Source organism: Vibrio sp. Vb1729 (assembly GCF_033338655.1).
Taxonomy (GTDB): domain Bacteria; phylum Pseudomonadota; class Gammaproteobacteria; order Enterobacterales; family Vibrionaceae; genus Vibrio; species Vibrio alginolyticus.
The window spans coordinates 1-57,671 of the sequence record NZ_JAWOTB010000001.1; the positions used below are offsets into that span (position 1 = coordinate 1).

Annotated in this window: 48 protein-coding genes; 25 read left to right on the forward strand and 23 right to left on the reverse strand. The window is 43.1% G+C overall.

The window, feature by feature from the left end; translation table 11 throughout:
- The coding region (locus R7E29_RS00005; RefSeq protein WP_318082367.1) for a tandem-95 repeat protein at positions 1-2,171 on the reverse strand (2,171 nt) is incomplete at its 3' end.
- Between the two features lie 400 nt (positions 2,172-2,571).
- Between R7E29_RS00005 and R7E29_RS00010 the strand changes: the two genes are divergently transcribed.
- The 6 genes from R7E29_RS00010 to R7E29_RS00035 all read left to right on the forward strand — a co-directional run bounded on the left by R7E29_RS00010 (position 2,572) and on the right by R7E29_RS00035 (position 8,771).
- Complete coding sequence (locus R7E29_RS00010) at positions 2,572-3,882, forward strand: TolC family outer membrane protein (RefSeq protein ID WP_017635971.1); 1,311 nt, start codon at positions 2,572-2,574, stop codon at positions 3,880-3,882.
- A 2-nt stretch (positions 3,883-3,884) separates the two neighbouring features.
- The gene (locus tag R7E29_RS00015) at positions 3,885-4,499 is read left to right on the forward strand and encodes an OmpA family protein (RefSeq protein ID WP_005377354.1); all 615 of its coding nucleotides are present in this window, start codon (positions 3,885-3,887) and stop codon (positions 4,497-4,499) included.
- A 175-nt stretch (positions 4,500-4,674) separates the two neighbouring features.
- The gene (locus R7E29_RS00020; RefSeq protein ID WP_005377352.1) at positions 4,675-5,028 is read left to right on the forward strand and encodes a DUF2750 domain-containing protein; all 354 of its coding nucleotides are present in this window, start codon (positions 4,675-4,677) and stop codon (positions 5,026-5,028) included.
- Between the two features lie 187 nt (positions 5,029-5,215).
- The gene (locus tag R7E29_RS00025) at positions 5,216-7,186 is read left to right on the forward strand and encodes a diguanylate cyclase domain-containing protein (protein WP_054577010.1); all 1,971 of its coding nucleotides are present in this window, start codon (positions 5,216-5,218) and stop codon (positions 7,184-7,186) included.
- An 87-nt stretch (positions 7,187-7,273) separates the two neighbouring features.
- Positions 7,274-7,972, forward strand: a complete 699-nt coding sequence (locus R7E29_RS00030; RefSeq protein WP_017635969.1) for an IclR family transcriptional regulator — start codon at positions 7,274-7,276, stop codon at positions 7,970-7,972.
- Positions 7,973-8,078: 106 nt separating this feature from the next.
- On the forward strand, positions 8,079-8,771 hold the full coding sequence (locus R7E29_RS00035; RefSeq protein WP_054577009.1) for an SDR family oxidoreductase: 693 nt from the start codon (positions 8,079-8,081) through the stop codon (positions 8,769-8,771).
- Positions 8,772-8,969: 198 nt separating this feature from the next.
- On the opposite strand, the gene dkgB is transcribed toward R7E29_RS00035, so the two are convergent.
- Positions 8,970-9,770: a 2,5-didehydrogluconate reductase DkgB gene (gene dkgB, locus R7E29_RS00040; protein WP_053304418.1), complete on the reverse strand. Its 801-nt coding sequence runs from the start codon at positions 9,768-9,770 to the stop codon at positions 8,970-8,972.
- 112 nt (positions 9,771-9,882) lie between these two features.
- Between dkgB and R7E29_RS00045 the strand changes: the two genes are divergently transcribed.
- Entirely contained in the window at positions 9,883-10,788 is a 906-nt protein-coding gene (locus R7E29_RS00045) for a LysR family transcriptional regulator (protein WP_005377343.1), read from the forward strand.
- A gap of 132 nt (positions 10,789-10,920) precedes the next feature.
- Positions 10,921-11,826, forward strand: a complete 906-nt coding sequence (locus R7E29_RS00050) for a TIGR03571 family LLM class oxidoreductase (RefSeq protein ID WP_054577008.1) — start codon at positions 10,921-10,923, stop codon at positions 11,824-11,826.
- A 115-nt stretch (positions 11,827-11,941) separates the two neighbouring features.
- Here the strand turns inward: R7E29_RS00050 and R7E29_RS00055 are convergent, their stop codons facing one another.
- Positions 11,942-12,826: a LysR family transcriptional regulator gene (locus R7E29_RS00055; RefSeq protein WP_005377338.1), complete on the reverse strand. Its 885-nt coding sequence runs from the start codon at positions 12,824-12,826 to the stop codon at positions 11,942-11,944.
- A 159-nt stretch (positions 12,827-12,985) separates the two neighbouring features.
- Here R7E29_RS00055 and R7E29_RS00060 point away from each other — a divergent pair, with 159 nt between their 5' ends.
- The 3 genes from R7E29_RS00060 to R7E29_RS00070 all read left to right on the forward strand — a co-directional run bounded on the left by R7E29_RS00060 (position 12,986) and on the right by R7E29_RS00070 (position 15,878).
- Positions 12,986-14,167: an MFS transporter gene (locus R7E29_RS00060; protein ID WP_017635963.1), complete on the forward strand. Its 1,182-nt coding sequence runs from the start codon at positions 12,986-12,988 to the stop codon at positions 14,165-14,167.
- A 143-nt stretch (positions 14,168-14,310) separates the two neighbouring features.
- The gene (locus R7E29_RS00065) at positions 14,311-14,832 is read left to right on the forward strand and encodes a TetR/AcrR family transcriptional regulator (RefSeq protein ID WP_031777252.1); all 522 of its coding nucleotides are present in this window, start codon (positions 14,311-14,313) and stop codon (positions 14,830-14,832) included.
- A complete protein-coding gene (locus R7E29_RS00070; protein ID WP_054577007.1) occupies positions 14,829-15,878 on the forward strand; it encodes an alcohol dehydrogenase family protein in 1,050 nt (349 codons plus the stop codon). Before R7E29_RS00065 ends, R7E29_RS00070 begins: the two co-directional genes overlap by 4 nt.
- A 205-nt stretch (positions 15,879-16,083) precedes the next feature.
- On the opposite strand, the gene R7E29_RS00075 is transcribed toward R7E29_RS00070, so the two are convergent.
- Entirely contained in the window at positions 16,084-16,995 is a 912-nt protein-coding gene (locus tag R7E29_RS00075; RefSeq protein WP_054577006.1) for a GlxA family transcriptional regulator, read from the reverse strand.
- Between the two features lie 120 nt (positions 16,996-17,115).
- Here R7E29_RS00075 and R7E29_RS00080 point away from each other — a divergent pair, with 120 nt between their 5' ends.
- On the forward strand, positions 17,116-17,634 hold the full coding sequence (locus R7E29_RS00080) for a cysteine hydrolase family protein (protein WP_054577005.1): 519 nt from the start codon (positions 17,116-17,118) through the stop codon (positions 17,632-17,634).
- A 120-nt stretch (positions 17,635-17,754) separates the two neighbouring features.
- Positions 17,755-18,516: a transporter substrate-binding domain-containing protein gene (locus R7E29_RS00085; protein WP_017635959.1), complete on the forward strand. Its 762-nt coding sequence runs from the start codon at positions 17,755-17,757 to the stop codon at positions 18,514-18,516.
- Between the two features lie 98 nt (positions 18,517-18,614).
- Here the strand turns inward: R7E29_RS00085 and R7E29_RS00090 are convergent, their stop codons facing one another.
- Positions 18,615-19,688, reverse strand: a complete 1,074-nt coding sequence (locus R7E29_RS00090) for a permease (protein WP_238939341.1) — start codon at positions 19,686-19,688, stop codon at positions 18,615-18,617.
- A 346-nt stretch (positions 19,689-20,034) separates the two neighbouring features.
- On the opposite strand from R7E29_RS00090, the gene R7E29_RS00095 reads away from it, so the two are divergent.
- Entirely contained in the window at positions 20,035-21,027 is a 993-nt protein-coding gene (locus tag R7E29_RS00095) for a zinc-binding dehydrogenase (protein ID WP_054577003.1), read from the forward strand.
- A gap of 147 nt (positions 21,028-21,174) precedes the next feature.
- On the opposite strand, the gene R7E29_RS00100 is transcribed toward R7E29_RS00095, so the two are convergent.
- The 4 genes from R7E29_RS00100 to R7E29_RS00115 form a co-directional block, all read right to left on the reverse strand.
- Positions 21,175-22,077: a homocysteine S-methyltransferase family protein gene (locus R7E29_RS00100; protein ID WP_054577002.1), complete on the reverse strand. Its 903-nt coding sequence runs from the start codon at positions 22,075-22,077 to the stop codon at positions 21,175-21,177.
- A gap of 276 nt (positions 22,078-22,353) precedes the next feature.
- On the reverse strand, positions 22,354-23,088 hold the full coding sequence (locus R7E29_RS00105) for an amino acid ABC transporter ATP-binding protein (RefSeq protein ID WP_005377326.1): 735 nt from the start codon (positions 23,086-23,088) through the stop codon (positions 22,354-22,356).
- 14 nt (positions 23,089-23,102) lie between these two features.
- Positions 23,103-24,050 (reverse strand): amino acid ABC transporter permease, encoded by a 948-nt coding sequence (locus tag R7E29_RS00110; protein WP_005377325.1) that lies wholly within the window; start codon positions 24,048-24,050, stop codon positions 23,103-23,105.
- A 135-nt stretch (positions 24,051-24,185) separates the two neighbouring features.
- Positions 24,186-24,974 (reverse strand): transporter substrate-binding domain-containing protein, encoded by a 789-nt coding sequence (locus R7E29_RS00115; protein WP_005377324.1) that lies wholly within the window; start codon positions 24,972-24,974, stop codon positions 24,186-24,188.
- A gap of 461 nt (positions 24,975-25,435) precedes the next feature.
- Between R7E29_RS00115 and R7E29_RS00120 the strand changes: the two genes are divergently transcribed.
- Entirely contained in the window at positions 25,436-25,780 is a 345-nt protein-coding gene (locus R7E29_RS00120; RefSeq protein ID WP_005377323.1) for a DUF3316 domain-containing protein, read from the forward strand.
- Between the two features lie 609 nt (positions 25,781-26,389).
- Here the strand turns inward: R7E29_RS00120 and R7E29_RS00125 are convergent.
- Both R7E29_RS00125 and R7E29_RS00130 read right to left on the reverse strand, forming a co-directional pair.
- Positions 26,390-27,364, reverse strand: coding sequence for a porin (locus tag R7E29_RS00125; RefSeq protein ID WP_017634771.1), 975 nt, complete (start codon positions 27,362-27,364; stop codon positions 26,390-26,392).
- 140 nt (positions 27,365-27,504) lie between these two features.
- Positions 27,505-28,428 (reverse strand): LysR family transcriptional regulator, encoded by a 924-nt coding sequence (locus tag R7E29_RS00130; RefSeq protein ID WP_005377321.1) that lies wholly within the window; start codon positions 28,426-28,428, stop codon positions 27,505-27,507.
- A 378-nt stretch (positions 28,429-28,806) separates the two neighbouring features.
- On the opposite strand from R7E29_RS00130, the gene R7E29_RS00135 reads away from it, so the two are divergent.
- The 3 genes from R7E29_RS00135 to R7E29_RS00145 all read left to right on the forward strand — a co-directional run bounded on the left by R7E29_RS00135 (position 28,807) and on the right by R7E29_RS00145 (position 34,204).
- Entirely contained in the window at positions 28,807-29,976 is a 1,170-nt protein-coding gene (locus tag R7E29_RS00135; RefSeq protein WP_054577001.1) for an efflux RND transporter periplasmic adaptor subunit, read from the forward strand.
- 12 nt (positions 29,977-29,988) lie between these two features.
- Entirely contained in the window at positions 29,989-33,129 is a 3,141-nt protein-coding gene (locus tag R7E29_RS00140) for an efflux RND transporter permease subunit (RefSeq protein WP_054577000.1), read from the forward strand.
- Between the two features lie 145 nt (positions 33,130-33,274).
- Positions 33,275-34,204, forward strand: coding sequence for a LysR family transcriptional regulator (locus R7E29_RS00145; RefSeq protein ID WP_033906145.1), 930 nt, complete (start codon positions 33,275-33,277; stop codon positions 34,202-34,204).
- 1,235 nt (positions 34,205-35,439) lie between these two features.
- On the opposite strand, the gene R7E29_RS00150 is transcribed toward R7E29_RS00145, so the two are convergent.
- Entirely contained in the window at positions 35,440-36,339 is a 900-nt protein-coding gene (locus tag R7E29_RS00150) for a LysR family transcriptional regulator (protein ID WP_017821689.1), read from the reverse strand.
- Between the two features lie 112 nt (positions 36,340-36,451).
- On the opposite strand from R7E29_RS00150, the gene eamB reads away from it, so the two are divergent.
- The 3 genes from eamB (at position 36,452) to queC (ending at position 38,398) form a co-directional block, all read left to right on the forward strand.
- On the forward strand, positions 36,452-37,036 hold the full coding sequence (gene eamB / locus R7E29_RS00155) for a cysteine/O-acetylserine transporter (protein ID WP_005388201.1): 585 nt from the start codon (positions 36,452-36,454) through the stop codon (positions 37,034-37,036).
- Positions 37,037-37,335: 299 nt separating this feature from the next.
- Positions 37,336-37,674, forward strand: coding sequence for a helix-turn-helix domain-containing protein (locus tag R7E29_RS00160; protein WP_005388200.1), 339 nt, complete (start codon positions 37,336-37,338; stop codon positions 37,672-37,674).
- A 67-nt stretch (positions 37,675-37,741) separates the two neighbouring features.
- A complete protein-coding gene (gene queC / locus R7E29_RS00165) occupies positions 37,742-38,398 on the forward strand; it encodes a 7-cyano-7-deazaguanine synthase QueC (RefSeq protein WP_005377298.1) in 657 nt (218 codons plus the stop codon).
- A gap of 310 nt (positions 38,399-38,708) precedes the next feature.
- Here the strand turns inward: queC and queE are convergent, their stop codons facing one another.
- Positions 38,709-39,359, reverse strand: a complete 651-nt coding sequence (queE, locus tag R7E29_RS00170; protein WP_005377296.1) for a 7-carboxy-7-deazaguanine synthase QueE — start codon at positions 39,357-39,359, stop codon at positions 38,709-38,711.
- Positions 39,360-39,575: 216 nt separating this feature from the next.
- Here queE and R7E29_RS00175 point away from each other — a divergent pair, with 216 nt between their 5' ends.
- Positions 39,576-40,385, forward strand: coding sequence for a Cof-type HAD-IIB family hydrolase (locus R7E29_RS00175; protein WP_017821691.1), 810 nt, complete (start codon positions 39,576-39,578; stop codon positions 40,383-40,385).
- 160 nt (positions 40,386-40,545) lie between these two features.
- On the opposite strand, the gene R7E29_RS00180 is transcribed toward R7E29_RS00175, so the two are convergent.
- The 10 genes from R7E29_RS00180 to R7E29_RS00225 all read right to left on the reverse strand — a co-directional run bounded on the left by R7E29_RS00180 (position 40,546) and on the right by R7E29_RS00225 (position 54,036).
- Positions 40,546-41,991 carry a bifunctional NUDIX hydrolase/phosphatase PAP2 family protein gene (locus R7E29_RS00180; RefSeq protein WP_054576998.1) on the reverse strand — a complete coding sequence of 482 codons (1,446 nt, stop codon included), beginning with the start codon at positions 41,989-41,991 and terminating at the stop codon, positions 40,546-40,548.
- A gap of 385 nt (positions 41,992-42,376) precedes the next feature.
- Positions 42,377-43,708: a trypsin-like serine protease gene (locus tag R7E29_RS00185; RefSeq protein ID WP_054576997.1), complete on the reverse strand. Its 1,332-nt coding sequence runs from the start codon at positions 43,706-43,708 to the stop codon at positions 42,377-42,379.
- A gap of 191 nt (positions 43,709-43,899) precedes the next feature.
- Positions 43,900-44,379 carry a GNAT family N-acetyltransferase gene (locus R7E29_RS00190; protein ID WP_054576996.1) on the reverse strand — a complete coding sequence of 160 codons (480 nt, stop codon included), beginning with the start codon at positions 44,377-44,379 and terminating at the stop codon, positions 43,900-43,902.
- 188 nt (positions 44,380-44,567) lie between these two features.
- Positions 44,568-46,445, reverse strand: a complete 1,878-nt coding sequence (locus R7E29_RS00195) for a propionyl-CoA synthetase (protein ID WP_054576995.1) — start codon at positions 46,443-46,445, stop codon at positions 44,568-44,570.
- Positions 46,446-46,522: 77 nt separating this feature from the next.
- Positions 46,523-47,719 (reverse strand): 2-methylaconitate cis-trans isomerase PrpF, encoded by a 1,197-nt coding sequence (prpF, locus tag R7E29_RS00200; protein WP_054576994.1) that lies wholly within the window; start codon positions 47,717-47,719, stop codon positions 46,523-46,525.
- A 9-nt stretch (positions 47,720-47,728) separates the two neighbouring features.
- The gene (gene acnD, locus R7E29_RS00205; protein ID WP_054576993.1) at positions 47,729-50,320 is read right to left on the reverse strand and encodes a Fe/S-dependent 2-methylisocitrate dehydratase AcnD; all 2,592 of its coding nucleotides are present in this window, start codon (positions 50,318-50,320) and stop codon (positions 47,729-47,731) included.
- Between the two features lie 156 nt (positions 50,321-50,476).
- Positions 50,477-51,619 (reverse strand): 2-methylcitrate synthase, encoded by a 1,143-nt coding sequence (prpC, locus tag R7E29_RS00210; protein WP_053304400.1) that lies wholly within the window; start codon positions 51,617-51,619, stop codon positions 50,477-50,479.
- 131 nt (positions 51,620-51,750) lie between these two features.
- Complete coding sequence (gene prpB / locus R7E29_RS00215; protein ID WP_005388185.1) at positions 51,751-52,647, reverse strand: methylisocitrate lyase; 897 nt, start codon at positions 52,645-52,647, stop codon at positions 51,751-51,753.
- A gap of 12 nt (positions 52,648-52,659) precedes the next feature.
- Entirely contained in the window at positions 52,660-53,373 is a 714-nt protein-coding gene (locus R7E29_RS00220; RefSeq protein ID WP_005377279.1) for a GntR family transcriptional regulator, read from the reverse strand.
- A gap of 264 nt (positions 53,374-53,637) precedes the next feature.
- Entirely contained in the window at positions 53,638-54,036 is a 399-nt protein-coding gene (locus tag R7E29_RS00225; protein WP_054576992.1) for a GFA family protein, read from the reverse strand.
- Positions 54,037-54,302: 266 nt separating this feature from the next.
- Here R7E29_RS00225 and R7E29_RS00230 point away from each other — a divergent pair, with 266 nt between their 5' ends.
- The 3 genes from R7E29_RS00230 to R7E29_RS00240 all read left to right on the forward strand — a co-directional run bounded on the left by R7E29_RS00230 (position 54,303) and on the right by R7E29_RS00240 (position 57,553).
- A complete protein-coding gene (locus R7E29_RS00230) occupies positions 54,303-55,274 on the forward strand; it encodes a tripartite tricarboxylate transporter substrate binding protein (protein WP_005388181.1) in 972 nt (323 codons plus the stop codon).
- 238 nt (positions 55,275-55,512) lie between these two features.
- Positions 55,513-56,007, forward strand: a complete 495-nt coding sequence (locus R7E29_RS00235) for a tripartite tricarboxylate transporter TctB family protein (protein ID WP_005388179.1) — start codon at positions 55,513-55,515, stop codon at positions 56,005-56,007.
- Between the two features lie 19 nt (positions 56,008-56,026).
- On the forward strand, positions 56,027-57,553 hold the full coding sequence (locus R7E29_RS00240; RefSeq protein ID WP_005388177.1) for a tripartite tricarboxylate transporter permease: 1,527 nt from the start codon (positions 56,027-56,029) through the stop codon (positions 57,551-57,553).
- Positions 57,554-57,671: the final 118 nt, after the last annotated feature.

Genomic DNA, 57,671 nt, shown 5'->3' on the forward strand with positions numbered 1-57,671 from the left:
GTTTGGTCTGCAATGTTGCTTTCAACCACAGGCGTGTCGTTCACCGCATTCACGGTGACGTTGACCGTCGCTTGGTCGGTCAGTGAACCATCGGTAACGGTGTAAGTGATTTCAGCATCACCATGGAAGTTCTCAGCCGGTGTGAACACCAATTTGCCGTCAATAATTTCGACTGTACCTTGTGTTTCAGGCACAGACGCTGATTGGATAGACAGCGTATCACCATCAATATCGGTGTCGTTTGGCAGGACATCAATCGTGACTGGCGTGTCTTCGTCAGTAATCGCCGTGTCATTGGTCGCCACTGGCGCATCGTTCACTGGCGTGACATCGACGTTCACTGTGGTGGACTCCGATACCCCACCGGAGGTAACGATGTAGGTGAAGCTGTCTGTTCCGTGGTAGTTGTCGTTTGGCGTGTAAGTGACGCTGCCGTCCAGGTTGACCGAGACCGTGCCGTTGGCTGGACCGTTATTGGTATCCAGCGACACCACTTTGTCGTCGCCTTCGAACGTGTCGTTACCTAAGACCTTGATGATGGTTGGCGTGTCTTCCACAACCGTCGCTTTGTCTGCCACGATGTCCGCCACAGGCGCAACTGTGAAATTCACCGTTTGGCTAACGCTTTCGCCGCTTGGATCGGTAGCCGTAAAGGTCAACGCTTCTGAGCCGTTCCAGTCTGCGGTTGGAGTGAACGTAGCAATGCCATTGACGATCGCCACTTGAATGTTGCTGTTGCCAGAAACGCTAAACGTTAACTCACTATCCACGTTATCCACATCGCTGAAAGCGGTATTCAGATCGATGCTGTATGGCGTGAAATCTTCCGCCAAGGTTTGGTCTGCAATGCTACTTTCAACCACAGGCGTGTCGTTCACCGCATTTACGGTGACGTTGACCGTCGCTTGGTCGGTCAGTGCACCATCGGTGACGGTGTAAGTGATTTCGGCATCACCATTGAAGTTCTCAGCTGGTGTGAAGACCAATTTGCCGTCAACAATTTCAACTGTCCCTTGGTCACTCGGCACAGATGCCGAGTCAATACGTAATGCATCACCATCGATGTCAGTATCGTTTGGCAGGACATCAATCGTTACTGAGCTATCTTCCTCTGTAATTGTTGTATCATTAGAGGCAATAGGCGCATCGTTAACTGAGTTTACTGTTACCAAAACTTGAGCTTCATCCTCTAACTCACCATCTGAGATGGTGTAGCTAATCGTTGCATTACCGTTGAAATTTTCAGCCGGAGTGAAAACAAGCTTACCATCGATAATCTCAACGATACCTTGCTCTTCTGGTACAGAAGCAGAGGTAATGATTAAATCATCACCTTCAATATCACTGTCGTTAGCGAGCACATCAATTACAACCTGGGAATCCTCGTCAGTTTGAATCGCATCATTAGTTGCTATTGGCGCGTCATTAACAGGCGTAATATCTAAGTTAGCAGTGCCATTAATAACACCGCCATCGTTATCAATAATGTCATAGGAGAATGACACTTCAGTGTCATCGTCAGCCTCTGGAATGTAAGTCCAAGATCCATCGCTGTTATCAATTAAGGTGCCATTCCCACTCTCAATAGTGACGTTTGTAATGACAAGAGTATCGGCATCATCAATATTGACGTTCGATAGTAATTCTTCAGTAGTTATCGTGATTGGATCGCTATCTTCCTCAACAGCGCTTAATGTCACTGGAGAATTAGTAAGTGGCTTACTTGAGCCATCCCCACTTGTCTCGATACCTGTTGTGAAGAAATCATTTAAGGTCAACGCTTGAGTTTCAGATAAGCCGAGGGATTCTAAGCCAATAGTTTCAAAGTTTGTTGAGGCTAGCACTTCAGTACCATCTCGTACAATCGTGGCACTATTTTGCAAACTGGAGCCACTATTTTCACCCGCTGCAGGTGCGAGTTCTTCATCAATAGCAGAAGGGTCTTGACCTTGCTCAATAGCACTAATAATCTGTGCTACATCGTCTGAAATATCTTTTAAACCTTGCTCTTGAGCAAGCTGAATTTTCAGGTCTTGAGGCGCAGCATCTGTCATTGCCACTATCACTTCACCTGGTAGAGGCTGCTGTCCTTCTGCAAGGACTCTCAGCTGCCCATCCAAACCTATTACGACGACTTGATTACCGAGTGGCACTAATGCTGTACGATCCATATAAACCTTAACCCTAAATAACTGTCAAGTTTTTGACTAATAATACTAATTTGCTATATATTGCCCGAATATATAGTGCAATAACAGCAATTTGATGCTCAATGAAGTAATTATGTGTCATACATCAATAAGAATCCAGACGCATAAGTGTTTTATTTTATTAAAATCTGGACACTCGTTTCTAGCCATTACCTCCATCTTTAATTTGAGATCTTAATTCAAGTTTTAGGCAGATTTAGTAGGTTGATTTATCAAAATTGAAACAAATGAACAGCGAATCAACAGGTTACTTCATCGCATATTAATGTTATTGTGCGCTAAATTATTGACGCCCTTATAAGTATTCCACTTATAAGCCCTATCACCTCGAGAATTTTTACCATTATCTAGGAGAATCACAGTGAAGTGGACTCGTGCCAACGCCTTTTGTATTGGTATGTTCACCGCTAGTCATGCTTTTGGGCAAACGCTAGAGCAAGCGGTTGAAAACACATTAAAAACCAATCCTGACATCAAAAGTGCGTTCAATGAATTCGTTAGCAAGCAGTATGTGAATGAAGCATCTGGTGGTGCTTACCTCCCATCCGTAGACTTAGATGCCGGTATCGGTTACGAAGGAATCAAACCCGCAGAGTCAGGGCGAGATTCAACCGATCTGACAAGAAAAGAAGCCACCGTGACACTAACCCAGCTAATATGGGATGGCTCAGCGACACTTAATGATATGGATCGAACAGCAGCTGATGCTGAATCGGTCCGTTATCAACTTCTAGCTGATGCCCAAGACACCGCTCTAGAGGTCGCGAAAGTTTATTTAGACTCAGTAAAAGCTTATGAAATTCTTACACTTTCCGAGAATAACTTGAAAGTGCATAAGAAGATCTATGAAGACATTAAAAAGCGAGTTAACTCAGGTATCGGTTCTACAGCAGACCTAACCCAGGTAGAGGCTCGTTTAGCAAAGGCTCATGGTAACTTGGTGGCAGCTCAGAACAACTTATATGACAGCCACACCACCTTTACACGCCTTGTCGGACAGTCACCACAAGGATTGATTTTCCCAAGAGCGGACCAAAACTTTATTCCCTACACCATCGATGAAGCGATTGACTTGGCATTCGAGTCACATCCAGTAATCAAAATTTCGGTAGCTGATGTGGACTCTGCAAAGTTCCAATACAAGCAATCTAAGGGAACTTACTACCCAACGATATCGGTAGAAGCGGCTCAAACATGGCGTGATGATGCAAGCGGTATCGAAGGAAGCAGCGAAGAGACAACAGCAATGTTACGTATGCGTTACAACCTCTTTAACGGTGGTAGTGACGTAGCCAACGCTGAAAGTTTTGCCTACCAACTAAATAAAGCAAAAGACCTAAGAGAACGTGCATACCGCCAAGTAGAAGAAGGTCTTCGTCTATCTTGGAGTGCGTTAGATTTAACACTTCAACAAAAAGAGTTCCTAGCGGATCACGTAGATTCGGCCTCAGAAACTGTCATCGCCTACGAAAAGCAGTATCGCATTGGAAAACGCACTCTGCTGGACTTGTTAAATACTGAAAACGAACTTTTCGAAGCGAGAAAGAACTACTTGGATGCTCGATACTCAGAGCAGTACGCCAAGTACCGCGTTATGAACGCGACTGGCCAATTGTTAAATGCCTTGCGTGTCGATGTACCTACAGAATGGAATGAAAAGGTGGAGTACTGATCATGAAACCAGTGAAGATTCTATTTGCATTGGGTATGCTCGCCATCACTCAACACGTTGTTGCTGAAGACGAATATGAGTATCGTCCTGTACCAAATGCAGAACAAATAGCAGATTTGCAAGATGACGATAACGATGGTGTCATCAATGCTCGAGATATGTGCCCAGGTACACCTGAAGGCTCAGAGGTCGACAACGACGGTTGTGGAGAATACATTAAAGCATCAGATAACATGCAAGTGCGGATACTTTTTGCTAACGACTCTGATGAGATCAATCCAGTCTTCAGAAGACAAGTCCGAGAGCTTTCCGACTTTTTAAAAGAGTACCCTACTACTTCGATAGAGCTGCACGGCTATGCTAGTAAAGTTGGTGGTTCAAAGCATAACCAAGATCTTTCTGAAAGACGAGCACGCAATGTCCGTGAAGCCCTACTAAGCTACGACATCGAACCGAGTAGAGTCCGCATTGTTGGTTTTGGTGACACTCACTTAGCACAGCAAGGGACCGATGAAGTCAGCCATGCTTTAAATCGTCGAGTAACCGCATCAGTCGTTGGTTACAAAGGCGAGATAAAAAGAGAATGGACAATATTCACAACTCTTCCAGAAAGGTAAAGTACCTGTTTTTGTTTGCTCTGCAAGCACAAAGCAAACAAAAACGAGTGAATACTTAACCTCAGAAAAGGAGCTTCGGCTCCTTTATTTTTACTCATTTCGACAACCGTATTATGCTTTAGGAATCGGCACTTTAGTGTTACTCTAGCCACGTCATAACAACGAGAGTTTTGAAATGAGCAAACTTACATCAGATATCCAAGCGAACCTTGACCTTTTTGTTGCAGAAACGAAAGAAAACCAATTGGTTTGGGGTTTACGCAATGAAGAAGGTTGGCTATCTTGCGATTCAACTGAATTCGAAAACAGCGAAGTCATGCCTTTCTGGTCTTCTAAAGAAGATGCAGAAGCACATAATGTTGAAGAATGGGCAGATTTTACTGTACTAGAAATCCCATTAGATATCTTTGTTGAAGATTGGCTTTTGACTCTTGCTGAAGATGGTGTTCTTGTTGGAACTAACTGGAACGATCAGTTAGAAGGCAAAGAAATGGAGCCTCAAGATCTAGCAAAGCTTTACATTGATTAAAGATTTCTGACCTCAACTTTATGTTGAGGTCTTTCTTTTTTATGCCTCTTCTTTCAATATCTCGACCAAGTGCATAGTTTTACTACTCTTTTTCTTAGTACACCCAACTTAATCACAACGCTGATGCGTTAAAAGCGCTATGATAACTCAACTTTAAAGGCACCTTAAATTAAAGGCTCGTTTAAACATGCGCGTGCTCTATCCCTTGCTTGCGTCACTTTTGCTCACTCCAGTATATGCAAGCGACACTCAAGATATTGAACCAAACCAAAATATCACACAGTGGCACTCTGTCTACCAAACCACACTACGAAGCAACCCTGAGTCGGCATTGAGCATGCTTCAAGATCGCTACCATACAGCGAAATCGGACAGCGAAAAGCTCTACGTAAGTGGATTGATTTATGAATATATGTCAAACATAAATCAGCCTTACTACGGCAGCAGTCAAGTCTTAGACAACCATTTTTCTCAATTAGAATCAGAATATATTCTTGCCTTAAATGAACGTAAGCATGGTAGTTACGAGGCCTCAGTAGATAGCTTTTCTTCTTTGCGACAGACAATGAAGAAAATATCCGATTCCGAAGGCAAGGCTCTGATGAACTATCAACTTTGTTATACGCTGAATCAACAAGGTCGTTATCACAAAGCAAACTTTTATTGCTCATCCATAGAGAGCCACTTAAATCATAAGCATCAAGAAAACTTCCCTGTTGATCTTGCTTTGCGCGTGGTAGCAAATAACTACAATTACCGTGGTGACTATGAAAAAGCCTTAAGTTTGTATCGACAGTTGATGGCCAACATGTCGACGCAAAGCGATCCTTCAGGGATTTACAATGACATCGGCAATTTACTTGCAGAGCTGGGGCAATTTGAACAATCAGAGCAATATCTCATTCAAGCCTTACTGGTTCGCCAAGATGAAGGGACACCTCTTGAAGTTGCGCAAGTCGAACATAGTCTAGGAGCGATGTACAGAAAATCCAAAGAACTCGATAAGTCCATCAGCCACTACAAAAATGCATTAACGATTCTCGAACAACTTCATTATCCATACGGGCAAGGGTTGACCTATTTAGGGTTATCTGCTGCTTTGGCCGATTCTGGGCAATTGGATACCGCGGTAGATTACATTGGAAGAGCATTAAACATTGCCCAAACTTATGAGAATACGCACCTTGAAACAGAGGGTCATTTGGCTGCTGGATTGGCATATTTAAAGAACCATACACCCGAAAAATCGATTGAACACGGTACAATTGCGTTAAGATTAGCGGTAAAAAACGCTAGGCCCTTATTGCAAGCGCAAGCCCAATTACTCCTCTCAAAAGCATACCAAGCTCAAAATGATTACAAAAAGGCGCTGGAGCATCACAAGGCCTACTCGACGATTGAACTAACGAACCGAGACGCGAGTAATATCAAGGCGTTAGAGGCACTAGATCTCACTAAAAAAGAGTATGAATATGATCTACAAGTCGCGCAGTTGAACAACGAAACTCTTCTAAGTCAGTACCAGTTTGAAAAACTCACAGACCAACAACGCACTTATAATTTTGTTGTTTTCTGTTTATTGATTCTCCTCGCTCTGGCATTGATGGTTCAGCGACAAACACGCTTAAAAGCCAAAATAGACAGCTTAACGTGTGCATTAAACAGAGCGGCAATTATAGAGACGATTAAAAGCCACACCTCCAAAGCGGAAGGAGACTTCCGCTACGTTCTAGCATTAATCGATCTAGATGACTTTAAGGCGATTAATGATCAGTATGGTCATCCGACTGGCGACTTAGTACTACAACAGGTATGCAAAGCGCTTAAAGCTAAACTTAATAAGGGAGAGTACTTGGGTCGTTTAGGTGGAGAAGAGTTTATCTTGCTATTGAAAAACGTCGATGAGATTGACGTTCCCTTTAGAATACAAAGTCTGCATAAAACAATTTCAGAAAAGAGTGTACATTCGCTTAATAACCATCAATTGAATATATCTGCGAGTCTGGCCTATCTATCAACCTCAATGCCACTCACCAACTTTGATGAGCTCTATTCGATATTAGACCAAGCGTTATACAATGCTAAGAAGCAAGGAAAAAACTCCCTTGTGGATGCATACAACGAGCCGATGAGTTTAAGTGCTGAGTATATTCTCTAATAAAACCAAACCACCAGCGTAGTGGTTTGTTATAGGTGGAAGCATCAGTAAGACATTCAGATGCAACACCATCATCAAGGAGTCTTTGTGCCCAAGGCAAGAAAAAACATTCAGTCTCTAGAGCGAGGTTTTCTAATCCTCGAGTTGCTCTCGATGAGTGAGTCTCCCCTATCATTACAGACGATCAGTAATGCGATCCAGTTAAATAAGACGACTGTTCACGGGTTACTTGCGACTCTACACTCTCTTGGATATGTATCCAAACACAACCATAGCTACAGCCTAGGGTTTAGATGCTATGAACTGTCTAAGCCGATTGAACAAAAAAACGAAGCTATCCGACAACATTTTGTTCCATTGCTGAAAAAAATGGCCCAAATGACTAACAACACTGCTTACCTCGCTGTACAAAGTGGCGCTAAAGAGTACTTGTATATCGATGCTATAGAGCAGGATAACCCTCTTACTATCCGTAGCCCGAGAGGGAAACGAGAAGGACTCACAACATCTGCGATCGGCAAGGTTTTTCTTAGTTTTGATGATGAGCTTCGCCGAACATTGCGCCTTGAAAGCCAAATATCCCCCACGTTAGAAACTGAACTTAATCAGGTTGTATTATCAGGTTACGCACTCGATTTAGAAGAGGCAGAGCCAAACCTCAATTGCTTAGCGATCCCCCTTTACTTGGATGGTAAAGTCGTTGCTGTTGCAGGTGTTAGCGGTGCTGCCTCCGAACTGACGGTCACTAGGCTAAAACACTTTGCCAGCATCTTTCTCAAACTTTAAGATTTGACAATGTCGAATCCTAGGCCATTTTTGTACTGTTTTGATTACATGCTTATACGTCGCCTCTAATATAGTCGTTGTTCAACTCAACAACGTAGGAGAAGCGATGTCTACTGTATTAATCACTGGCGCTAACCGTGGCTTAGGCTTGCAATTTGTCCGCCACTACCTTGGAAAAGGTTGGCAAGTTATCGCAACTTGTCGTTCACCAGAAAATGCTAAGCAGCTCAATGAACTAGTAACCCAACCCAATCAACTTCAACTGATGGCTCTAGACGTCACTAACCAACAAGATATCGATCAGTTAGCCACTCAATTAGCGGATCGTCCGCTCGATCATTTAATTCTTAATGCAGGTGTATTAGGCGAAGAGTGTGCAAAGCTTGGCGAAATGACCCAGAAAAAATGGCTAGAAGTACTAAACATAAATACCGTCGCACCTGCCCTGCTAATTCAAGCCCTACAAGACAACGTTGCGAAAAGTCAGCACAAAACCATCGTGGGAATCTCAACCCGAGTTGCGAGTTTAAGCGATAACAGTTCAGGTAACATGTACAGTTATCGAGCATCTAAAGCAGCGCTTAATCAGGTTCTAGTATCAGCAGCACGCAATCTCGAATCGCAAGGAGTAAAAACTGTCGCAGTTCATCCCGGCTGGGTAAAAACCGATATGGGCGGTGAGGACGCAACCTTTTCTGCCGAGGAAAGTGTTGCAGGCATTGTTTCGGTCGCAGAACAGCTAACACTTGAGCAATCCGGAAGCTTCCGCGTATTTGATGGCTCTACAATCGAATGGTAACTGTTCTCTAAATGACGTCTCCCGGCCAAATTGAAGGCCGGGAGAATACAGTAAACTAATAGGCCAAAAAGATAAAAGCTCGCACTATCGTCAGACAAGCGAGCCGTTATCGTCTATGGTGTTGTACTACCGTCAAACGCTGAGGAAGTCAGCGATTGCAGAGGTGTCATTTAGGCAATGATTTCCTGTGAAACTCACTCAATCATCCCACTCAGGCGCTAGCCCTTCAGGGTTTACTTCGCGGCCATTTCTTTCCAACGCATCTATCTTTGCAATCGCCTCTTCACTCAGATTAAGTTCAAGTGCTTTCAGGTTACTTGCTAAATTCTCTCGTTTAGTTGAAGACGGGATCACCGCGTAACCTTTTGACAAAGCCCAAGCAAGCGCGACTTGAGCTGGCGTGGCCTGATAGTCCTCAGCAATACCTGCAATAGTTGGGTCCCCAAGTACTTTCCCATATGCCAAGGTCATGTAAGACGTTACCTGAATATCGTTTTCCTGCATGAAGCTGACCAACTTACGATTTTGCAAATAAGGGCTAAGCTCGATTTGGTTAGTAACAATATTCTCTTTACCGACCACTTCTATCGCTTGTTGCAACAAGTCAATATTAAAGTTGGATACGCCAATATTACGGGTTAAGCCTTGCGATTTAGCTTCAAGTAATGAAGCCATGTATTCGTTCAAGTTATTGTTATTGCCAGGCCAGTGGATCAAGGTCAAATCCACATAATCTGTATTTAGCTTTTCTAAGCTCTCTTTTAGACTTGGAATGAGTTGTTCCGTGTTCATGTTATCAACCCAGATCTTGGTCGTAATGAATAGCTCATCACGTGCAATACCGGACTGTGTCAATACTTCACCGATTTCTGCCTCATTACCGTAAATCTGTGCAGTATCAATTACGCGGTAACCCACTTCTAACGCATTACGGACTGAATCCTTAACTACTTCACCCTCTAAACGAAACGTGCCGACGCCAAATGATGGTACTTTCATCTAAATCTCCTGACTTATCGATTTTATAGTTGATTCGAAGCAAAACTTTACGCCGCAAGAAACTTTCCGTAAAGTTAACAATACTCAAATCTAATTTGAAATATATTCAACAATGAAAGCTACTCTAGATGAAATGCGCACCTTTATGGCCGTGGTCGATACGGGTTCAATCAGCTCTGCGGCTGAACTGTTATCGATGACCGTCTCGGCGGTGAGTCGATCGGTATCTCGGCTAGAAGCCAAACTCGAAACGACTTTGTTAAATCGCACAACCCGTAAGTTAGATGTTACTAATGAAGGAACGATATACCTCGATAAAGTCAGACATATTGTAGAAGCAGTAGAGAATGCCGAAGCACAACTGAAAAGCCAGAAATATAAGCCTTCTGGCCTCCTACGAATAAACGCAGCTACCCCCTTCTTACTGCACGTACTAACGCCGCACATTGCTAAATATCAGAGCTTGTATCCAGAAGTCGAAATCGATCTCAATTCCAATGAGGAAAATATTAGCCTTTTGGGAACAAAAACCGATATTGCTTTTCGTATCGGTGAGCTACAAAACTCAACCATGCGCGCGATATTTCTTGGTAAAAGTCGGATTCGAATCGTCGCGAGTCCAGAGTATTTAAGACAACATGGTACTCCAACCTCAATAGATCAGTTACTCAATCACAAGCTACTTGGGTTCAACAAGCCGGAGTATCTTAAGGAATGGCCGATCATGGATGATAAGAACAAACTTCTGCGTATTATGAGTAGCCTAAGATCTGATAATGGCGAGACGCTAAGATGTTTAGCCTTACATGGTGCGGGGATAGCTTGCCTGTCTGACTTTATGACCTACTCTGACCGACAAGCTGGTCGCTTAGTGGGCGTGCTTAGTGAACACACGCATAATGTCGAACAGCCCGTTCATGCGGTGTATTACAAAAATGCCAGTACCTCACGCCGGATCAGCTCTTTTATTGACTTCATCAAGCAAGAAATCAAGGTAGAGAACCACCAGTTCCTTTAAAGACCACCGCTGTTTGTGGCAAAACACTTTTGTCTTTTTGCCGCTTTTTCTCACAACAAAAATCTCATAGTGTCCTGAATATCAGGGAGGCACCTTGCCTCCTAGTACTCAAAGTAATAGTCAGGCTTCATAATGCATAAAGATTTAAGTAACAGATTCACCATCGGTGTTGAGCTCCCCCTAGATAATGACTGGACCCAAGAAGGCCAGACAAAACGCCTGCTCCAACGAAAACCATTCGGCGTACCAGACATGAGTGCACATAAACAGCGTATTATGTTAGCCGATAAGTTAGGCTTTAACGTAGTGTGGGTGAGAGATGTCCCGTTGTACGACCCTAACTTTGGAGACGCGGCACAAATTTATGAACCGTTCAGTTATCTTGGCTATCTCTCTGCGTGCACCGACAACATTCTACTAGGGACAGCAGCGATAGTATTACCGTTAAGACAACCTTGGCTAGTAAAAAAAGCCGCTGCGACCATCAACGAGTTAAGTGGTGACCGCCTGATACTCGGTGTGGCTAGTGGAGACCGTCCTAGTGAATATCCCGTTTTTAACGCTAACTTTGACAGCCGTGGCTCGGCTTTTCGAGAAAGTGTAGAGATTTTGAAAGATACGCAAAATGATAAGCTGGGTAACGATCTACAGTTATTACCCGAGTTTGCTGATATTCCTATCTATGTCGCAGGGTTAGCGCAGCAAAGTCCACAATGGATAGGAGAAAACCTAGACGGCTGGCTCGCCTACCCAGGCACACCTGATGATCATGAACACCGCGTTGCACTTTGGCGCTCCGTAGCGGGAAACAAACCCTACGCCAGCTTTATTCATCTTGATTTAGTCGATAACCCAAATGCACCAGTCGTTCGGCATCATTTTGGTATCCGGGCCGGAGTCAATGGCTTGAGCGATGAGCTAGAAAAAATGCAAGAAGCAGGAGTCAATCACATCGGGTTGCATTTCCGTCGTAATAGCCAACCAATTGAGAAATCAATGGAACAGATCGCTCAGTACGTGTTGCCACGCTTTAACTAAGATCAAATAAAAATATGTGCCACCTTACTAAGGGGTGGCACGCTAGGCTTGGCAGTTGAAAAAACAAAAGCTGCAATAACAACAAAACTCTTTTATTAAAACAACAATAATAGTGTTATTTTAAAGTAAGTCTTGGTTGAATAAAGTCGATGAACGCGGAAATACGTTTAGAGACTGAAGAAGATTTGTAGAACACAGCATTGACCTGTTCTCGTCCAGTATTTGTGATTTTTTCCGATTCAAACAATGCCACTAACCGTCCAGAATCAAGATCATCTTTCACCATAAAGCCAGATAAACATGCAATGCCGTTCCCTGCCAGCACTAACTGTCTAACCGTTTCACCACTGCTGGATAGGATATCAGGCTCTATCATCTCAAACCCTCGTAATGGCCACTGATTTAACACTTTAGCGCCAGAAAAACCGATCAAGTTATGACTGCGCAAATCGCTCACCGCTTCAGGGAAACCTCGTTTAGATAAATAACCAGGCGTGGCAACGATAAATAGTGGGCTTGTTCCTAAAGGTTTAGCATGCAGTGTTGAATCCGATAATCGTCCAATACGTATCGCCACATCGGTTCTTTTTTCCAATAGATCCACAAAACCCTCATTAGAGGTAAGATCGAGTTGAATATCAGGATAAGCCTCTTTAAATGGCTGAATTAACGGCACGAGTTGATGTAAAACAAATGGGCTAGCGGCATCAACTCTTAAGCGCCCCTTGGGTAATTCACCTCGTGTGATGATCTCTTCTTCAGCTTGCTGTATTTGTAGTAAACCTAAGCGAACCGCTTCAACAAACTGATGCCCTTCCTCAGTAACTTCCACTCTGCGCGTCGTGCGATTCAGCAAGGTTACCCCCAGCTGTGATTCAACTTTACTAACCGCACGAGATACCCTAGCGACTTGAATACCTAGTGCATCAGCAGCGGAAGAAAATCCACCACTATCCACAACTGCCATGAGAATCTCTAATTCATCTGATCGGGTTAACATTTCATCCCCTTTCTTAACTGCGCACTTTCATCATTTATAACAAAAGTATTTTGTAATAAACACCATTTTTCGCAACGAATAACTCTTTAATAATACACGACATGGAAACGGGCTATTCGTTTATCCATTCATATTCAATGATTATAAGAGAGAGTTGTTATGCCTTTAGCTTTACTTGCATTGACGCTTAGCGCCTTTGCTATTGGAACCACGGAGTTTGTAATTGTCGGTCTGATACCGACTATGGCCTCCGACCTCAACGTATCATTACCTTCAGCGGGTCTTTTAGTTAGCCTGTACGCACTTGGTGTTGCGGTTGGTGCTCCCGTTTTAACAGCGCTGACTGGTAACTGGAAAAGAAAGTACGTTCTGCTTTCTGTTATGGCACTGTTTGTTCTTGGCAATCTGTTAGCCTGGCAAGCACCTGGATACAACACACTAGTTACAGCAAGGATACTGACCGGGCTTGCACACGGTGTGTTCTTTTCGATCGGCTCGACTATCGCCACTGGCCTAGTGTCAAAAGAAAAAGCCGCTAGCGCAATTGCTATTATGTTTACCGGTCTGACCGTAGCTCTAGTGACGGGCGTGCCACTTGGAACCTGGATTGGCCAGACATTTGGTTGGCAGGCAACCTTCCTAATCGTCGCGATCCTTGGAATCATCGCACTGATAGGAAGCGCTCTACTAGTGCCGAGTAATCTGAAACAACCACCAGCAACCAAGCTGTCATCGCAAGTAAAAGTCTTGACTCAGCCTCGTCTACTTTTGGTGTACGCAATCACCGCGCTCGGTTACGGTGGTACGTTCACAGCCTTCACTTACTTGGCTCCTATTTTGGAAGAAGTTTCGGGGTTTGGCTCTAGCGCTATCAGCCTAATTATGTTGGTTTATGGTGTATCGGTCGCATTCGGCAACATCTGGGGCGGAAAGATGGCCGACTCTATGGGGCCAATCAAAGCTCTGACAGCGATTTTCTCGGGCCTAATTGTGGTATTGCTCGTGTTTAGTGTCACAGCATTTAATCCAATTTCTGCAGTAGTGACCATTCTTGTCTGGGGTGCCTTTGCCTTTGGTAACGTTCCAGGACTTCAAGTTTATGTTGTCAAACTAGCAGAGAAATATTCACCTGATGCAGTCGACGTCGCTTCTGGTCTCAACATTGCTGCATTTAACGTAGGTATTGCACTGGGTTCTTGGGGCGGTGGCCTTATCGTGGCCAATGCTGGGCTGATGCACACACCTTGGATTGGCGCGATCGTAGTATTAGGTGCTCTACTACTAACCCGTTTCAGCGGAATGCTAGACAAGCGTGGAGAGCAGCACGCAACGGCACACTGATTCACGTTCCGAATCGATAAAAATCACTTAAGTTAGCCCGGCATTACGTCGGGCTTTCAATACAGAGTTTAAATACACCATTGACTGAGGTAGAAAGTTTATTCTACCCTTAGGTAAAACAAACGTTCTACCTGGTATGTCAAATAGTGAAAGAAAAAATCGCAGCAAGCCTAGAAAAAGCATTCAGTCAGTATGGCTTCGCCGAGCCGAGCGTACCTCAACTCAAAAACGCCTGCGAAGTCAGCCTGAGAACCCTGTACAAATACTACCCCTCCAAGGAAGCGATGATTGTTGCAGCTCTCGAGCATCGCCATCAAAGGTATTTGAGTTTTTTGCTCGAAGACGCCCCTGCCAATGGAACACCGGCTGTATTACACCTATTCACTCGCCTCGAGGATTGGATGAAGGAGTTTGCACCGAATGGCTGCATGTCCATCAATGCATTAGCAGCCTATCCAGAAAATCTATCTATTAATCAAGCAGTAAAACAACACAAATTGGCGGTTCGTCAGCTTATGGTCCAACTAAGTCAGCGAGAAGACCTCGCAACCACACTCTTCTTGTTACATGAAGGTCTATCCAACGCATGGCCGGTTCTCGGTCACGCTGCCTTTGCATCCGCTGAACACACTCTGCTAGAACTAATGAAGGAGAACAATCAATGACCACAATCCCGAAAGTCATGAAAGGCGTCCAACTTATCGGTCATGGTGGGCCAGATATGCTTCGTTACCGCGATGATCTACCTGTGCCAGTCCCCTCGCCTGATGATGTATTGATCCAAGTTGCCGCCGCCGGAGTCAATAACACCGACATCAATACCCGAACAGCATGGTATTCTAAAAACGACGCCAATAGCATGGATGCAAGTTGGTCAGGAGACGCGCTATCTCTCCCTCGAATCCAAGGTGCCGATGTATGCGGTACCATCGTCGCTGTTGGTGAGAATATCTGCCCATCACGAATCGGCCAGCGTGTGCTTATCGAACCATGTATTACGCGCTTCCACAGTCAAGCACTTAGTTCGCCTTGGTACTTCGGTTCAGAATGTGATGGTGGCTTTGCTCAGTTCACTGTTGTTGACAGTAAACATGCATATGCTGTGAATAGTAGTTTATCGGATATCGATTTGGCCTCCTTCCCTTGTTCTTATTCAACTGCCGAGAACATGCTTGTCCGCTCTAATGTCACAGCGAGCGATACCGTACTGATTTCAGGGGCATCCGGTGGTGTTGGCTCTGCCGCAATCCAACTGGCGAAGGCGCGTGGAGCATACGTCATTGCTATCGCCAGCCCAGAAAAGAAAGAACAGATCACGGCATTAGGAGCAAACCAAGTTATCCCTCGCGATGCAAATTTGACGGCGACTCTCGGAGAAAACAGCGTTGACGTAGTGATTGATCTGGTCGCAGGAGAGCAGTGGCCACAATTTCTTCAGGTACTAAAACCAGGATCAAGATACGCTGTTTCCGGCGCCATAGGCGGCCCAATTGTCGAGCTGGATGTAAGAACTCTTTACCTTAAAGACCTAGCGTTATTTGGTTGTACCGTTTTGGCACCAGAAGTATTCGGTAACTTGGTTCGCTATATCGAACAGAACGCAATTCGTCCCTTAGTCGCGGAGTCATTTCCCTTGAACCAGATAGGTCAAGCGCAAGAAGTATTTTCACGCAAGCAACATACTGGGAAACTGGTTTTGGAAATCACATAGCTTTTGTGATTAACAGCGGCCTATACAAGTCGTTGTAATTTGAGAAACCTTTAAGCATCCTAAAAAGTTCTCAATATTTAGAAGATCGCTACGGTTGGCTTAGCTTGTTATCCCTTTTCATCACGCTAAGCCAGCTTGTAAAAATATGCGGTGTTTGCTTCTGAGTTATAAATGTTTAATACCAACATTATCTTACTTCTGGCGTTCATGAACAGAACCGAGATCTGAACGACTTCGGTGTTAACCCTACGATTCTATTAAATATTTTCCTGAACGCGCTCACATCTTGGTAACCCACTCTAAATGATATTGCGTCAAATGTTAGGGTTGTCGACTCAAGTAAATCACAAGCTTTTTGTACTCTTAAGCTTTGTATGTATTGGTTAACATTGAAACCTGTCGCCTTTTTAAAGCGTCGCTGCAATGTCCTTTCTGTTAAACAACTCAACTCTGCAAGCTCTTTATTGCTCAGTTTTCCTTGATAATGATCGTTTATATAGTGCTGTAGTTGAACAATTACCTCATCACCATGTTGGAAGTTTGGGGTAAACTGTTGATAAAAGCGTTGCTCTCTCGGACCAGTATCAATAACCAACATTTTGCCTAACAGGCGCATTACTGCCGGTGACGCAAATAAGGAAACCAGCTCCAAACCTAAATCCACCCATGACATCATACCCCCAGCCGTAATGATCGTTCCTTCGTTAATAAGGATGGCTTCTTGTCTTACGTGGATATCGGGAAACTGACTCGCTAATGAAGGAGCCAAGCCCCAGTGTGTCGTACAAGACTTATTGGTCAACAACTGGGTTTGAGCAAGAATAAAAGTACCGGCGCAGGCGGAGGCTAAAATCGCACCTTTACTATATTGGATATTTAACCAGTCGAGTAGCTCTGGCTCTGGTTCTAAGTAATATTGACCAGTGCCGCTAGGCGGAATCATTACCGCTGTTTTCACATCGAAGTGCGTGTTTGACCAGTGAGCCAATATCTCTACTTCAAAGTGCACATCAACGCCCAATTTAGCCGCCGCACGGTTTGCCATCTCGAAGAGTTCGCTTAAACCATATACGGAGGCTTGCGAGCTATCTGGGTAATTAACGAGTGCTATTTTCATTTTCAATTATCTTCAAGTGTCGCTTTTTGACTCTTTTGTGTCATTTTGGACTCTAAAGAAGGTAGCTAAAAGTCTTTATATTATTCGTACCGCAATGATCCTGAATAAAAGGAAAAGAAAATGACTCAAAAAGCCCTACTTGTAATTGATTTGCAAAACGACTATTTCCCAGAAGGAAAGTTTCCTTTATGGAATACAGAATCAACTTTAGACAATGTTAAGAGAGCAATAACTAAAGCCAATGAGCAAAACATTCCTGTGATTCATATTCAGCATATTGCCGATCCTGACATGGGCATTGCCCCATTCTTCAATGAAGGCAGCGACGGTGCCAATATTCACCCAGAAGTTCTTGCTTTAGCGCCGAATTCCGAAATCGTGGTAAAGCACTTCGCAGATAGCTTTGAAGGAACACGTTTAGAAGAAGTATTGGCAAGCAAAAATGTAACGGAGTTACTTGTATGCGGAATGATGACACAAAACTGCGTCACACATACTGCTATCTCAAAATCTGCGGACAAGTATGATGTTTCGATCTTAATGGATAGCTGTACCACGGTCGATGAAATGATTCACAACATTGCACTTCACGCTGTCTCAACGAGAGTTCCCCTCGTAACTATTGAAGATAAGCTGTAATACACGTAAAACCTTTCGCTCACACAATGCGGGCGAAAGGTCACACATATATGCACTTTCATTGATATTTGCTTACTTTGTGTTAAACATTGGTTTCCAAATAGTTACAAGGAAACATTTATGAAATGGATAGTCGTATTGTTTATTAGCTTATTTTCAGTTTTCAGCCATGCGAAAGAGTGGAAACAAATTCGCTTCACTGTTGAAGGGGCTTACCCTCCATTTAGCTGGACGACAAAAGAGGGAAAGCTAGAAGGGTTTGAGGTCGACCTCGCTAACGCGTTATGCAAAGAGTTAGAAGTAAAGTGCGTTATCTCAAAAATGGATTGGGATGGCATCATCCCTTCTCTTCTTAGTCGCAAGAACGATGCGATTATTGCTGCAATGACAATCACAGAAGAACGAGAAAAGAAAGTCGATTTCACCGTCCCTTATGCAAAAGTACCGACTCGTTTTGTAATGAAAAATGATAGAGAAATCAACATGGAGGACGGCAGCCTAAATCGTTTATCTATTGGAGTTCAAAGAGCCACAATTGGTGATAAGTACCTTTCTGCCTTGTATCCAGATATTGATATTCGTCGTTATGGTACGTTCGATGAGGCATTTACCGATCTACTCAATGGACGGTTAGATGCTGTATTTGGCGGCTCAATCGGTTTAAGTGCTGGTTTTCTTGAAACTGCACAAGGTGAAGGCTATCACTTTACTGGACCAGCGTTTACAGAGGAAAAGTGGTTCGGCCGTGGCATTGGCGTAGCAGTGAGAAAACAAGACAAAGAATTAAAAGCATTACTCGATAGCGGAATACAAAAATTGATCCAAAGCGGTAAGCATAAAACCATCGCCAGCAAGTATTTCTCCTATAGTATTTACGAGTAACCTCTTTATCTTTTTATAGCCTGCGCGGTATAGGAAACTTCCCTTTCCCTATATGGCGACAAAAACAGAGCCCTCGAGCAGTCGCCCGAGGGTTATTTTTATAAAAAAGCCCACGTATATAAGTAACCCGCTCCCATGGCCATCGTTAAGATAACGATTAGGAAGGCAGCGATCATTTGGTTCTTAAAAATTGATTTCAACAAAATCACTTCTGTAAGACTTGCGCCAGCACTACCAATAATAAGCGCCATAACAGATCCAAGAGCCATACCTTTTTGTACTAGTGCCGCGCTAAGTGGAATGACCGCCTCTGCACGGATGTACAATGGAATACCAATGATTGCTGCGACCGGAATCGCGTACCACTTCGCTTCACCAGCGAACTCCGCAATGAACTCCGTCGGGATGAAGCCATAGATAAATGAACCAATCGCAATGCCCATCATGAGATAAGGGAACACTTGCTTAAAGTCTTTCCAAGTTGATTGCCAAATACGTACCCAGCGGCTAGGCTCTTTCTCTTCCACGACTGTCGCTGTTGCACTACCGCCAGATGAACAGCAAGACACTTCCACTTTAGGTTCAGGTTTTGGTGCATCACCACAACAAGATGTTTTCGCCGCAACTGGCGTAGGTTCATTGCAGGCGCTGGTATCACAGCTTGATGCTGGTCTCGCTTCTTCTTTTTTCTTGCTTGAATCGCCACAAGAAGTACCGCACGAAGAAGAACCTACCGCTTGATATGCTTCTGGTTTGACGTAACGTTCAAACCCTAGTTTTTCAAGTACATAGCCTGCTACCACTGATACTGACATCGCGATAGCAAAGTAAAATACCGCAACTTTCCAACCAAAAGTCACCACAAACAAACCAATAATCACTGGGTTAAGCAACGGGCTTGCAAATAAGAACACCATCATAGGTCCAAAACCAGCTCTTGCACGCAACAAGCCTTTTAAGAAAGGAATGGTCGAACACGAACAGAAAGGCGTAATCGAACCTAGCAACGCAGCAATGAAGTAACCTTTACCCTTTTTCGAGCTGAGAATAGATTGAATTTTTTCTGGCGTTAGAAAATCTTGCAACACACCGACAATGTAGCTAATTGCCAGAAATAAGATGATAAGTTCGGTTGCTAGAAACGCAAACATATCCAGCGCTTCTTTAGCCATAGTTATAATTTCTGTATTCACATTTACTCTCCTCGTCATTTTTCGCTAACAAGCTTACCTGATAGACAAGTCTTTATTTCGATATTTCTGGAATTATAGAATCACAAAACAAAAAATCAACAGAATATTTCCATAAAAATGGAATAATAAAACTAGTCATTACTTATCATAAAGTTACATGTCGTTAGCTATGCAGACTGGTTGTCTATGATAATTTCAGAGCATCTCGAATCCTTTTTATCAAACATAACCTAAAATTATCAAAATAAGAAAAAACCATAATTATTGCAGCAGCACCCTCTGAGTTAGTATGACTTTCGACCATTCTTAATAATAAGGAAAACCTATGAGAGCGATAACTTACCAACGAGATAACGATACTTTCTCTTTATCCGAATTACCTACACCAAAACTAGAAACCCAATTTGATGTATTGGTTAAAGTTAACGCTGTTGGTTTGAATCCTGTCGATGCAAAAATTCGTTATTGGTCAGACATGGTCACTAACATGGATAACAATTTTGTTGGCGGGTTAGACGTATCAGGAGAAATAGTCTCTGTAGGCGATGCGGTCGTTGATTGGAAGGTTGGCGATAAAGTGTTGTATCACGGAAACATGAGACGCCATCACGGAGGATTCGCTGAATTTGCTATCCATGATTCAAGAACGCTTATAAAGCACCCTCAGGTTCCGGTTGAAGTAGCAGCATCTACACCTTGCGCAGCCTGGACCGCATATCGCGCTTTGGTAGACAAGCTCGATATTTCAAATCGAAGCAGCATTTTTATCGCCGGAGGTGCTGGCGGCGTTGGAAGCTTTGCTATTCAGTTAGCAAAGACATTTGGTGTTGAACAGATCATTTCTACTAGTTCAGAAGCTAATCACGCATATTTGTCCTCGTTAGGAGCAACCCATACGATTGATTATCATCATGAAGATGTAGTTCAACGAGTAATGGACATTACCGGAAATCATGGCGTTGAGGTTGCACTCGATTGTGTAGGCGGTGATAACGACCGAATTGCAGCCTCGGTGTTAACCTTTGAGGGAGAAATGGTGGAGCTCGTCAAGACTGTCGACCCTTCTCAATATCCAGATGCCTTCTTAAAAGGCTTGGGCTTCCACCAAATAAGTTTGGGCTCTGGTCATGTCTTTGGCGAGAGAGGGTTTGCAAGTATCGTTAATGCCGGAAAGGAAGTGTCTGAGCTATTAGAAAATGGAGAATTGGAAGTACCGAAACTGAAGATCATCGGCTTAGAGGATGTAGGTAACGCACTCTTGGACATGCGAAATCAGAGAACAGTTGGAAAGATTGTCGTTAATCTGAACCAAAAATAATTAATAAAAATCTCGAGGCACACTGGCAAAGTAATGAGCAAGTTAAAGCATCTTGTTACTTTGCCAGATACGAAAGACTTTTATTTTATCTATAACGATGAATGAAAAACAAAATCTCTTGTCATGCTTCCCTGCACTTCACCAAAATTAGGCGTTTTCGAGAGTGTCTCTCCAAGCCGCTAGCAATTTAATATGACGTGGTTCAATCCCACAGCAACCACCAATAATGCTTGCTCCCTGCGCATGCCACTTTTTAGCATACTCAAGATATTCAGTCGGAGAGAAATGGCGAACTTCCTGAATGGTCTCGTTGGCTTGGTGCGCTTGCTTTATCGGAGCAAAGCTATTTGCGAAAGCACCTATCGTCAATTCTCTACCTGACTCACTCAATACTGCTTGTGTATCTATGATCGCTTGCTCGACAACTTCAGGAATAGAGCAATTGAAAAAGATACCTGAAACATTTGTTTTCAACAGCGTATTAACCGCGACTTTAAGAGATTCCCCTGAGCGAAGGCGAGCCAAAGAGTTAGGCTCATCCATTAAGGTGAAAGCAAGATAATTGGGCTTATCTGTTTTGGCTAAAATTATTGATAGAACTTCAACTTCAGCGAGGCTAGACACGGTCTCAGCTAACCAAATATCAACATATTGATCTTGAGCTTCAAATAACTCAGAAGCCACTTCCAGTGCCCTTTTCGGCTCGAATAATTCAGGCCTGTAAGACCCCATTACAGGAGGAAGAGAACCCGCAACGAGCACTCTATCGTTAGAGCTGGTGACTACATCTCTTGCAATTTTGGCTGCAGATTTTGCTAACTCAGTCCCCCGTTTTGCATAGAGTTCCTCGCCTAAGTGAAATGGAACACATGCATAACTGTTGACAGTGATAATCTCTGCGCCAGCGTCTATGAAATTCTCATGTGCCATTTTTACATATTGTGGTGATTCAATTAGCGCTTGTGCACTCCAAAGCGGCTGAGAAAAAGGGGCGCCAATACGTTTTAACTCTCGCCCCATGCCACCATCTAAAATTGTTACTTTCTTCATTTAGACATCCATACCGCCAAACATCCATAAGCTTTATTCAAACACAATTTTTATCAATTCAAAATGAAATTGTTATGTTTAAAGTGAACAAAAACTTAATGGCTGATTAAACACTCTAGTATTTACCAGACCTTTCATTCGGACCAAGATAATGTTATCGCCATTAACTTCGAGTAAAAAGCCCATTATCTATGTCTCTCGGCGAGGCGGGCGTTACGAGCCACAATAGTGCATGAAGTGATTGAGGGACTAACCCTCAATCAAATTTTCTTTTTATTATAAGACCTTAGATAAAAACTTCTGTAATCTAGGATTGGAGGGGTTATCAAAAAATCGCTCAGGAGAGTCAGAAACCAAAAGCTCACCATCTTCCATAAACAACACCCTATCAGCGACCTCTTTTGCGAAACCCATTTCATGAGTAACCACGACCATGGTCATTCCGTCCTTGGCCAAATCTTTCATCACATCAAGAACTTCTCCAACCATTTCAGGGTCTAGTGCTGATGTGGGTTCATCAAACAACATAATGTTGGGCTTCATTGCTAACGCACGAGCGATTGCGACGCGCTGCTGCTGTCCGCCTGATAAATGATTAGGATAATTATCCATTCTCTCCGACAGACCAACTTTATAAAGCAAATCTTTTGCTTCTTTCTTCACCGATTCAGGGTCACGTTTAGAAACCTTTAAAGGTGCCAACATGACGTTCTCTATCGCCGTTTTATGTGGAAAAAGGTTGAAGCCTTGAAATACCATGCCCACATCAGCGCGTAGTTTATTGATATCCGTAGATTTGTGGTACATATCGATACCATCTACGATTATAGACCCACTATTTATTGTCTCTAATTGATTAATCGTCCGTAAGAATGTTGACTTACCAGAACCTGACGGTCCTACGATGACAATCACTTCCCCTTTTTCTACATTTACCGATACGTCCTTGAGCGCATGGCAGCCATTAGGGTAAATTTTATTAATTGTTTTTGCTGAAATAATGTATTCCATTAATGACTCCACCATTAATCACTTGCTGCCAATTTCTTTTCTAACGTTTGTATTGCCCAAGATAAGGTACTAGTCAGAAGCAAATAAAGGGCCGCTACGGTAAACCAAACTTCAAATGGGGCAAAACTACCACTTACGACTTCCCTGCCCGCTTTTGTCAGATCAGTAATCGAAATCACGGAGACAAGTGAGGAATCTTTTATCAGGTTGATAAACTGCCCGGCTAAGGGAGGTAATGTCTGCTTAAACGCTTGAGGTAAAATGACATAAATCATCGCTTTGGGATAATTCATTCCTAGTGAACGCGCCGCTTCCATTTGTCCTCTTGGGATTGACTGGATTCCTGACCGCACAATTTCTGCGACATAAGCGGCGGTAAACACGGAGAGCGCTATCACTCCCGCAGTAAAACGCTCAAGGTCAAGCACAGTACCAATAAAGAAGTAAACGATAAAAATCTGTACTAAAAGAGGCGTTCCACGAATGACCTCGACATAAACAAGCGCCAGCTTTTTTAATGCCGGATTGCTGGATATGCGCATTAGTCCAACAACTAAGCCTAACGCTAGAGCAATGATAAGTGACCAGAGTGAGATTTTAATGGTCGTCACAACACCATCTAAAATTGGGCCAGAGCGCCACTCTTTTATAGTTGCTAAGGTATCTCCTTCAAAAATAAGATCACCTTCATAGACGTCCACAGACTTATATTGGCTTAGTTCAAGAACAATATCACCATGAATACTCTCCAGAGCCAGTTGGTTATTCTCGTCGAGAATGATGTTCCCATCGACAGGCGCGGTAATGGATGAAGCAGCGTTAGTGGCAATATAAGGAAGGACACGCTCCCAATTCCAGCTGTAATCGATTCGCTTACCTGACAGATAGACAAGACCGCAAATTGATAGCAAAACAAGAACAAAAACAGCGTTCCACAATAGGGATTTAAAGTTATTTTGCATGTGATTCCGAGAATGACTTTGATTAAAGTTGGTTGGGTATTTGAATAAAGAAAAGCGTTAGCTTCACAGCGCGAACCGTTTGGTTGGCGATGAACCGAGCCAGAAGCTAGCCGCTCCTCTACAATAACAAAATGATTACTTAACTTGCTTTAACCATTTATCGTCGTTAAACCACTTATCGTAAATGCGATCGTAAGTTCCATCGCCCTTAATTTGACGTAAATAGTTGTTTAAGAAGTTAAGCGTATCTGGATTTCCTTGCGGCACAGCCCAACCCAAAGGCTCGTAAGTAAACGGTTTAGCCAAGTGCATTAACTGCCCTTTGTTTTCCGCCACATAAATAGAGTTGTAAGGAAAGTCATAAACAAACGCATCTACCTTTCCGTTGGCAACCTCAAGTACCGCTTCAGACTGAGTTTCGTATAGATTTATCTTAGCTTTCGGAAGGTATCGTTTTACCGCTTGCTCACCCGTTGTCCCAAGCTTAGTTGCAACAACATATTCTGGACTATTGAGATCTCGGTAACTAGACACTTTACCTTCATGTTTGAGATCTACGAGAATGGATTGACCAATAACCACATAGGGATCAGCGAAATTCACCTGAGTATTTCGCATAGGTGTGATAGTCATCCCGCCCATAATCATGTGACACTTACCAGTCAACAGTGTTGGGATAATGCCATCCCATGAAGTGTTTACCGGAACAAACTTAACATCCATGGCACGCGCCATTTGCTTACCCAAATCGATATCAAACCCGATGTACTGCCCATTTTTTGCTGTCATTTCAAAAGGCATATACCCAGAATCAAAACAGACTTTTAGCTCCCCTGTACTTTTGATGTCGTCTAAAATTGGGTCTGCATTAACCGTCGTCGAAACAGCTAACCCCAGTGCAGCAAAACACAATAACTTTTTCATGGATATTCCTTTATCATTTGTTGTAAAGTTTTTTTATACACGACAATAGAATAAAAAACCACAAATAATGACTTTTTAATCACTAGAGTTTGTAGAATCGTCACTAAGACGGAAGATCTGAATGAAAATCTATACCAAGGCATTGCAATTGAATTGCATGCATTAAGTGATTGAGCTGTAGGCAGGTCACTATAACGACAAGAAACATACGCTTTGACTGAATAGTCAGCGTTTCCGAGAGTGGTTTAATTATTAACGAAACCATACAGATATTCGCTTTTTCACATTGACCGTAATGTCAAAAGTGCTTGAGTTTTATTGTTGACAATTCTTCCATAGTCAATGGTCACAAATGTGATGTACAGCACATTTCTATAGTGGCACTATCACCTTTGTCGAGAGATATTAACAAGGATTCGTTGGACATCTTGACTTTGTAATACAAATAAAAAGGTGACTATATGAAAAAACTAATGACGCTCTCATCACTATTATTATTCAGTTTATCTGCTACTGCTGGTATTCATGTCGAACACTCTACAAACAAAGTTGTTCTCAATGACTTTACGACAAAAGATGCCGCTTATAGCTCTGCGTTTGATCTTGTCGATGAATACCAAACGCTATCAAAACATGAACTTAGAAATCGTCTAAACATCATTGGAAGCGGTTTCCCTCGTGATATTGCAATCGATGATAGTAAGGTGAGAGTTGAAGAATACGCACTTAACCGTGATGAAGTTAAATATCGTGCAATCATAAACTTCGATTATCACTTCAGAACAAGTGACGGCGGTAAAAACTAAAAAATCATCTGCACCTTTACTTTCTTAGAGCCCTTCCTATTTTAAGAAAGTAAAGGTGTCTAATCACATTGAAACGACGGCTTTTCATAAATCGCTCTCTCCTTACATAAACAGTATCAATCCCTACCTCTATCGTTTACATAAAAATAATTTTTCCAATCTTCATTGAGATACATTTCGTCGTTTGGCGCTTTATCATTCACTTGGTTCGCCATATGGATTCCACATCACTTAAATGAAAAAGACCCTTGAAATTGAGTTCACTTTTTTATGAAGATTAACTCAACCTAAGATTGACAATTGTCGTTATATTTTTCTCGTTTATAGCAATATATAAAAAACTCTTTTTGTTTTAATTAACCATAAGACGTAAAAATAAAAAAGGCAACAAGATACTTCTTGTTGCCAAAGAAAAAAATCATCATTCAAAAAATATGAAAATGAAAACTAGCAGTGGACTAGCTAACAAAACAATTATATCCAAAACACTTTAACAAGTAACGATCAATATAATCCATTATATATGGATGAAAATCAGCACTTATAAAATTACACCGATAAATAAAAAAGCCTGAAAATAGTTTCAGGCTTTTTATATTTATTAATTTTTTAGAATGAATATCTCGCAGCTATTGCAAGAATATCGTCTTCATTGTCTACATCTGTAATTCTGTATTCTGCTAGTGCTTTAAAATTAGAAGTCAAATCGTACTCTGCACCTAGTGAGTAGTAATCGACGACGTCTTCATCATCACGCTCTAGATTGTTATAGCCAACAAGTGCCCAAAGCTTATCTGTTATTTCATAAGTGGCAACTGCTTCAATACCGGTGTAATCAATATTACTTTCAGAACCATCTTTAGCCCAGTTTTCACCATCACTGTATAAAACAGAGGCATAAAACTTGTCGTATTCAAATGCAATAGCACCCGTTAGCAGCTCTGCATCTTCTGCACCCGATTGCCCTTCACCTTCGTTGTAACCAAGCGCAACTTTGAAGCCATATGGCAACTTGTAGTCCGCCGCCGCACCATAAGAAGCTGCATCTGTTGACACTTCATCGTTTTCAGCCTGATAGCTAACATGAATATTCAAACCTTCATAGCTTGTCGTTAGCTTAAATACTGAATCGGAGCGACCGGTACCATATAGATCCGCACTTACGCCAGCAGCTTCATTACCAAACTCCGGGAAAATATCCGTGTAATCAGATACTAAAGTGACCGCACCGTATTGACGTCCATAACTTACTGTTCCGTAATCTGCACCAACTCCTACATAGCCTTTTCGGATATCAAATTCATCATCTTCAATCCCATCAGCATCTCTGCGATTAGACTTAAATTCCAACTCATATAAGCCGAAGGCATAAAGATCTTCATTTATTTTAGACTCACCTGAAAGTCCTACACGAATGTAGCTATTATCTCCGTCAGCATTTTTATCATCAGAGAAATAATACATCCCTTGCGCTCGGCCATGAATATTTAACACTGATTCTTGATCTTCATAAACTACGGCTGAATTTGCAGCACTTGCAGAGAAAAGTGCTGCGATTGCGATCGACGTTCTTGTCATTTTCATTTAATTACCACTACTTGTGTTGTTTGAATCGAGTGAAATTATGAACAGTGGCAATTATTTTTAAAGTGCAAATTCAACCATATTCTATGGATAAATATAAACAAGCCCTCAATCTAAAACATTATGTCCTAGTACTCATATTAGTTGAGATAATCCATCCAAACAGGAGGCGTCCCTATTATTTTTTGAACAGTATCAATGAACAGTTTGGCTAATGGTTGTTGATTTCGGTGAGTATACATTGCATATATTTCCCCTATTGCGGGAAGATTATAATCAGGAAGCAACTGTACAAGATCTTGTTTACTCAAACTCTCCTGAAGAAAGAACTGCCCTATTAAAGCATACCCTAGATCAGATTTTACGGCATCGAGCATTAACTCAGTTTCATTCACGAAGTACTGCCCATTGATATTATACGTTCTAACGTCGCTTGATGACTGGCTTGGCGCTATACGTAGCTTATCTGCCTTAAAGTTAGCATTAGAGTATATTACTGCTGGCATTTTTATAAGCTCTTCTGGAGAGCTCGGGGTTCCATACTTGTCAATAAAACTCTTCGATGCAACCAGTGCCATATTATTGCTTGCCAACTTACGTACTATCATGTTGGACTCTCGGATTGGTCCGATACGAAACACAACATCAAAACCTTCATGGATAACATCGACTCGATTATCATCGAGCAGCAGCTCTACAGTAATGTTTGGGTACTGTTTTATAAACTCTTTAACTGCCTGATTTAAGTATGCTCTGCCAAAGAAAGTGGAGCTTGATATTTTCAGATTACCTTTCGGTTCATCCTGAAATGTAGCAGCAATACTACGAGTTTCAGTTAGAACCTCTCTTACTTTCTTAGCTTGCGCCACCATCTCAACACCAGCATTGGTCAGGGATAGCGAACGCGTGGAACGGTTTAACAGCCGTAAGCCCAATTCATCCTCTAGCTTTTTGATCTGTTTTGACAAAGCTGAACGATCTATATGATTTCTGTCAGCAGCCTTAGCAAAAGTTCCGTATTCAGAGACATCCAGTAGTAATTCAAGTTGGCTTGCGAGATCCACTGCACAATTCCTTATTTAGTTTTTATTCTTTATGTGATGGGAAATGGATTTTACAAAATTAATTTCAATTTTTTATGGTTCAAATTGCATCAGTGAATTGCAAATAATGCACGAATTAAAAAAGCTTTAATTTTCGTCGCTATCTTTAGCTTCTGTTTAGTTATTCCTATCTATTATGGCTTATTACATTTAACAATACTCCACGTCTTTAAAACCCTAAACTGACCTTTTTCAAACCAAAAAGTGAGCATTTTGACCAATATTTAATCGTGCATTTTTATCACTACTCTATGTTCGCTGAGGGCCTATTTACCCATAGGTACAATGAATACAATGCCGTTCCTTTTAGTATGAACAGAATCATTTAGGGCGCGACAAATGTTAAAGAAAGTTTTCGGCATTGGCCTTTTATCCGTTTTAGCTGCTTGTGCAGACGAAGAGATAACCAAACAACCTAATACTCCCTTACCTACGATAGACGTCTCCAAAGTCATCTATGAGCCCGTTCAATCGTGGTTCACCTTTACAACAAGGCTTCAAGCCCCAGAGAAAGTTTCTTTAATGCCACGCGTTTCCGGAGTTATTGAAACGGTAGAATTCAAAGACGGACAGAGTGTCAACAAAGGTGACTTACTCGTCACTCTTGATGATCGAACCTTCAAAGCTCAGGTCTCACGACTTGAAGCGCAAGTTAAGAGTGCTCGAGCTGCGCTAGAGCAAGCAGCAAACGAACAAAAGAGAGCCGCTCAACTGGTTAAGCGAAAAGCCATCTCAGCGGAACAAGCAGAGGCCCGAGATACCGCAGTAAAACAACGCTCTGCAGAACTAATGGCTTTGCGTGCTCAGTTAGAATCCGCAAAGTTAGATCTTGAGTTTACGAAGATATATGCCCCTATTAGCGGCACTATTTCAAGAGCATTCATTACTAAAGGAAACAATGTAAACGCAAATCAAAGCGTTATATCAAACATTGTCTCTAACGATCAGGTATATGCATACTTTGATGTCGATGAGCGAACTTGGAACCGTTACTTCTCGACAATCAATGCCGACTCTAACTTACCTACTCGTCTTGAACTATCTGGACAAAATGGGCAAGAGTTTTTTGGACGCGTTGACTTTGTCGACAACTCCATCAACGAAAACACCGGTACTTTGCAGGTTCGAGCGGTATTCGATGCAACAAAATCAAACTTAAAAGTGGGATCGTTTGGCCGAGTTCAGATATCAACAACCAAACCAGTTGAACGAGTTCTCGTTCCAGAGCGTTCTATTGGCACAGATCTAGAAAACCGCTTTGTATTAACACTCAATGAAGAGAATACGTTGCAATACAGCATCGTAACCTTAGGCGAACGTTACGGAACATTTCGTGCCATCGAGAATGGCTTGAACGCCGACTCAGTTATTGCGGTAAATGGCCCAGCAAAAGTTGGCCCAAATAGCAAAGTCACACCAAAAAATGTCACGCTAGATATTAGCAACACTTCATTGATTATGGCTTCAAACTCAACATCGTTGCCAAACAAACGTTTAGCTCAAGACTAAGAAGACAACCGAATGAAATTTGCACACTTTTTTATTCAAAGACCCATATTTGCCTCTATGTTATCGCTATTGATATTAATAGTAGGCGCAATTTCACTTTTACAGTTGCCTGTGAGTGAATATCCAGAGGTTGTCCCTCCTACAGTGGTAGTTACAGCAAACTATCCTGGTGCGAACCCAAAAGTAATTGCAGAAACAGTTGCTACGCCTCTGGAGCAAGAAATTAATGGTACAGAAAACATGTTATATATGTTTTCGCAGGCAACCAGTGACGGCAGAATGACATTGACCGTAACCTTTGCTTTAGGTACGGACTTGGACAAAGCTCAGGTTCAAATTCAAAATCGCGTCACTACAGCTTTGCCCCGATTACCAGAAGCCGTCCAACGGTTAGGAGTTGTTGCCGAAAAAGCCTCTCCTGATCTCACCATGGTTGTGCATATATATTCTCCAGATTCTAGCCGTGAAGTCAGTTATTTAGCTAACTACGCTAATTTAAACTTGAAAGATGAGATAGCTCGGCTCGGAGGCGTTGGTGATGTGCGCCTTTTCGGTGGTGACGAGTACTCAATGCGCTTGTGGTTAAATCCAGATGAGCTCGCTTCTAGAAATCTAACCGTAATGGACGTTGTCTCCGCCGTCCGATCTCAAAACCAACAGGTGGCAGCAGGCTCATTAGGTGCGCAACCAGCCGCTAATGAAAACCAATTCCAAGTTTTGTTGAACGTAAAAGGCCGCTTGGAGAATATTGATGAATTCAACGACATTGTAGTAAAAGTTGACGAAACAGGGGCTTTGACACGTCTTAAAGACGTTGCACGCGTAGAGCTAGGTCAAAACTCTTATGCACTGCGCGCCTTGTTAAATGGTAAACCAGCGGTGGCGATGCCCGTATTCCAGCGCCCTGGTGCTAATGCTATTGAGCTATCTAATCAGGTTCGTTCAACCATGGACCGTTTACAAACAGCCTTTCCAGCTGGAGTTTCATATGAAATAGCCTACGACCCGACCGTCTTTGTTCGTGGTTCGATAGACGCGGTGGTTCATACTCTGCTAGAGGCAATTGTACTTGTTGTTGTCGTAGTTATTCTGTTTTTGCAAACATGGCGCGCGTCTATCATCCCTATCATTGCGGTGCCTGTTTCATTAATCGGTACGTTCGCTGTAATGCAAATGCTCGGAGTATCGATTAACACACTTTCGTTGTTTGGACTTGTTCTCGCCATAGGCATCGTCGTCGATGACGCCATTGTCGTCGTCGAAAACGTGGAACGGAACATCCATAATGGTCTTGCACCACTAGAAGCAACGAAACAAGCAATGACCGAAGTTACCGGGCCAATTATTGCAATTGCATTAGTGTTATGTGCGGTGTTTATCCCGACAACCTTTATTACAGGGTTATCCGGTCAGTTTTATAAGCAGTTCGCACTAACAATTACGATCTCGACGATTATTTCAGCAATTAACTCGTTGACGTTATCGCCTGCTTTATCAGCACTGCTATTACAAGATAAGAACGCAAAACCCGATCGGCTAACCAAACTCTTGGATGCGGTTTTTGGTAAGTATGTTTTTGCGCCATTCAATAGAATTTTTGAGTATAGCTCGAACCAATATCAAGCTCTGGTCAAGAAGCTGATTCGTTTTAGCCTTGTTGTTGTGGTGGTATACATTGCGTTACTCGGGGGAACGGTTTCTCTATTCAAAGCGGTTCCTGGAGGATTCATTCCTCAACAAGATAAGCAGTATTTAGTTGCGATCGCCCAACTTCCAGATGCAGCAAGTTTAGATAGAACAGAGTCCGTTATTAAAGAAATGGAAAACCTCGCGCTGGCAACACCTGGCGTAGCACAAACCATTTCTTTCCCAGGCTTATCGGTCAATGGTTTTACTAACAGTCCGAATAGTGGCATCGTTTTTGTTACGCTTGAGGACTTCGATAAACGAAATGATCCAACTCTCGGAGCAAATGCGATTGTTGCATCTTTGAATAAGAGCTTTTCAATCATTGATGAAGCCTTCGTTGCGATTTTTCCACCACCACCAATCCAAGGACTTGGCTCTACTGGCGGCTTTAAACTTCAAATCGAAGACCGTGCGAACAAGGGGTTTGATGAGCTCTTCAAGCAATTGAACTTGGTAATAAGTGAGGCATCAACAAGACCCGAGCTGATGGGATTATATTCCACATTTCGTATACAAGTGCCGCAGATGGACATCCAAATAGATCGTGAACAAGCGATGCTGCAAGGTGTTCCTCTAGAGCAGGTTTTTGATGCGCTTCAAGTTTATTTAGGATCATTATACGTCAATGACTTCAATATGTTTGGTAGAACATACAAAGTGAATGCCCAGGCAGACATGAACTATCGTCTCGAACCTGACCAAATACTTAACTACAAAGTAAGAAATGCTGCCGGACAAATGGTTCCTCTCGGCGCTGTACTGGAGATCATACCCACGATTGGGCCTGACCGCGTGATGCACTATAACGGCTACCCTAGTGCAGAACTAAACGGCAGTCCTGCTTTTGGTTACAGTTCTGACCAAGCCCAAACTGCTATTGAGGAAGTACTGGATCAAAACCTAGCAGAGGGAATGGTTTATGAATGGACTGATGTAACCTACCAGCAGATTTTGGCTGGTAACACGATGGTGTATATATTCCCACTTGTTGTTTTGTTAGTTTTCATGGTGCTAGCTTCGCAGTACGAGAGTTTAAAACTACCATTCGCTATCATTTTGATCGTTCCTATGACCATTTTTTCTGCACTAGCAGGTGTTTGGTTCATTGGTGGTGACAACAATATATTCACACAAATTGCTTTGATTGTCCTTGTGGCTCTAGCGTGTAAAAATGCCATCTTGATGGTGGAGTTCGCTAAAGAACTTAAAGACAATGGCCAAGATACCTTATCAGCGATTTTGGAAGCATGTCGTTTACGTCTTCGACCGATTCTAATGACATCAATTGCATTTACCGCTGGTGTTATTCCATTAATGATTGGTACAGGGGCCGGAGCGGAAATGCGACAAGCAATGGGTATTGCCGTATTCTCGGGTATGGTAGGCGTAACGGTATTTGGATTACTACTCACACCTGTTTTTTACATGTTAGTGAGTCGAAACAAAAAACGTCAAACACTATAACCATAATATAAATACTCATTTAAATTCATACTAAAGGGAGCTATTGCTCCCTTTTCTTTTGGTTATTAAGTATATTAATAATTTCTAGACAGAGCAGTAGTTATACATGAAACTAATACGCTAATATCTAACTTGGATAAACATTGTGGATTTAGCAAATAAACTACACCTGCTTTTAGAAGTCTCTAAAGCTGGATCTTTTGCAAAAGCAGCAGATGGGATGAATATCGACCGCTCTGTTTTGTCTAAACACATCAAGCAGTTAGAAGAGCACTTAGGCGTTAGGCTATTAAACAGAACGACTCGCTCTCTTTCATTAACACAAGTCGGCCAGCAAATAGTAGAAAAAGCAGACCAAATATCTCAACTCCTTGATGATACTCAACAAATAGCGGAGAATTTTCAGACTGAGCCTTCAGGGAAAGTACGAATTTCAAGCTCAACATTATTTGGAAAACTCTATCTACAACCTTCGATAGAGAAATTTTTACATAAGTACCCAAAAGCAAGTGTTGAACTAATGCTAGATGATCTTCATGTAGACGTGATTAGAAGTAATTTTGATATTGCTTTTCGAATCGGACCTATGAGGGATTCATCAATGGTAGCAAGAAAATTAGCAAAAAATACGACTGCAATCATTGCTTCTCGAAATTTAATTGAAAAACATGGTAACCCAGAAACGCCTGATGAGTTAGTTAAGCTACCTTTTATTATTTATTCAAATGGTAATTTTATTGTCGATAAACTTAAATTCTACGACAAAGCAAAATCAGATGGTTTAGATACATACCCAATATCAGGGTCATACATGGTAAATGAAGCTGAGCTAATAATTGAAAGCGTAAAGTCAGGTCTGGGCGCAGCACTTATAGGTCAATTTATGCTCCCTAACAACCTAGAGTCTTCTAATTTAGTTCAACTTTTACCAGAATATGAAACTCAAGATTTTGGTGATATTTATGCCATGTACTCACACCGTCAGCAATCACCGTTGGTTAGGGCATTCATTGATATCGTTCAAGAAGAAATTGGCATACCACCAATATGGGAAAAGCATTTCAATAAAAGCTAGGTAATTCTATTTAACCAAAATTAACATAAAATAAAAAATCAAATAAAATCAATAAGTTAAACCAGGAATGCTTAATATTCATCGAAGTTTAATGTTAGGTGAATTAAGTTCCATTCTAAATGGCGCTTAATTCACTAAATATAAAAAATTCTTGATTTATAATACTAACAAATCCATCACCTATACAAGTTACGATGTATATTAAAGAAAAACACACCTCGGTCACTAGTTTGTTAGTATATAAAATATCTTATCTTATTTTTTTGGTTATTTATACGTTAGCAACGATTTATTTTAGCGTAAAAATGGACAAAAGCACATCGGAGAACTCTCTTATAGAAATGACTCAAATAGCATTTGTGCTTTTTTCATCGTTAATGTGTTTGTATAAATCTAAGGAACATCTTGAACTCAAACACATATTAGTAATAATGTCTTCATTTTTTATGGTTATATTCGTTAGAGAAATGGACTACCACATAGAGCAGTATTTCTCTCACGGTTCATGGAAGTACCCTGCTTGGATTATAATAGTCTCGGTCTGTTATTTTTGTTTTAATAACATAGTTAACATAAAAAATGAGGTCAAACTTTTCATTTCTCATTCTAGCTTCACGACATTAACGATTGGCTTTTTCATTGTTTTCTTATTCTCACGCTTTGCAGGGTATGGTGATTTTTGGGTCGAGTTTATGGGGAACTCATATAATAGAGACGTGAAAAACTTGGTCGAAGAAAGCTTAGAGTTACTAGGTTACGCGATACTTTTAAACGGTGTTTTACTTATTAAAGTAGAAAACCACTAAGTATAAACAAAAGTTCAGAGCTTGTAGTTCAAGCTTTGAACTTTTTTTGGTTAAAAAAAAGCAGCAAATATAATTTGCTGCAAATGATGAAAAAAACAATATGCGTAAGTTAACTTCCTAGCAATGGATGCGTTAACGAGTTAATAATAACGAACCGCAACAATTAAGTCTCGTTGAAAATAATCCATAAAGAATGGCATTTATTACACTGTTAATTATGTAACCTTATCTAATCTAGTTACCACACGCCGTCGTTTTGATATCTTATCTCTTTCCGTCAATAAATAGCTCTTCACATCAGATCCCATTTATCATCCCACAACAGTCGGATTCACAACAAAGCAAAAAAAAATCAATAAATTAGAAGTGGTCACTTAAAAAATAAAAAGGAGTAAAAACGAAACTATGTCAGATAGAACATATTAAAGATCACCGACTCTGAGTAGAAAACCGTTCATACTCGTTACGCATACAATCAATAAAGACTTCCATCGCCGGCGTCACACACTTCCCAGCATGATAAGCGCAGAGTGGCTTGATCATCTGTGAAAATTCGGTGAACTCAAGCTCTTGTAAACTGCCCTCTTGCAACTCTTTTTCAACCGTAAAACGAGGTAAGTAAGAGATACCAATATTACTCTCAACGCAATTTTTGATCGTATTAATACTGCTAAGTTCGATCATGTTGTCGATGCTAATATCACGCTCTTGAATAATGCTCTCAAACATCTGTCGAAAAAGGCACTTAGGGCCATTGCTTATAAACCCTAAATCAATATGTTGCTCTCTCTTCTTTAAATCTAGCCCTTTTAAAAGCGGTGAAGCAACCAATACCAGTGGCTCCTGCTCAAACTCGTGGACCTTGAGCGTATCGTCATTACCTACTCGATAAAACACACCTAAATCAGCTTTATCCGCTATCAACTCATCTCGAATCTGATAGCAATTTTGTGATTGCAGAGAGAGTCGGACATTGGGCGCTCTGATCCTGAACTCTTTTAAAACATTAGCCATCTTATAAGCAAGTTGAGTCTCAGCAACCAGCACTTTCAATTCACCGGTCGGCTCCGAGTTTTCTTGCTGTGCTGTTCCCTCAATATTTTCCATCACTCGCGCCAGTTCATAGACGTAAGGCAGTATCTTTTCTCCTGCTTGAGTCAAAACCATCTTACGCCCTATTTTTTCGAACAGCTGCAAAGACAGATCTTGTTCCAACTGCTTGATTTGAAAGGTGACGGTTGATTGCGTGCAATAAAGCTTCTGTGACGCTTTTAGAAACGATCCTTCTTCAACAATAGCTTTAAAAGTAAGAAAGCGTTTTAGATTCATGACTAGACTCCACAACCAACAGTTCAATAAATTAAAAGTCTAAGTTTTAATTTATTCAATTTTTTAATCAATTGTAGCGAAGTATAGTGCAGTAAAAACAGGAGAGATAGAGATGACCGCCATCTACACCGCATTTTTTACTTACGTAATCATTACTTCAATTACACCAGGGCCAAACAACATTTTATCGCTCAGCATCGCGACGCAATATGGACTAAAACGCTCAACAAAAGTGATTTCGGGGATGTTTTGTGGCTATGTTGTTTTGATGCTACTTTGTGGCGCTTTCACGTATAACATGATCAGCCTCTTGCCCGTGATTACACCTTGGCTAACATGGATTGGAGCAGCTTATATTGTTTGGTTGGCTTGGGGGCTTGCTACGAGTGAGATCAAAACTTCATCGGATAATTCTAAAGGTATCAGTTTCTTAACAGGTTTCGGTTTGCAGTTCGTTAATGTGAAAATCATTCTTTATGGAATTACCTCTATTTCTACGTTCGTACTGCCCCACACTCAGAATATCTACTGGATCTTAGCGACTAGCCTCATTCTTGCTTTGATCGCACTCCTTAGCAACGTAGTTTGGGCCGTTGCAGGAAAGCTACTTCAATCGCAATTCCAGAGATATGGCAAAGTCATAAATATGAGCTTAGCAGCAGCTCTGATCTATTGTGCGACACAGTTATTTACTTAAGTATATAGTTGATCATCAAGAACAATATTGCTCTTCAACTTAGACGACTACGTTTATGTGAAGAGCAAATTCTGCTCTACAAATAGCTGCGGTTTCTCGTGCCCTTACTCGCTCCTTCATACGGCAGTTTTTGAAGAAGTAGATTCAACGTCACTTAATCAACCTAAAGATACGAAATCTTTTTTAGTTATACAGACACGGCCTTGGCGACCTCGGCAATAACTAAGCATTACTTAGTATACACAAATCAGAAAAACTAAGATAATCTTAGTCATCCTAGTCCTTAGTGTGAACTTTAAGTGTTGTTTAATAACCCACTCCCAGCCCGCCTTAAGCATGCGCGTAAACAAGCGAATCTGTCCCAAAAAGCACTGGGCATCCGTATCGGCATGGATGATAGTTCTGCAAGTGCAAGGATGAATCAATACGAAAGGGAGCGCCATACTCCCGACGTAAAAACGCTCAAACTTATCGCAGATGAGCTAAACGTGCCTCTAAACTATTTCTTTTGTGAAGATGAAATCACCGCTGAACTTGCTGTGAATCTCCACAAGCTGTCAAATGATGACAAGCAAAGAGTGCTTGAGAGCACAGCCCAGTTGATTGCGGACGCAATCGCCACGAAGTCGAGTACGTAATTGGGATTAAACGCCTAAGAATACGTATCAATACCAAAGAATCAAAGAGCATAACTAAGGGTTCAACATGGCTACAACAAAAGCACTTGTGGTTTTTTCCGGTGGGCAGGACTCTACGACCTGCTTAATCGATGCATTAAATACATATGATGAGGTTCATGCTATAACGTTTGATTATGGCCAGCGTCATTCAGATGAAATAGATATCGCTATCGAATTAGGTAAGCAACTTAACATCAAAAGCCACAAAGTCCTGGATGTAAAATCAATTAATGAGTTAGCGATAAGCTCGCTGACAAGAGACAACATTCCGGTATCTAATGACTTAAGCGACGCTAACGTACCCAATACATTCGTTCCAGGGAGAAACATCCTCTTTCTTACTTACGCATGTATCCATGCTTACCAGCTTGGTATTCAAGACATCATTACGGGAGTTTGCGAAACAGACTTTAGTGGTTACCCTGACTGCCGAGACAACTTTATTCGCTCTCTAAATCTCTCTTGCAATTTAGGTATGGATAAAGCCTTCAATATTAAGACTCCTTTAATGTGGCTTACTAAAGCAGAGACTTGGGCTCTAGCTGATAAGCACAATATGTTGGAGTTTGTCCAAAACAATACGTTAACATGTTACAACGGAATCGTTGGTAAAGGCTGTGGTGAATGCCCAGCGTGCCTACTGCGACAAAGCGGCTTAGAAGAATACTTAGCGAGCAAATAGTCTTTGTTAGCGGTAATAGCGCTGGGATAAAACCTTTTGCGTTAGCTTCTAAACGTTTTATCTCAGCGTGAAACTCCAGCCAACAGAGCTTCATTTTGATGCCGCCAGATTGGTGGCATCAATTAAATGCGAAACGATTGTCGAACCAAAGATAGCACTACACCACAACAGCCAACACTGCTTAGCTTTTACAACGCTATAAATTGCTTAGATATATCGACAATGTTTCGATAGCAAAGCTACCAACGGCATTACTCGCGAAACCGGGATTAGATAGAAAAGCTACCTCGAATGATGACGAGTCTCTCGTCTAAGCAATACTCAAATATTTATGAGTTTGAACAGACAAACGCCAATTGCGGGCAATGCACGTATCAATACACAATTGCGTAGCACGAGGCTTCTGGCTAATTGGTTGTAGTGCAATGATAGTCTCAGCCGCTACGTTCGCATTTGCTAAAAGGTCATCAAGGTGGTCGATGTCTTTCTGGGTGCCGACTGGATGCTTAATCTCATTTGCCCGCTCTAACGCGCTATTAAGCACTGGTAATTTACCTTTCATAGCTACTTTTGGTGACACTGTCACCCACGTATTTTCTGAAGTAATCACTTCTGATGTGCCACTGGTTTCAATTTGGCATTGGCACCCCATATCTTCAAACGCCTTTGTTAAAGGGCGCAGATCATAAATACAAGGCTCTCCACCAGTAATCACGATATGCTTAGCATTAAAGCCTTGCTGTTGATATTGCTCTACGATGTTCTCGGCAGATGCAACACACCACGTCGGAGAGTCTTCCGTTTTCACCAGAATATCGCCTATTTGACGTTGATCATTCTCATCTGCATACCACGTTTGTTTGGTATCGCACCATGAGCAACCAACCGGACACTCTTGAAGCCGAACAAAAACAGCAGGGACTCCAGTGAAAACCCCTTCCCCTTGGATGGTTTCAAACATCTCATTTAGCTTATACAACGCAGAACTCACTCAACTCATAACATTTCGAGGCGAAGACCATAATGGACACGCGTGTCTAGGTCAATTTAAACCAAAAATTAATTGTTAAAATAGACCATTTTGTAGTTTCATAGCGTAATGAATATAGGTTTCTGGTTAACGTTAAACCAAGCCTTATTCACTGACAGCTCCCAAAAAACTTTAAGGTAAGAAATGATGTATAAACTGATCGCACTAGATATGGATGGCACGCTACTCAATAGTGATAAAGCCATTTCTGAAGAAAACAAACAAGCGATCGCAAAAGCTCGAGAAGCAGGCGTTACTGTCGTTCTCGCTTCTGGTCGCCCATTAGAAGGAATGCAAGACAAGCTCGACGAACTGAATATCCATTCCGATCGAGATTTTGTTCTTTACTACAACGGTTCGATGGTCAAGAACGTAGGCACAAACGACATCATCCACCAGCAAATCATAGATGGTAAAGCTGCAAAATTGGTGGCGCGAAAAGCCGAAGAGCTAGGTGCGTACGTCCATGCTTTTAGTCAAGTTCATGGTTTAATCACCAACGAACACAACCCTTACACCGATATTGAAGCAAAGATAAATGGCTTAAATGTCACCGAGATGAACTTCGAATCACTAGAAGACGATCATCCAATCATCAAAGCTATGATGGTTGCAGAGCCAAGCAAACTAACAGAAGTTATAGCAGCACTGCCAGCTGAAATGCGCGAAGCGTTTACGGTTGTTCAAAGCGCTCCGTTTTTCCTTGAGTTTCTTAACCCTGCGAGCAACAAAGGTATTGGTGTTGCCGCAATTGCCGAGTATCTGGGAATTAAACCGGAAGAAGTTATCTGTATGGGTGACGCAGAAAATGACCACCACATGCTGAAATACGCTGGCCTTGGTATCGCGATGGCAAATGCAATGGAAGAAACCAAGCAAATCGCTGACTACATTACGGCAAGTAATGATGAGCACGGTGTCGCTAAAGCTATAGAAAAGTTCGTGCTCAATGCATAGCCCTTTCCGCCATGTCTGTTGCGTTAAGCTTCTTACGTTTAACACCCCTAGCCGTCCAAGATAGGCAAGCGGCGTTGTTCGTGGACTAAACGTGTAAAAGCCTTGCTGTAATGCAAGGCTTTGTTTTTACTCAAATACTAATAGATAACAAATACAGCCATCAATCTAGCAACGTTTTGCTCGGTTGGTTTTCACAAGTCAGCTTCCTTGCAAGCAGCATAAATAACAACATTAATAATGGATAATGTAACGTCGACAAGACTAATGACCACAAACCGCTAAACGATACGATATTAGCCGAGTACAAATAGAGTTGATCAACAAGCAACAATGCCAGCGTCACAAAGATCATCTGCCGAGTATCTAAATGTGCTTTCGACTCTTTAAATGTCATGGCCAACGCTGATGCAGTGATTAAAATTGCTAACCAGCGACCAAACACAGGTAATGGCCAGATGACGGAGATGACCGATGTTGCCGCAGTCATAATGAACCAGACGCCTTTTGAGCTTAGAACTTGATCAACGTTCACATCTTGATTTGTCTCCAGTCGAAGAACATGCCAAGCCACCAAGCTGCCTAACAGCGCGCCAAATAACATATCTAAAATAAAGGCACTGCCGAGGAAAAACTTACCTAACACCACAGTAAGAGTGATGAACACGAAGACTGCCGTTGTTCCATTCAAACCAAAATACTGGGTTCTATGAAACAAGAACGTCAGCACACAAAACCACACAGCGATAGGCAAGCTAGGAAAACTAAAGCCAAAGCTGTGCGTTAACTCCATCATTGGTATATAGACATGTGGGCGCGGTAGCGAAAAACCTTGTTGAGCGACAAGCACCATAAGCGACGTTGCACTAATTGCGAAAAAGAGTCGGTACACAAACCGGCTACCAAAGCGCATCATGGCAAAAGGAAATAGAAAGAGTAGTACCGTCGGTTCTGTCAGATCTATAACGAGTTTCGAGATCTGACTAGCTACCTCGTAACTCGTTTCTGACAACGCCCCTACCCAACTCTGTAAATCTATCAGCCACGCCAATTCAACCTGACGAAATGAAGGCGCGGATTCGATCAACTGAGTCACATAAGATACTGATTGCTTGGTAGCTTGATCAAAAAACTGAGTGGCTTGTGGCCATTGCTCAGGATAACGATATAAAGATGATGGTAATTCAGATGGGCTAAGCAACATCGCTGACGCAACTTCTACTCCATAATGAGGGGCAAACCAAATAGGCAGTTCATTTCCACCTAAAGAATTATTCATAGAAAAAGCGATAATGTCAGAGTCTGATATACAGTCGTAAAAAACCGCAGTGTCCGTTCTGCCAAGCTCCTCTCCAACCGTAACCACTATACCGGTTTCTTCCCACGTTTCTCGTTGAGCAGCAACTTGTGGAGACTCACCATCAATAATGGTTCCGCCAGGTAGAGAAATCTTATCCGTTAATACTTCATGAACTAGCACTAACTTGTCATCAGCGCGAACAATACAGAGCGCTCCTTTAACTTCGCTCGCAGTGGCTTTAGCCGTAGAGATCGGTGAAACAGGTAACAAAATAAAACAAAGGATGAGTAATAACAGCTGTCTCAACACAAAATATGACCTTAAATAAACATAATGATAACCAATGAATCATGGCAGTTAATCTTATCTTTTTCGACAAAAATTAAGTAACGAGTTATGCCAAACTGAGTTGATCGCGTAAAACCTGATCTCAACGCTCACTGGAGAATAATTTAATGCAAACCTGACAAAAATCAGACAAAACATAAAATGTTGATCGCAATTCTGCCAGTTATATAAAGATAACGTCAGGAAAAAGTCATACACATTTTGTGGGTTCTCATAGTTGACACAATAAAAAAGGGCTTATTATTCGCAAACAATAAACCCCAGTTATGGTAACTATGTACTGATCGTTGAAACCAAGAATGAATCTTATCTCATGGTCAACGAATCAAATTCACTGGCCCGATCGTTAGTTAGACTTGCAATTCGCATCGCCGACTTTTTGCCAAACACCCCAAGGCCCTGAGTCTGCTGGATTATCACCTTGAGTCCACCACTGCGCTTGCCAAACTTTACCATTCCAAGTAACCGTATCTCCTTTGAGATACACTAAGCTGGCTTGCCATACAGTTTTACAGCTATCTGTGGGAGGCGTTGTCACCGTTTTCGCTTGAGCGGATACTAACGCTTGGTATTGTGTGCTGGTCTTATCAACGTTGAAGTTCAAAACCACTCTTGCTTCTCCGCTCTGAGTAGCACCAAATTCAACATCAATACGACAACTTGCATTCATTGCTAACGTCGCCTGAGAGCACTGATCATTGGCAATAACAGCTGCATCAGTAACACCCGAAGCAAACGCGCGAACATTTTCCACAGTGAAGGTGGTGTTCCCTGAATTCTGGATAACAAAGCTATGTTGCTGTAACTCCCCAACATTAAATGATGCCAGTGTCTGTTCGGTGGTGTATCCAACAGAAACATTCTCTTTTGGTGGTGTTACTGTTCCGATAACACCATCGACAAAATTGCGCATAGCAGCGATATCGCTATAAACCCCATACATACCAGGACGAGCACAACCTATTCCCCAACTGACCACACCAAGTTGAGTAATTACACCACTGCGATTAATGACGATTGGACCACCACTATCTCCCTGACAAGAATCTATCCCACCTTGAGGAATACCAGCACAGAATGACACTTCTCCAACCGTTGTGTAGTTGCCACCGGCTTGACGGCAAGTCATATCCGACACAAGTGGGACGTCAACCTCTTGCAATCGAGACGGAGAGCTTCCTCCTTCAGAAGTTCGCCCTAAGCCAGCAACACTAAGCCAATCTCCGATGCTCGCGTATTGCGTTAGACTACCATTCGCAATCTCAACTGAAGAAACACCTTGAGGCACAGAGTCGAGCTTCAATACCGCGAGGTCATGAGAAAGCGTCGCGCGGCGATATGCCGGGTGCATATGGATCTCACTGACGTTTGCACGAACACCATCACTACCGTTATAAACAACGCCACCGATTTTAACCGCAATCTGACTCGGAGAATCACCCTCAACACAATGTGCAGCAGTCAGGACGTAAGCATTCCCGATATAACTGGCCCCACAATACGATCGGTTACCATAACGACTAACAATTTGGGTGTAGAATTTCCAGTCACGTGGGTCGGCAGTTACTCCGCCTACGATCTGGGGTTGGATAGTATGATTTTGCGTCTGTGACAAATCATCAGCACTTGCGAACATTGGCAAAACGGCTAAAGCAAGTAACGATTTTGTTAGTTTCAAAATATTGTCCTCTTGTTTTTGTAAGCACGATCCTCGTGCTACTAATAAACAAGCAGACAAAAACGCCGATACCAATGTGGGTGCATATCAATTTATTAACATTGCGAGCAACTTATAGAGAAAAGTCTATTGACGAACTGAATGATTTCAATTCGATAGAACCTAAATCACAATATTAAAGTTAAATACGATTATTCGTTCAGCGGTTTTCTTAAATAGTGGATATGATGTGCAAATCCTTGTTTTTCATACAAATATATTGCGCCCTGGTTAAAATGCCATACTTCAACAAACATCTGTTTTGCACCGTAATCAGAGAACGTTGACTCAATTTTATTAATCAATGCCTGCGCCGTACCTTGTTTTCGATATTCAGGCAGCACATAGAGCTCATCCACACTTCCCATCATAACTGGCTGGCTGACGGTAGAAATAAGTTCACAGAAGTGACCAGAGATAAAGCCAATAATTTCATCTCCTTGTTTTGCTACGTAAACAAGGCACTCAGGGTCGTCAATATATCGAGCAATGCTTTTTTCTTGTTCTATCTCCTCTGCCGTTTTGAAAAGCTCAGGAGATTGAAGATGATGCTCATCATGAAGCTCGAACATAAGATCGTTGAGCAACTCTAGGTCGCTAAAACACGCAGGTTTAATCGCAAACGCGGTCATACAAAGGGTCACTAAAAATGGAATGGCTGTAGTTTGTGAGGAAAACGTCGTATTGGCAAGTCACAAATGCTTTCACGATACGTTTGTACTGTTTGAGCAACAAAAAGGCCCCTGTACTTAATAAACGTACAGAGGCAGAACCAACCTACAGAGTTCGAGGATCAGGGGTTAGTTAGAATGAGTTTTTCTCAGCGTCGTAGCACTCGCTCAATTTCGTTCAAGCTACTTGGGTCATCAATCGTTGACGGAACGGTGTATTTTTCACCATCAGCTATTTGACGTATAGTTCGACGCAAAATTTTACCTGAACGTGTTTTCGGTAAACGGTCTACAACCAACGCATGCTTGAAGCAAGCAACTGCACCTATCTCACTACGCACTTTGCCAACAAGCTCACCTTCAAGGTCTAGCTCATCCACTTTAACACCGTCTTTTAGTACCACAAAACCAAGTGGAAGCTGACCTTTTAGATCATCGTGAATACCAACCACCGCACATTCTGCAATCGCTGGGTGGCCTCCTACTATTTCTTCCATTTCACCTGTCGACAATCGGTGTCCCGCGACATTAATCACGTCATCAATACGTCCCATAATAAACAGGTAACCGTCTTCATCCAGATAGCCACCATCACCTGACACGTAGTAGCCTGGGAATTGGCTAAGATAACCAGTTTCAAAACGGTCATGATTACGCCAAACCGTTGGCAGACAGCTTGGTGGCAGTGGACGTTTTAATGCGACAAAGCCTTGTTGGTTAGGCCCGACAACCTCTCCAAGTTCATTCAGAATCTCGACCTGATAACCCGGAATGGGCTTCGTCGAAGAACCAGCTTTAACTGGCATCATTTCGACACCAGTCGGGTTGCCCGCGATGGCCCAGCCCGTCTCGGTTTGCCACCAGTGGTCAATAACGGGCTTGTCCGCTTTGCTCTGAACCCACTCCAGTGTCGGAGGGTCGAGGCGTTCTCCCGCCATAAAGATGGTTTTCAGATTCGACAAGTCGTACTGTTTTAAGTGCTCACCTTCCGGGTCCTCTTTCTTAATCGCACGAAACGCCGTTGGTGCAGAGAACAACGCATCTACTTTATATTCATCACACACTCGCCAAAATGCGCCAGGATCCGGTGTTCGAACAGGCTTGCCTTCGAATAGGATAGTAGTGCAACCGTGAATCAGTGGAGCGTAAACAATGTAAGAGTGCCCTACTACCCAGCCCACATCAGATGCCGCCCAAAAGACGCCATCTTGAGGAATGTTATAGATTGCGCTCATGGAGTACTTCATCGCGACAGCATGGCCACCGTTATCACGCACAACGCCTTTCGGCTTACCTGTCGTGCCCGATGTATAAAGTATGTAGAGCGGATCGGTTGCTAACACCGGAACACAACCATGTGGCAGCGCTTGTTTGTACTCTCGCTGCCAATCTAAGTCTCTTTCTTGGTTTAGCTCAGCGTCGCACTCTGGACGTTGGAAAACAAACACTTTCTCAGGCTTCCAACGGCTGTCCATAATGGCTTTGTCTACCATTGGTTTGTATGGAATGACTTTGTTGATCTCAATCCCGCACGACGCCGTCATGATCACTTTCGGCTCTGCATCTTCAATTCGTACAGCAAGCTCATTAGGAGCAAAACCGCCGAATACTACGGAATGAATCGCCCCCAAACGCGCGCAGGCAAGCATCGCCATTGCGGCTTCTGGGATCATCGGCATGTAAATAACGACTCGGTCGCCTTTTTCAACACCTTGAGCAGACAGCATGCCAGCAGTTTTTGCTACTTGGTCACGTAGGTCGCTATAGGTGTACGTGGCTTTACGACCTGTCACTGGCGAGTCATAAATGAGTGAAGTATTATCACCGCGTCCTTGCTCGCAATGGTAATCTAATGCTAACCAGCACGTATTCATTACACCATCTGGAAACCAACGTTCTATGCCGTTTTCATCAGATTTCAAGATAGTTTTAGGAGATTCAAACCAATCGAGATTCTCCGCTTGAGCGCGCCAAAAACTCTCCGGTTCATTCTTCGCCCATAAGTATTCTTTTTCGTATGAAGACATATTGCTTCCTCCAGTATGTCCTGACATTGCTCTCGTTCTACTCAAAGATCGCTCTTTTAATCCAAAGATCGTCTCTTTTAATCGAAGACATAGAAGGGTACACGCACAAATCCCTCCATCAGTATTCTCGCACTTCGGCTCATAATGGCTTTTTGCACCACCCAGCCCTGCTCAGTTTGCTTCGCTTGTGCCCCAACTTTTAACGTTCCTGACGGGTGACCAAAAGTCACGGACTCTTTTTCACCGCCACCAGCGGCTAAATTCACTAACGTTCCGGGCACACACGCAGCAGAAGCAATAGCAACGGCTGCTGTTCCCATCATTGCATGATGTAGCTTGCCCATCGACAGCGCGCGAACGAGCACATCAATATCCGACTCATTAACGGCTTTACCACTTGAAGACAGGTAACTTTTCGGTTTAGAAACAAACGCTATTTTCGGCGTATGTTGGCGTGTTTGAGCTTCTTCTAAATCAGAAATCAGGCCCATTTTTAACGCGCCATATGCGCGGATGGATTCGAACATCGCTAATGCTGTGTCATCGTTGTTGATATCGTCTTGCAGCTCGGTGCCCTGATATCCTATCGATTCAGCATCAATAAAAATGGTTGGTATGCCCGCGTTAATAAAGGTCGCGTTGAACGTACCCACATCCGGCACCACCAAATCATCAACTAAGTTGCCCGTTGGGAACATACTTCCTTCGCCATCGGAAGGATCAACAAAATCCACTTGAATCTCTGCCGCTGGAAACGTGACACCATCGAGTTCAAACTCTCCGGTTTCTTGGACGAAACCATTGACGATTAGCACGTGAATCAAGATGGTTTTGCTGATGTTCACCTGCCAAACACGCACCGTCACAATGCCATTTTCTGGAATGCGATCTTGTGGGATCAGACCAGCATGAATGGCGAAAGGACCGACAGCGGCAGACAAGTTGCCGCAGTTACCGCTCCAATCGACGAATGGTTTGTCGATCGACACTTGGCCAAATAAGTAGTCAACATCGTGATCGGCTCTGCTGCTGCGCGAAACAATCACTGTTTTACTGGTGCTTGACGTCGCGCCCCCCATACCATCAATTTGCTTCGCGTACGGATCAGGGCTGCCAATAACGCGTAACAACAGTTTGTCACGTGCGGCTCCAGCCACTTGCGCTTCTTGAGGCAAATCCTCTAGGTTGAAAAAGACACCTTTACTCGTGCCGCCACGCATGTACGTCGCGGGCACTTTTATTTGGCTTGTTTGATTCGGAGTATTATTTGACATACGCACTCCTTATTGTGCCAAGAAATCTTGCGCGAAACGCTGCAGAACACCGCCCGCGTTGTACACGTGAACTTCGTCAGCGGTATCTAAGCGACAAGTAACCGGAACATCGACTTTATCGCCGTTGCTGCGTGTGATAACCAGCGCTAAATCAGCGCCCGGCTTGATTTCTCCAACCACGTCGTAAAGTTCCGTACCATCCAGCTCTAGCGTATTGCGGTTAACGCCCGACTTAAATTGCAGTGGTAGTACGCCCATGCCAACCAAGTTAGTACGGTGAATACGCTCAAAGCCTTCAGCAACAATGGCTTCTACGCCCGCCAGTCGAACGCCTTTTGCTGCCCAGTCACGGGATGACCCCTGACCGTAATCCGCGCCAGCCACCACGATCAATGGTTGTTTACGATTCATGTAGGTTTCAATCGCTTCCCACATACGAACCACCTGTCCTTCTGGCTCTACACGCGCCAGAGATCCCTGCACGACTTCGCCGTTTTCCTTCACCATTTCATTGAACAACTTTGGGTTAGCGAAGGTCGCGCGTTGCGCCGTTAAGTGGTCACCACGGTGAGTCGCGTAAGAGTTGAAATCTTCTTCTGGCACACCCATTTTCGCTAAGTATTCACCTGCTGCGCTGCTTGCGAGAATCGCGTTGGATGGTGATAAGTGATCAGTGGTGATGTTGTCGCCCAGAATCGCCAATGGACGCATACCAGACAATGTTCTTTCTCCCGCTAGCGCACCTTCCCAGTACGGTGGTCGGCGGATGTAGGTACTCATCGGACGCCAGTCGTACAGCGGGTTGGGATTTTGCTCTTGATCATTCAGCTTAAACATCTGAATGTAAACTTGCTTAAACTGCTCAGGTTTAACATGAGTACCGACAACTGCATCGATCTCTTCATCGCTTGGCCACAAATCATTGAGATAAATTGGTTTGCCGTTTTGGTCCGTGCCAAGCGCATCGCGCTCGATATCAAAACGAATTGTACCGGCTAGTGCATAAGCGACAACCAATGGTGGTGAAGCCAAGAAAGCTTGTTTGGCGTACGGATGGATTCGACCATCAAAGTTACGGTTACCAGAAAGCACCGCTGTTGCATATAAATCACGGTCGATGATCTCTTGTTGGATTTTTGGATCCAGCGCACCACTCATACCGTTACAAGTTGTACATGCGTAACCAACAATGCCAAAGCCAAGCTTCTCTAGCTCTGGTAATAAGCCCGCTTCTTCCAGATACAAGCGTGCAACTTTAGAACCCGGAGCAAAAGACGATTTCACCCAAGGTTTACGTACAAGACCAAGTTCGTTGGCTTTCTTCGCGACAAGGCCAGCAGCAACCACGTTTCTTGGGTTACTGGTATTCGTACATGAGGTAATAGCAGCGATGATCACTGCACCATCTGGCAACTCGCCTTCTTTCTCTTCCCACGCTCCAGAAATACCGCGCTGTGCCAACTCAGAAGTTGGTAAACGACGATGAGGGTTTGACGGACCAGCCAAGTTACGGCTAACTGATGATAAATCGAACTCAAGTACGCGCTCGTAAACGGCGCTATCAAGATCGTCTGCCCAAAGACCGGTTTGTTTTGCGTAATTTTCTACTAGAGCAACTTGTTCTTCATCTCGACCAGTTAGTTTCAAGTAATTGATGGTCTGCTCATCAATATAAAACATGCCAGCTGTTGCGCCGTATTCTGGTGTCATGTTTGAAATCGTTGCGCGGTCTCCGATCGTTAGATCACGTGCGCCTTCTCCGAAGAATTCAAGATATGAAGATACCACACGCTCATTACGCAGAAACTCAGTAATCGCGAGGACAATATCCGTTGCCGTAATGCCCGGTTGACGTTTACCCGTCAGTTTGACACCGACAATATCTGGTAGACGCATCATTGATGGTCGGCCAAGCATGACGGTTTCTGCTTCCAGACCACCGACACCTATCGCAATAACACCAAGAGCGTCTACGTGAGGCGTGTGACTGTCCGTACCCACACAGGTGTCTGGGTAGGCAATGCCCTGCTTTGCTTGTACCACAGGAGACATTTTTTCCAAGTTGATTTGGTGCATGATGCCATTCCCAGCTGGAATCACGCTGACGTTTTCAAACGCTGTTTTACACCACTCAATAAAGTGGAATCGGTCTTCATTACGGCGCTCTTCAATCGCGCGGTTTTTGTCGAAGGCATCAGGGTCAAAGCCCGCATGTTCAACCGCTAAAGAGTGGTCAACGATCAATTGTGTCTCAACCACTGGGTTCACTTTTGCAGGATCACCGCCCTGATCTGAAATGGCATCGCGCAGACCCGCTAAATCGACTAGAGCGGTCTGACCAAGAATGTCATGACAAACAACGCGTGCTGGATACCAAGGAAAATCAAGATCGCGTTTGCGTTCAATTAACTGTTTCAGGCTATCTGTCAATGTGTTCGGGTCACAGCGGCGGACCAGTTGCTCAGCTAGCACGCGAGAGGTATAAGGGAGTGTTTCATAGGCTCCAGGAGAAATGGCATTGACGGCTTCGCATGCATCAAAATAATCCAGTTGAGTTCCCGGAAGCGGCTTACGATATTGAGTATTAATATTTGTGTTCATGGTTTGCTTCCATTCAGTCTTTACATCTTGCCTTCATCAAGGTTTTCCATTGCTCCAGAAACACAGTGATGAGAGGATCTCCTTCCTCTGTTAGAGATAATGACAAAGGAAGGAGGTGGTCAACCAAAGCATATAATGCCCTCGTTGACCTTCGCGCTAGCGATTCTCGATAGGCACCCATTCTTGATGATCTGGGCCCGTATAATCGGCACTTGGGCGAATAATACGGTTATTGGCACGCTGTTCATAAACGTGTGCAGCCCAGCCCGTTAAACGACTCATCACAAAGATTGGGGTAAATAGTTTGGTTGGAATGTCCATGAAGTGGTAAGCCGATGCATGGAAGAAGTCCGCATTACAGAACAGACCTTTCTCTCGCTTCATCACTGATTCAACACGCTCAGAAACCGCATATAGATGAGTATCACCAACTTGTTTCGATAGCTCTTTGGACCATCGTTTTATTAAGGCGTTGCGAGGGTCACTTTCACGATAAATCGCGTGACCGAAGCCCATGATCTTGTCTTTATTGGCTAGCATTTTCATGATGTTCGCTTCCGCCTCGTCGGGCGTTTGCCAATCTTCAATCATTTCCATCGCCGCTTCGTTCGCACCACCGTGAAGTGGCCCACGAAGCGTACCGATTGCTGCCGTGATACAAGAATGGATGTCTGACAACGTTGATGCACAAACGCGTGCTGCGAATGTAGAAGCATTAAACTCATGTTCAGCATAAAGAATGAGCGAGCAATGCATCACTTGTTTGTGCAGCGCAGCTGGCGCTTTGTCTGTAAGTAATCGCAAAAAGTAACCACCGATGCAATCTTCAGTCTGATCCTCGGTGTTGATACGCACGCCATCATGACTAAAGCGGTACCAGTAACAGATGATGGCAGGGAACAAGGCTAGCATACGTTCGGTTGCTTTCAGTTGCTCCTCGAAGCTCATTTCCTGCTCTAGGTTACCCAATACAGAACAACCCGTGCGCATTACGTCCATTGGGTGTGCGCTTGCAGGAATCAACTCTAAAGCTTGTTTTAGCTCGGCTGGCAAACCTCTAAGGCTGAGTAGATGTGTCTTGTACGCATCAAGTTCTTGTTGATTCGGCAAGTGACCGCGTAACAGAAGGTGAGCCACTTCTTCAAACTGTGCGTTGTTCGCAAGATCAGTAATATCGTATCCACGATAAGTTAAACCAGTTCCCGTTTTTCCGACAGTACATAAAGCTGTGCTTCCTGCGCTTTGACCACGAAGGCCTGCGCCACCTAATTCTGCTTTCTTTTCTGCAGTTTGAGACATTGTTTGAACTCCTTTTCTGTCTGACTTTTCCCTCTCTGGGGTGTTTTTAGCCAAACGAATTTCACGTTATTAGATGAGATAAATTCCGATTATCTTTTTCTTGGGCTTCCGTTTATTTTTGCTTTTCCCCGCTATTTCCCTTCAGAGAATAACTGGTCAAGTTTGTCTTCATAGTCGTGGTAATTTAGGTGCTGATACAACTCTTTACGTGTTTGCATCGAATCAACCAGTGCTTCCTGATTACCCACTTCTAGCAAATGTTTGTAGACCGTTTCAGCAGCTTTGTTCATGGCACGGAACGCACTTAATGGATAAAGCACCATGTCCACTTTTGCTTTCGCTAGCTCATCACAGCCATACAGCGGTGTCGCGCCAAATTCTGTAATATTCGCCAGAATAGGAACGTGCTTTCCGGTCGCTTGCTCAAGCGCATTTGAAAACTGAAGGTACTGGTCCAGCTTGTTCATCGCTTCTGGGAAGATCATGTCTGCGCCAGCTTCCACACACGCAATCGCGCGCTCGATTGCGCTGTCCATGCCTTCAACAGCTAACGCGTCAGTACGAGCCATAATCACGAAACTTTCATCATTGCGTGCATCAACCGCGGCTTTTACACGATCAACCATCTCTTGCTGGCTGACTATTGCTTTGTTCGGACGATGACCACAACGTTTCTGTGCGACTTGGTCTTCCATGTGCACCGCTGCCGCGCCCGCTTTTTCCATCGCTTTGATCGTGCGAGCAATGTTAAATGCACCGCCAAAGCCCGTGTCGATATCAACCAAAAGAGGCAAATCACATGCGTTAGTAATACGGTCAACATCAACCAAAACGTCGTTTAATGTTGTGATACCGAGATCCGGCAATCCGTATGACGCATTTGCGATACCGCCACCAGACAAGTAAATCGCTTGGTGACCCAAGTTTTTTGCCATCATGGCGCAATACGGGTTTATAGTGCCGACAATTTGTAGTGGATTATTTTGTTCAATGGCGAGTCTGAACTTCGCTCCCGGTGTTAAGCTCATGACGAATTCCTTCTAGTCTTTGTCTAAACTTTCTGTATGTATAATTTGAGATTGGATGAGCTTTCGACTTCCTGATATGTGTCTTCTCATCAACATTTCTGCAAGCTCTTCATCGCGATTGCGAATGGCTTCCAAAATGAATTTGTGTTCGGTGAGCGCCTCATTCGGGCGAGATTGCGCACGTGGCGACTGGTAACGATACATCCGTAATAAGTGATAGAGTTCATCACACAGCAGAGATATTAACTTACTGTTTCTGCTCGCTTGGATGATGCGATAGTGAAAATCAAAGTCACCATGTTGATGGAAGTAAGACGCGCCTTCCATTTGGTCTATATGCTTGGAATGTGTCGACAATAGCATTTCCAAGCTTAAGAGCTCTTCTTGCGTAATGTGTCGCGCAGCTAACCTTGCCGCCATGCCTTCCAATGCTTCTCGAACGGCATAAAGTTCTATCAGCTTTTCCGGAGAAAAAGTGGTCACTCTAGCCCCAACATGAGGAATTCGCTCGATGAGCCCTAGCCCCTCTAAGCGCATCAATGCTTCACGCAAAGGCCCACGACTGACTTGATATTTCTTTGCTAGCTCAGGCTCTGATATCTTATGGCCAGGCTTCACGTCGCCATTAACAATGACTTCAATGAGTGTTTCGGTCAGCGTTTCGGATTTGGTGTGTTCTTTCTCAGAACCCAGCACTTTATAACGAGCTTTCAACTCAGAGTTCATATTCAGATACTCTTGTTACCGACATCGAAATGTCTACAATTTCTTAACCTGAATATAAAGTAGTCGATCAAAGTGTCGACAATCAAGTAAATTGTCGACAATTTAGACTAAGGTCGTAATTTAAATGGGCCTAAAATGCCCGTTAAGTGCCTTTTTTAGCAGAAATAAAGAATGGTGAGTTCACATTGTCGACAACTTATAAACCTTTAAGCTTATGATCTAAAAACTAAAAGCTCAGCTGTCGAACAATAATCGGATAAAAAACTATTCTTTAGGTACAAATTGATCAAAGACTTGTTGCGAAGTCATCTTTTGTGAAGCGGAATTGAGGTCATAATAAGCTGGCTTTTCATCGGTAAAAATCTCTAAAGTGAGTTTGAAATCTGGGTTATCGAACAAACCAGCGGAAAGAATGTACTCACCTGTCGGCAACAAATGATAGAAAAGGTTTGTGCCGCATTCGCCACAAAAACCTCTCACCGCCCAGTCAGACGATTGATAACGCTTTGGCTCGGCCCCCTTAAACGTCACGTTAGACCCACAATGCACCGCATGAAGTGCGCCACTCGACCATTTTCGACACATAGAGCAATGGCACAGGCTAACCTCATTTTTAACCTCAGCGATGACTTCAATTGCGCCGCACAAACACGTCCCTTTCATTCTCTTTTCCTCGTTCATTTTCCGTCATTTAATTATGGCCTACCAAAGCGTAAAGCCGCGTGACCTAACACCAACTTCTCGCCGTGAACTTTATGAACAAAATAACCGAAATGCTCAATATTCTCTTTATATCTCTTTTACAGACAGATATTTAACACTTAATTAACCTTTACACCAAGTTCAGCTTTAACGCTTACAAGGCATGACAACTGAGCAAAAACAATAAGGCTCAACTAAATAGAGTCGCTAACATAAGGAACGTGAACATGTTAAAGGTACTCAAACCAACGCTCGCCGCTTCAATCATCGCAGCTTCATTTTCATTCAACGCTCTTGCTGCAGATATTGAAAAAATGCACTTTCTTATCCCTGGAGGTGCCGGTGGCGGTTGGGACATGACCGCCCGAGGTACTGGTGATGTATTAATAAAATCAGACATCGTCGAAACCGTATCATTTCAAAACCTATCTGGTGGTGGCGGTGGCAAAGCAATCGCACATTTGATTGAAACGGCTGATCGTCAAGAAGATACACTCATGGTGAACTCAACACCGATCGTCGTTCGCTCGCTCAGTGGGATCTTCCCACAATCTTTCCGCGACTTGACTCCTGTTGCCGCAACGGTTGCCGATTATGGCGCCATTGTTACATCAGCCGATTCTCCTTATAGCTCTTGGGAAGATGTCGTTAAAGCTTTTAAAGAAAACCCACGTAAGGTGAAGGTTGCTGGTGGCTCTGCTCGTGGTTCTATGGATCATTTGGTTATAGCAGCAGCTTTCAAAGGTGAAGGTTTTGATGCGCGTAAAGTTCGTTACATTGCCTATGATGCAGGTGGAAAAGCCATGGCAGCCCTACTTTCAGGCGAAACACAACTGCTCTCTACAGGGCTAGGTGAAGTACTCGAAATGTCTAAGTCTGGGCAAGTGAAAGTGTTAGCGATTACAGCACCAAAACGTTTAGAAGCTGCGCCTAATATTCCAACTCTCACCGAATATGGTAATGAAACTGTCTTTGCTAACTGGCGTGGATTCTTTGCAGCACCAGGCACAAGCCAAGAAAAGCTAGATGAATGGAATGCCGCATTTACTAAAATGTATAACACCGACGAATGGCAAGTCGTTCGAGACCGCAATGGTTGGATCGACAACTATAAAGCGGATAAAGCATTCTTCGCGTTTCTTGAAGATCAAGAGCAACAGATGGGTGACTTAATGCGCGAGTTAGGCTTCCTGAAGTAACAATCGAATTGGGGTCCCTCAGATACCAACCTCAATGAATAACGTAAGTTGGTATTTCCCCATTGTATTTGCACTCTAAGTTTCACCGCATATGGACATTGTCGACAATCGGCATGCACACTCCTTTGTTTATATACCCAAAGCGGCTCGACTAGCAGCGAAATGCTTAATTGTTAATGGTTTAGTTTATTCATTGACGTCCATATGCGGTCTTTTTTACTTTTGTTAGGAGTTGAATATGCCTCGTTCAACCAACTTTTTCACCAAAGAGTATTTGCTCTGTCGTGACCGCGTCGGCGCAATGATCTTTCTACTCTTCTGTCTTTGCTACGGTTATCAAACCTCGCAGATTCCATTATTTCCAGGTGATGAGTATGAACCATTCACCGCACGTACTCTGCCAACCATCTTGACTTACGTTGGTGTCGGCCTTTCTTTGCTATTGCTGGTGACAGGACAACCAGATAAACAAAGTGGCGCAGTGCTGACCTTCAATTGGAAGTTACTGATTGCCTTTTTAATTTTAATGGCGCTCTACGGCGTGGGCCTGACTTACTTAGGTTTTGTGATAGCTACTGGCTTCTTTTTATTGGCTGGCTTTTATCTGCTCGGGGAAAGACGTAAACCCGTTCTGTTTGGCGCGTCGTTTCCATTCGTGATCGCGTTCTACTTATTACTCACTCAAGGTTTGGACATCTATCTCGAACCGGGTTTGATTTTCACCATCTGGTAGTCAAAGAAAGGACTGAATTATGTTAGATGGAATTCTACAAGGTTTATCCACCGCAGTAATGCCAATGAACATTATGATGGTGATCGTTGGTTGCTTCGTCGGTACATTTATCGGCATGTTACCTGGACTTGGGCCGATCTCAGCCATTGCTTTGATGATCCCAATTACTTATGGCCTAGAGCCCTCCTCTGGCCTTATTTTAATGGCGGGTGTTTATTACGGTGCGGTATTTGGTGGCTCTACATCGTCGATTTTAATTAACGCGCCGGGTTGTTCTTCAACCGTGGTCACAGCATTCGACGGCTACCCAATGGCTCAAAAAGGCCAGGCAGGTAAAGCATTAGCTTTGGCAGCTTATTCGTCTTTCACTGGCGGTACGCTATCTGCCATTATGTTGCTTGTTGCCGCACCAGCATTGGCTAGCGTCTCCCTTAGCTTCCAATCGTCGGACTATTTTGCGTTGATGCTACTTGGGTTATCAGCAGTCGCGGCTTTTGCGGGGAAAGGTCAGGTAATCAAAGCGTGGATGATGACCATTCTTGGTTTGATGCTATCTACAGTTGGAATCGATAAAGGCGTAGGCGTTGAACGCTTTACCTTCGGTTTAACGGATTTAATGGATGGCTTTAGCTTCTTGTTGCTTGCAATGGCGACATTCGCACTGGGTGAGACACTGATGGGCATCCTTAAACCATCAAAAGACACCAGCGATGAAGAACAAGAAAAGCTGAGCAACATTGGCTCAATGAAAGTGACCAAGGAAGAAATCAAAGATGTTGCGCCTGTTTCAATTCGCTCTTCAATATTAGGTTTCTTCACTGGCGTTCTTCCTGGCGCAGGGGCAACCATTGCTGCTTTTTTAAGCTACGGTATGGAGCGCAACCTCGCACCTAAAGAGAAAAAGGATGAGTTCGGTAAAGGCAGTATCCGTGGTTTGGTTGCGCCAGAGTCTGCGAACAATGCAGCATCTAGTGGTTCATTTGTACCGCTATTAACGCTTGGTATTCCGGGCTCTGGTACAACAGCAATAATGCTCGGTGCGCTGATCGCTTATGGTATTCAACCTGGCCCTCGCCTATTTGTTGAACACCCAGATGTGTTCTGGTCAGTGATCATTTCCATGTACTTCGGCAACATCGTACTTGTGATCCTGAACTTACCATTGATTCCGTACATTTCAAAGCTTTTGGCGGTTCCAAGAACGGTGCTTCTACCGATGATTTTATTCTTCTCAATCACCGGGGTTTATTTGGTCTCTTTTAACACTATGGATGTGTTCGTGATGCTGATTGTGGCTATGGCTGCCATTGCACTTCGGCTCGCTAACTTCCCGCTCGCACCTTTATTGCTGGGCTTCATCCTTGGAGGATTAATGGAAGAGAACTTACGCCGCGCATTAATGATTTCAGATGGAGAACTGAGTTTCCTATGGGAGCGTCCTATTACCCTTACCTTTACTGTTTTAGCTGTATTGGTATTGGCAAGTCCACTAATCGTAAAGCTGATTCAAAAGTTTAAAGCACAGCCAGTCAGCGTTGAGCAGTAATCGCTGTCTCTTTCAACCTAGATAAAGCCATCCATCGTGATGGCTTTATCTTCCCCCTTCCAAATCGTTCGCTTGTTGTACAGATGGTATTGACAAATCACTGTCGTTATATGAAGGT

What these genes read in the sequence shown, in the direction of transcription:
- R7E29_RS00015 (WP_005377354.1), top strand. Translation starts at nt 3,885, where the DNA reads ATGAAACCAGTGAAGATTCTATTTGCATTGGGTATGCTCGCCATCACT.
- R7E29_RS00110 (WP_005377325.1), bottom strand. Translation starts at nt 24,050, where the DNA reads ATGCAAAATAACTTTAAATCCCTATTGTGGAACGCTGTTTTTGTTCTT.
- R7E29_RS00055 (WP_005377338.1), bottom strand. Translation starts at nt 12,826, where the DNA reads ATGTTAACCCGATCAGATGAATTAGAGATTCTCATGGCAGTTGTGGAT.
- R7E29_RS00095 (WP_054577003.1), top strand. Translation starts at nt 20,035, where the DNA reads ATGAGAGCGATAACTTACCAACGAGATAACGATACTTTCTCTTTATCC.
- R7E29_RS00140 (WP_054577000.1), top strand. Translation starts at nt 29,989, where the DNA reads ATGAAATTTGCACACTTTTTTATTCAAAGACCCATATTTGCCTCTATG.
- R7E29_RS00120 (WP_005377323.1), top strand. Translation starts at nt 25,436, where the DNA reads ATGAAAAAACTAATGACGCTCTCATCACTATTATTATTCAGTTTATCT.
- R7E29_RS00025 (WP_054577010.1), top strand. Translation starts at nt 5,216, where the DNA reads ATGCGCGTGCTCTATCCCTTGCTTGCGTCACTTTTGCTCACTCCAGTA.
- R7E29_RS00220 (WP_005377279.1), bottom strand. Translation starts at nt 53,373, where the DNA reads ATGAACTCTGAGTTGAAAGCTCGTTATAAAGTGCTGGGTTCTGAGAAA.
- acnD (WP_054576993.1), bottom strand. Translation starts at nt 50,320, where the DNA reads ATGAACACAAATATTAATACTCAATATCGTAAGCCGCTTCCGGGAACT.
- R7E29_RS00090 (WP_238939341.1), bottom strand. Translation starts at nt 19,688, where the DNA reads ATGGCTAAAGAAGCGCTGGATATGTTTGCGTTTCTAGCAACCGAACTT.
- R7E29_RS00105 (WP_005377326.1), bottom strand. Translation starts at nt 23,088, where the DNA reads ATGGAATACATTATTTCAGCAAAAACAATTAATAAAATTTACCCTAAT.
- prpC (WP_053304400.1), bottom strand. Translation starts at nt 51,619, where the DNA reads ATGTCTCAAACTGCAGAAAAGAAAGCAGAATTAGGTGGCGCAGGCCTT.
- R7E29_RS00050 (WP_054577008.1), top strand. Translation starts at nt 10,921, where the DNA reads ATGCATAAAGATTTAAGTAACAGATTCACCATCGGTGTTGAGCTCCCC.
- R7E29_RS00225 (WP_054576992.1), bottom strand. Translation starts at nt 54,036, where the DNA reads ATGAAAGGGACGTGTTTGTGCGGCGCAATTGAAGTCATCGCTGAGGTT.
- R7E29_RS00060 (WP_017635963.1), top strand. Translation starts at nt 12,986, where the DNA reads ATGCCTTTAGCTTTACTTGCATTGACGCTTAGCGCCTTTGCTATTGGA.
- R7E29_RS00085 (WP_017635959.1), top strand. Translation starts at nt 17,755, where the DNA reads ATGAAATGGATAGTCGTATTGTTTATTAGCTTATTTTCAGTTTTCAGC.
- R7E29_RS00190 (WP_054576996.1), bottom strand. Translation starts at nt 44,379, where the DNA reads ATGACCGCGTTTGCGATTAAACCTGCGTGTTTTAGCGACCTAGAGTTG.
- queE (WP_005377296.1), bottom strand. Translation starts at nt 39,359, where the DNA reads ATGTTTGAAACCATCCAAGGGGAAGGGGTTTTCACTGGAGTCCCTGCT.
- R7E29_RS00125 (WP_017634771.1), bottom strand. Translation starts at nt 27,364, where the DNA reads ATGAAAATGACAAGAACGTCGATCGCAATCGCAGCACTTTTCTCTGCA.
- queC (WP_005377298.1), top strand. Translation starts at nt 37,742, where the DNA reads ATGGCTACAACAAAAGCACTTGTGGTTTTTTCCGGTGGGCAGGACTCT.
- R7E29_RS00230 (WP_005388181.1), top strand. Translation starts at nt 54,303, where the DNA reads ATGTTAAAGGTACTCAAACCAACGCTCGCCGCTTCAATCATCGCAGCT.
- R7E29_RS00035 (WP_054577009.1), top strand. Translation starts at nt 8,079, where the DNA reads ATGTCTACTGTATTAATCACTGGCGCTAACCGTGGCTTAGGCTTGCAA.
- R7E29_RS00175 (WP_017821691.1), top strand. Translation starts at nt 39,576, where the DNA reads ATGTATAAACTGATCGCACTAGATATGGATGGCACGCTACTCAATAGT.
- R7E29_RS00080 (WP_054577005.1), top strand. Translation starts at nt 17,116, where the DNA reads ATGACTCAAAAAGCCCTACTTGTAATTGATTTGCAAAACGACTATTTC.
- R7E29_RS00115 (WP_005377324.1), bottom strand. Translation starts at nt 24,974, where the DNA reads ATGAAAAAGTTATTGTGTTTTGCTGCACTGGGGTTAGCTGTTTCGACG.
- R7E29_RS00070 (WP_054577007.1), top strand. Translation starts at nt 14,829, where the DNA reads ATGACCACAATCCCGAAAGTCATGAAAGGCGTCCAACTTATCGGTCAT.
- R7E29_RS00075 (WP_054577006.1), bottom strand. Translation starts at nt 16,995, where the DNA reads ATGAAAATAGCACTCGTTAATTACCCAGATAGCTCGCAAGCCTCCGTA.
- R7E29_RS00100 (WP_054577002.1), bottom strand. Translation starts at nt 22,077, where the DNA reads ATGAAGAAAGTAACAATTTTAGATGGTGGCATGGGGCGAGAGTTAAAA.
- dkgB (WP_053304418.1), bottom strand. Translation starts at nt 9,770, where the DNA reads ATGAAAGTACCATCATTTGGCGTCGGCACGTTTCGTTTAGAGGGTGAA.
- R7E29_RS00045 (WP_005377343.1), top strand. Translation starts at nt 9,883, where the DNA reads ATGAAAGCTACTCTAGATGAAATGCGCACCTTTATGGCCGTGGTCGAT.
- R7E29_RS00135 (WP_054577001.1), top strand. Translation starts at nt 28,807, where the DNA reads ATGTTAAAGAAAGTTTTCGGCATTGGCCTTTTATCCGTTTTAGCTGCT.
- prpF (WP_054576994.1), bottom strand. Translation starts at nt 47,719, where the DNA reads ATGTCAAATAATACTCCGAATCAAACAAGCCAAATAAAAGTGCCCGCG.
- R7E29_RS00195 (WP_054576995.1), bottom strand. Translation starts at nt 46,445, where the DNA reads ATGTCTTCATACGAAAAAGAATACTTATGGGCGAAGAATGAACCGGAG.
- R7E29_RS00240 (WP_005388177.1), top strand. Translation starts at nt 56,027, where the DNA reads ATGTTAGATGGAATTCTACAAGGTTTATCCACCGCAGTAATGCCAATG.
- eamB (WP_005388201.1), top strand. Translation starts at nt 36,452, where the DNA reads ATGACCGCCATCTACACCGCATTTTTTACTTACGTAATCATTACTTCA.
- R7E29_RS00020 (WP_005377352.1), top strand. Translation starts at nt 4,675, where the DNA reads ATGAGCAAACTTACATCAGATATCCAAGCGAACCTTGACCTTTTTGTT.
- prpB (WP_005388185.1), bottom strand. Translation starts at nt 52,647, where the DNA reads ATGAGCTTAACACCGGGAGCGAAGTTCAGACTCGCCATTGAACAAAAT.
- R7E29_RS00150 (WP_017821689.1), bottom strand. Translation starts at nt 36,339, where the DNA reads ATGAATCTAAAACGCTTTCTTACTTTTAAAGCTATTGTTGAAGAAGGA.
- R7E29_RS00235 (WP_005388179.1), top strand. Translation starts at nt 55,513, where the DNA reads ATGCCTCGTTCAACCAACTTTTTCACCAAAGAGTATTTGCTCTGTCGT.